Here is a 57,671-nt window from a genome sequence, read left to right as displayed (position 1 = left end):
GGTCATCTGGTAAGCGTCGCGAGTGTCTTCGGACAGGTAGTTCTGGATCGAGTTGATCTCGTGATCGATGAAGTGCTTGTTGCCTTCAACGTCACGGGTGAAGCCGCGCACACGATAATCCACAGTCACGATGTCCGAATCGAACTGGTGAATGAGGAAATTGAGCGCTTTCAGCGGTGAGATGACACCACAAGTCGACACGTCGATGTCCACACGGAAGGTTGCAATACCGTCGTCCGGATGGATTTCCGGGTAGGTGTGCACCGTGATGTGGCTCTTGTCGAGGTGGGCCAGGATAATTTCGGGCAACGGGCCCGGCGATTCTTCGATCTGGCTTTCAGTCGGGGTTACCGGCTCTTCAGAAATCAGAATCGTGACGCTGGCGCCCTGAGGTTCATAGTCCTGACTGGCAATGTTCAGGATGTTGGCACCAATGATCTCGACAACTTCTGTGAGAATCTGCGTCAGGCGTTTCGCGTTGTACTCTTGATTGATGTACTCGACGTAAGCCTGCTGGTCTTGCGGGGTTTCCGCGTAGCAGATGTCATAGATGTTGAAGCTCAAGGTCTTTGTCAGGTTATTGAACCCGTGGAGCTTGAGTTTGCTTTTCACCGTTAAAAACTCTCTATGTATGCGGCCCGGCCGCGTGATCAAGCATGCCCGTCAAGTGCGAACAACGCACCTGCGTAGGACGGTTAACACCTCTTCGCGATGGCGATTTTGGTTATCTGTTCAGGCGGATGATCTGTCGGCTGACTGATCACTGCCCTGAAAAAAGTGGCGCATTATGCAGACGTCAGCGGGGGATCGCCAGAGTCTGCACTGCTTTTATGATAGTTGAATGTCGGTTCAACCGAGTTCGACGATTTCATAGTCGTGGGTGATCGCAACACCAGCCGCGCCGAGCATGATCGAAGCGGAGCAGTATTTCTCGGCGGACAGTTCGATGGCGCGCTTGACCTGGGCCTCTTTCAGGCCGCGGCCCTTGACCACGAAATGCATGTGGATCTTGGTGAACACCTTCGGATCTTCAGTCGCGCGCTCGGCTTCAAGGAAAGCTTCGCAGCTTTCAACCGCCTGACGGGACTTCTTCAGAATGCTGACCACGTCGAAGTTGCTGCAACCGCCAACACCCAGCAGAAGCATTTCCATCGGGCGAACACCCAGATTACGACCACCGGCGTCCGGCGGACCGTCCATCACCACGACATGACCGCTACCGGATTCGCCGAGGAACATGGCTTCGCCAGCCCATTGGATGCGTGCCTTCATCGCCCAGACTCCACTGTAAAAAAAGGGTCGCCAGCTTAGCACAGGGCTTCGCCCGGACAGCGAGCGACCTTCCTAGGACGGATGCCTCAGCGACGTAGGTAATTTCTCGAATTTTCGACGAAGTGTCTGTTAAGCTGGCGCCAATTCGCTGGCGCCCATGTCAGCTGTGTAGCGACCGCCTTCAGCGCCTCATAAAAAAATCAAACATCACCGTGCAGTCTTTTCGGGATACAACCATGGTTGCTATTACCCCCACACCCAAAATCAAGAATCTCGACAAGCTGTTGATGCATTGCCAGCGCCGTCGCCATGCGGCCAAGAGCAACATCATCTGTGCGGGCGATCGCTCGGACACGCTGTACTTCATCATCAAGGGTTCGGTGACGATCCTGATCGAGGATGACGACGGGCGCGAGATGATCATCGCTTACCTCAACGCCGGGGATTTCTTTGGTGAGCTGGGCCTGTTCGAGCAGGCGGGCCAGGAACAGCAGCGCAGTGCTTGGGTGCGGGCCAAGGTCGAGTGCGAAACCGCGGAAATCAGCTATGCCAAGTTCCGCGAATTGTCGCAGCAGGATCCAGACATTCTTTACGTACTCAGCGGACAAATCGCACAACGCCTGCGTAACACCACGCGCAAGGTCGGCGATCTGGCGTTTTTCGACGTCACTGGTCGAGTGGCGCGTTGCCTGCTGGAACTGTGCAAGCAGCCAGACGCGATGACGCATCCGGACGGCATGCAGATCAAGGTGACCCGTCAGGAAATCGGGCGGATTGTCGGTTGCTCGCGGGAGATGGTCGGTCGCGTGCTCAAGGATCTTGAGGAACGCAACCTGGTCGATGTGAAAGGCAAGACCATGGTGGTCTTCGGTACGCGCTAAGCCCGAATATCAGGCGCTGTACATCTGCGCCAGCATCAGACGAAACAGCTCATCGAGACGCGCCAAGGCCTGTGGCGCGTTGAATTTCTCATGCAGAGCAATGTGGCTTTGCGCCCGCACCCGCTGCTCCAGGCCACAGGCTTCATTGAAGCGATTGACCGCGGCCACCATCGATTCCCGTTCGTTATCCATCAGCATCGCACCGTGCACCAGACCGACCGGGCGCTGTCCACCCTGACTCTGGCGCCAGCGCTGCGCGGTGCCGACCATTTTGCGGCCGTCGAGATTGACGTTGAAGCGACCGTCGCAGAACGCACCGTCGATTTCACCCAACGATGATGTGCCACCTAACTCATCGAGCAACTGACAGATCGGATCGCACAAGCGGCGGTAGCCGGTTTCGATGCGATTGAGGTCGCCTTCGCTGCGCGGTGGTGCGTAGACCAGAGCGATGTTGATAGTGGCGGCAGATTGCGGCACGGGTTCGCCGCCGGTTTCGCGCAGCAGGACGGGCCAGCCGCCGGCGGCGGAGACTTCACAGGCGCGGTCGAAACCGGGGAGACGATTGAGGCGGCGCGGCATGACCAAGGCGCGATCGCTGGGTTGCCAGAACAGCAGGCCGAATTCGGCGTCACCGGCGCAGACCGAGGCCAGCAAATCCTGTTCGGCTTGCAGGCCGGCTTCGATGGTCAGGGGGGTTGGCAGCGACATGGAAGGCTCCGGCATATCTGGAATCTTTGGGGATTTCTAGTACCTCATCGCGAGCAGGCTCACTCCTACAGGGGGAACGCATTCCAAGTGTAGGAGTGAGCCTGCTCGCGATGGCGTCGACTCGGTCTGAAGCGAATCAGTCGAGAGTCGAACCGCTGATCGAGGTGCCACGCTCCGGGAAAAACAGCCGCTGCAGTTCAGTGCCCGGATTTTCCGCGCGCATGAACGCTTCGCCGACCAGGAACGAATACACGTCGCTGATTTCCATCAACTCGACATCGGCACGATTGAGAATACCGCTCTCGGTGATCACCAGACGATCGCGCGGAATGCGCGGCAGCAGGTCGAGGGTGGTTTCCAGGCTGACGTCGAAGGTATGCAGATTGCGGTTGTTGACCCCGACCAGCGGTGTGTCGAGGGTTTTCAACGCACGTTCCAGTTCATCACCGTCGTGCACTTCGACCAACACATCGAGACCGACGCTTTTGGCGACGGCGGCCAGCTCGGCCATTTTCACGTCATCCAGTGCGGAGACGATCAACAGCACACAGTCGGCGCCCAGCGCACGGGCTTCAACGATCTGGTAAGGATCGATCATGAAGTCCTTGCGGATCACCGGCAGGCTGCACGCGGCACGGGCCTGTTGCAGGTAGGCATCGGCGCCCTGGAAGTAATCGATGTCGGTCAGTACGGAAAGACAGGTCGCCCCACCCTTCTCGTAGCTTTTGGCGATGTCGGCGGGAACGAAGTTCTCGCGGATCACGCCTTTGCTCGGCGAAGCCTTTTTGATTTCCGCAATCACCGCTGGTTGTTTCTTTTTCGCTTGCGCCAGCAGCGCGTTGGCGAAACCGCGGGGTGCATCGGCCGCCTTGGCCAGACTTTCCAGCTCGCTCAGGCTGACGCGGGCGCTACGCTCGGCGACTTCCTGAACTTTGCGGGCCAGAATGTTTTCCAGAACCGTCGGTACACTCATCCCTCATTCTCCACTCTGAATACCGCGGTAAAGGCACCCAGCTCCTCGAGTTTTTCCCGAGCGAGACCGGTGTGCAAAGCGTCGTGCGCGAGCTCCACGCCCTGTTTCAAACTGCTCGCCACGTCGGCGGCGTACAGCGCAGCACCGGCGTTGAGCACAATCATTTCGGCGGCTTTCTGGCCGTTCTCGGTCTTGCGCTTGCCGAGGGCATCGCGGATCAGCGCCAGCGACGCTTCCGGGCCGTCGACCGACAGACCGTGCAGGCTCTGGCTCTTCATGCCGAGGTCTTCCGGCTCGACCCAATATTCAGTGATTTCGTTGTTCTTCAGCTCGGCGACAAAAGTCGGTGCGGCGAGACTGAACTCGTCCAGACCGTCCTTCGAATGCACCACCAGCACATGCTTGCTGCCCAGACGCTGCAAGACTTCGGCCAGTGGCCGGCACAGCGCCTTGTTGAATACGCCCACTACCTGATGCTTCACACCGGCCGGATTCGTAAGCGGGCCGAGCATGTTGAACAGCGTACGCAGACCGAGATCGCGGCGCGGGCCGGCGGCGTACTTCATGGCTTTGTGGTGGGTCTGGGCGAACATGAAACCGATGCCGACGTTGTCGATGCAACGCGCGACTTGCACCGGTGTCAGGTTCAGATAAATGCCGGCCGCTTCCAGCAAGTCGGCGCTGCCGCTCTTGCCCGAGACCGCACGGTTGCCGTGTTTGGCCACGGTGCAACCGGCTGCTGCGACAACAAAGGAAGAAGCGGTCGAGACGTTGAAGATGTTTGCACCGTCACCGCCGGTACCGACCACATCGACCACGCCGTCGAGGGTTTTCAGGTCAACCTGATCGGCCAGCTCACGCATGACCGATACGGCGCCGACGATTTCGTCGATGCTTTCGCTCTTCATGCGCATGGCCATCATGAACGCGCCGATCTGCGCGTCGCTGCATTGGCCGGTCATGATTTCGCGCATCACGTCGCGCATTTCATCGGTGCTGAGGTCGAGGTGTTCGACGATACGGCTCAGGGCTGTCTTGATATTCATGGGAAGTCCTTAGCGCGTGCCGCCGGTTTGTTTGAGGAAGTTGGCAAACAGTTCATGACCCTGCTCGGTCAGGATCGACTCGGGGTGGAACTGTACGCCCTCAATGTTCAGGGTCTTGTGACGCAGGCCCATGATTTCGTCGACCGAGCCATCATCGTGTTGGGTCCACGCGGTCAGTTCGAGGCAATCGGGCAAAGTGTCGTGCTTGACGATCAGCGAGTGGTAGCGGGTAACCGTCAACGGATGATTCAGACCTTGGAAAACGCCCTTGTCCTCGTGGAATACCGGGCTAGTCTTACCGTGCATCACTTGGCGGGCGCGGACTACATCGCCGCCAAACGCCTGGCCGATGGACTGGTGGCCAAGGCAGACACCGAGGATCGGCAGCTTGCCGGCGAAGTGTTTGATGGCTTCGATGGAGATGCCGGCTTCGGTGGGTGTGCACGGGCCTGGCGATACCACGATGCGCTCAGGTTTCAGCGCCTCGATTTCGGCGACGGTCAATTCGTCGTTGCGCACCACTTTGACCTCGGCACCCAGCTCGCCGAGGTATTGCACAACGTTGTAAGTAAAGGAGTCGTAGTTGTCGATCATCAGCAACATGGCGTGTCGAACCTCTTGAATTCTGATTTGAAAACAGCCTTCAGATCACTTGCCCGCAGGGCGCTGCACGATGTCGGACGCAGGTGGACGCGTCGGCACAGCGGCATTTCAAACAGGCAAGGAAGGCAAAGCGATACAGATCCGGCGGGGCCGGCAGAAAAGATTCAGGCGCGCCAACGCCAGCGGGCGTGTGCCTTGATGACTTGATCCAGAAGTTTGCTGGTGATCAACACGGGGAAGGTCTCGTTCATACGTTCCGGCACAGTAACTTAGCTGGGCGGAGCGTGCAATATGGCCGGGACCGCGGGAGATAAAACCGGGGGAGGATTCACGACCGATGGCAAAATGCCGGGAGTTTTTGGTACTGTCGTTTCGTTCACCTACAACAATAAATAAACGGACTTGCTCATGATCAAACAGACGTTGTTTGTACCGCTGGCCGGATGCTTGCTCGCACTGGCCTGCGCCCAGGCCAATGCTGCGCCCAACCCCTATTCGAATTTCATTGTTTTCGGCGATAGCCTGAACGATGCCGGGACCTTTACCGACACCGGCGGCCCGGCCGGCTCCACCGAGCGTTACACCAACCGTACCGGGCCGGTGTATCAGGATGGCAGCGGTGAACTGTATTCATTGAATTCCACGCAACTACTCGGCGGGCGCCTGGGTTTTTCCGCAGACCAGACAGCCTCTTCCAGTTCCGCAGTGCGTGCCGAAAACGGTCAACCTGATGGCAACAACTGGGCGGTCGGCGGCTATCGCACTGACCAGATCCTCGATTCGATCACCACACAATCCGCTACCGGTGAACGCACCCGTGCCGGTTACCTGCCATCCAACGGTTTGCGCGCCGACCCGAATGCGCTGTATTACATTTCCGGCGGCGGTAACGATTTCCTGCAAGGGCGCATTCTCAGCCTGCCGCAAGCCAACGCCGCCGCCGATCGACTGGCTGACAGCGTGCAAACCCTGCAAACCGCCGGCGCCAAATACGTGATGGTCTGGCTGTTGCCTGATGTCGGCCTGACCCCGGCCATCAACGGTACGCCGCTGCAAGCCTTCAGCAGCCAGCTCGCCACGCAGTTCAACAGCCAGTTGGTCACACGCCTGCAAGGCATCAACGCCGAAGTCATTCCGCTGAACATTCCGGTGCTGCTCTCGGAAGTGTTTGCCGATCCTGGACGCTTTGGCCTCGCCACCGATCAGAACCTGACCGCGACCTGCTTCAGTGGCAATAGCTGCACCGAGAACGCCCGTTACGGGATCAACAGCGCGACACCCGACCCGAGCAAGCTGATCTACAACGACGGCGTACACCCAACCGAAGCCGGGCAAAAACTGATCTCCGACTACGCCTATTCCCTGCTAGCCGCGCCGTGGGAACTGACGCTGTTGCCGGAAATGGCCCACGCCACCGTGCGCGCGCATCAGGATGAACTGCGCAACCAATGGCAAGCGGATTGGGAGAACTGGCAGGCAGTCGGCCAGTGGCGGGCGATTGTTTCCGCCGGTGGCCAGCATCTGGATGTCGACAGCCAAAGCAGCGGCGCCAGCGCCGACGGCAGCGGTTACAACCTCAACGTCGGTGGCAGCTATCGCTTGAATGAAGCCTGGCGCGTCGGCGTGGCAGGCGGTTTCTACCGGCAGAATCTGGAAGCCGGACATAACGACTCGGACTACAAACTCAACAGCTACATGGCCACGGCATTCGCCCAGTTCCAGCAGAACCGCTGGTGGGCTGACGCGGCGTTGACCGGCGGCAAACTCGACTACGACAACCTCAAGCGCAAGTTCGATCTCGGCGCCAGCGAAGGTGCGGAGAAAGGCGACACTGACGGCAGCCTCTGGGCCTTCAGCGCGCGTGTCGGTTACGACATTGCCCAGCCGGGCAGCGAGTGGCACCTGTCGCCATTCGTCAGCGCCGACTACGCCAGCGTTGATGTCGATGGCTACTCAGAGAAGAGCAACCGCGCCACGGCGCTGAGCTTCGATGATCAGACCCGCGACTCTAAACGCTTGGGTCTTGGTTTGCAGGGCAAGTACAACATCACCCCGCAAACCCAGGTGTTTGGCGAATACGCTCATGAGCGTGAGTACGAAGACGACGTGCAAAAGGTCAATATCGCGCTCAATACCTTGCCGGCGAATGACTTCAAACTTGAAGGCTATACGCCGCAGAGTCATTTGAACCGCTTGAGTCTGGGCGTCAGCCACAAGCTCACGGCTGATCTGGCGCTGCGCGGCGGGTATTCGTTGCGCAAGGATGATGACTTTACCCAGCAGGGTGTGAATGTCGGGGTCGTTCTGGACTTCTAAACCCCAGGCACAAAAAAAGCGGCGCCCTCACAGGCGCCGCTTTTTTATTGCCGAACGCAAAGCCAACTGTGGGAGCGAGCCTGCTCGCGAAGAGGGTGTGTCAGTCGCCATTAATGTTGGCTGACACACCGCTTTCGCGAGCAGGCTCGCTCCCACAAGGTTTTGTGTTGGTCAAGCTTCCGGGGTTTGCTCGGCCAGCGCCACGGCGCGGAACATCGCGCGGCGTTTGTTCAGGGTTTCTTCCCATTCCAGCGCCGGCACCGAGTCGGCAACGATGCCGCCACCGGCCTGCACGTGAAGTTCGCCGTTCTTGATCACTGCCGTGCGAATGGCAATCGCGGTGTCCATGTTGCCGTTCCAGGCGAAGTAACCGACCGCGCCGCCGTACACACCACGCTTGACCGGTTCCAGTTCGTCGATGATTTCCATCGCACGAATTTTCGGCGCGCCGGACAAGGTGCCCGCCGGCAGAATCGCCCGCAGTGCATCCATCGCCGTCAGCCCTTCTTTCAACTGCCCGGTGACGTTGGAGACGATGTGCATCACGTTGGAATAACGCTCGATAACCATTTTCTCGGTGAGTTTCACCGAGCCAATCTCCGAGACGCGACCGGTATCGTTGCGACCGAGATCGATCAGCATCAAGTGCTCGGCGATCTCCTTGTCGTCCGACAGCAGGTCTTCTTCCAGCGCCACGTCCGCCTCTTCGGTCGCGCCACGTGGGCGAGTGCCGGCAATCGGGCGCACGGTGATCAGGTTGTCTTCAACGCGCACCAGCACTTCCGGTGAACTACCGACAACATGGAAGTCGCCGAAGTTGAAGAAATACATGTACGGCGTCGGGTTGAAGCAACGCAGGGCGCGGTACAGATCGATCGGTGCTGCCTTGAAGTCGATCGACATACGCTGCGACGGCACGACCTGCATGCAGTCACCGGCAAGGATGTATTCCTTGATGGTGTCGACGGCTTTTTCGTAATCGTTCTGGGTGAAACTGGAGCGGAACACTGGATCAGTGGATTGTTGCTTGCTGAAATCCAGGCCCCGGCGCGGGGTGATCGGCTGACGGAGCTTTTCCAGCAACGCCTGCAGTTGCGCCTGACCTTGTTCGAAAGCATCGGCCTGCGCAGGATCGGCCAGCACGATCGCGTGCATCTTGCCGGCGAGGTTGTCGAACACCACGACCGCGTCGGAGACCATCAACAGAATATCCGGCACACCCAGCGGATCCGGGTTCGGGCACTTGCCCAAGCGCTTCTCGACATAACGTACGCAGTCGTAACCGAAGTATCCGACCAGACCACCGTTGAAACGCGGCAGACCGGCGATGGTCGGCACGTTGTAGCGCGCCTTGAAGGTTTCAACGAACGCCAACGGGTCTTCCACGTCGTGGCTTTCGGTCTCGACGCCATCAACGGTGATACTGACGTGATGGTCGTGAACCCGCAGCACGGTGCGGCACGGCAGGCCGATGATCGAGTAACGGCCCCATTTCTCGCCGCCCTGCACCGATTCGAGCAGATAGGAGTTGGGCTGGTCGGCCAGTTTCAGGTAGATCGACAGCGGCGTGTCGAAGTCGGCCAGGGTTTCGCAGGCCAACGGAATGCGGTTGTAGCCGTCAGCGGCCAAGCGCAGGAATTCTTCGCGGATCATAAGGTGCCTCGTGGTGTGAGGGGCAAATCAGTCAGGTATGCAAACGCGCCGGCAGGCCGGCCAGGAACAAGTCAGGCGCGCCAACGCCAGCGGGCCAGAGCCTTGATGACTTTCATCCAGAGTTTGCGAGTGACCACCACGATGGCGTTTCCAGAATGGGATTGAGCAGCGTCGGGCAACGTTATCTCAGCGGCCGAACCGAGGCAACCGGGAATTAGCTTGCGCAGATCGTCGATGACCAGCGCCGGCGACTCTTCGGCAATCGGTCGGCCGTGGTTGTAGCCATAGCTAAGCGCCACGCATTTGACCCCCGCCGCTTTCGCCGCCAGCACGTCGCTGCGCGAGTCGCCGACGAACAACGATTGCGAGGCCGGGATGTTGGCCATTTTCATTACAAAAAACAGTGCGGCTGGATCAGGCTTCTTCTGCGGCAAGGTATCGCCACCGATAATCCACTTGAAGTAGCGACCGATCTTCATCTGATCCAGCAGCGGCGCGACGAAACGCTCCGGTTTGTTGGTGATCAGCGCCATGGCCACGCCTTGCTTGTGCAGCCACTTGAGGGTGTCGCGCACGCCGGGATAGACCACGGTCAGCTCATGGCTGGCACCGTAGGCTTGCATGAACACTTCCAGCGCATGTTCGGCTTCGACGTCATCCACCGCCGAATGATCGATGCCACCGGCCAACGCACGGCGCACCAGGACCGGCGCGCCGTTGCCGACCCACTCGCGCACCGAGTCGATGCCGGCAGGCTTGCGGCCGAGGGAGAGCAGCATGGTGTCCACCGCCGCTGCCAGGTCTGGAACCGAGTCGATCAGCGTGCCATCCAGATCGAACATCACCAGCCGTGGCAGTTTTCCCGGGAACAGCTGCTCAAAACCGCTCATGGGCGTGCCAGTGCCAGTTCGGAACGCATCTTGTCGATGACTTCCTGATAGTTCGGCGCATTGAAGATCGCCGAGCCGGCAACAAACGTGTCAGCGCCAGCGGCAGCGATTTCACGGATATTGTTGACGTTGACGCCGCCGTCGATTTCCAGACGGATGTCACGGCCCGAGGCATCAATGATCGCCCGTGCTTCGCGCAGTTTGTCGAGGGTGCCGGGAATGAATTTCTGCCCGCCGAAGCCCGGGTTGACGCTCATCAGCAAGACCATGTCGACCTTGTCGATCACGTACTTGAGCACGTCCAGCGGGGTCGCCGGGTTGAACACCAGACCGGATTTGCAGCCGCCTTCGCGGATCAGTTGCAGCGAACGATCAACGTGCAGCGTGGCTTCCGGGTGGAAGGTGATGTAAGTCGCGCCGGCTTCGATGAAGTCGCCAACGATACGATCCACCGGGCTGACCATCAGGTGTGCGTCGATCGGCGCGGTGACCCCGTATTTGCGCAATGCCGCACAAACCATCGGGCCGATGGTCAGGTTCGGCACGTAGTGGTTGTCCATGACGTCGAAGTGGACGAAGTCGGCGCCAGCGGCGAGAACGTTGTCGACTTCCTCGCCGAGGCGGGCGAAGTCGGCGGAGAGAATCGACGGAGCAATTACGAAGGGCTGCATGACGCACCTTTTCTGAGCTAAATCACGATGGCGCGCATTGTATACCTCAAGTTTCCAAGCGCGCACCGTGACCGCGATGATTGGGTTGTGCCATGACGGATGACCGGCGCTGACTCAATACGCCGCGCGGTAGATCTTCTCGATGTCGACAGCGCTGAGCTTGCGCGGATTGTTGCGCATCAGGCGCTCAATCCCCGCCGCTTCCACGGCCATCGCCGGGATGGCGTCTTCCGGCACGCCGAAACTGCGCAGCCCGGCAGGAATTTCCACGGCCGCGCACAAGTCGGTCATCGCCTGTACGGCTTTGTCCGCCGCCTCGGTTGCACTCAAATGAGCAGTCTTCACCCCCATGGCTTCGGCGATATCCTGCATGCGCTCGACGCAGGCCATCTTGTTCCAGGTCATGACATACGGCAGCAGCAAGGCATTGCTGACGCCATGGGCAATGTTGAAACGCCCGCCCAGCGGATACGCCAGCGCATGCACCGCGCCGACCCCGGCATTGCCGAACGCCATACCGGCCATCAGGCTGGCGGTGGCCATGTCTTCGCGGGCTTGCAGGTTGGCACCGTTGGCATAAGCCTTGGGCAGGGACCTGGCAATCAGCTTGATGGCACCGATGGCCAGCGAGTCGGTGATCGGCGAGGCATTCACCGACAGATAGGATTCGATGGCGTGCACCAAGGCGTCGACGCCACTGGCGGCGGTGACGCTGCGTGGGCAGGTCAGGGTCATCTGCGGGCTGACCAGCGCCACGTCCGGTAAGAGATAGTCGCTGACGATGCCTTTCTTCAACTGCGCGACTTTGTCGGAGAGGATCGCGACGTTGGTCACTTCGGAACCGGTGCCGGCGGTGGTCGGGATGGCGATCAGCGGCGGGCCTTTGCGTGGCACCTGATCGACGCCGAACAGGTCCTCCAGTGCGCCGTGGTAACCGGCGTAGGCGGCGACGCTTTTGGCGATGTCGATGGCACTGCCGCCACCGAGGCCGATCAGGCCGTCGTGCCCGCCCTCGCGGTAGACACGCATGCAGTCTTCGACGATGGCGATTTCCGGGTCTGGCAGTACGCGGTCGAAAATCTCGTAGTCGCGTCCACCGAGTTGCACCAGCGCCAGCTCCACCGTGCCGGATTTGACCAGCGCGGCATCGGTGACGATCAGGGGGTTGTCGATGTCGAGGCGTGTGAGTTCGGCGGCCAGTTGTTCGATGGCGGCGGCGCCGGTGATCAGTTTGTGAGCGATTTTGAACTGGGACAGACTCATCGTGCGCAGCCTCTTATAGATGTGGGAGCTGGGCACAAGATTAGCTGGGGATTTGGGGTTGTCTGCTATTCAGGTGGTGAATGACCCATCGAGCGCAAGAGCAAGAGCCCCTCACCCTAGCCCTCTCCCAGAGGGAGAGGGGACTGACCGAGGTGGATGGGAAAGGTACACCGACGTGCGATACCGAGTCGAACTCAGGTTTTGAAAAGCACAACGATCTGCTCCCTTCCCCCCCGAAGGTAAAAAGACTGACCGAGGTGGATGGGAAAGGTGCACCGACTTGCGATATCGAGTCGAACTCAGGTTTTGAAAACCATGAAGATCTGCTCCCTCTCCCCCAGAAGGTAAAAAAGACTGACCGAGGTGGATGGGAGAGGTGCACCGACGTGCAATACCGAGTCGAACTCAGGTTTTGAAAACCATGAAGATCTGCTCCCTCTCCCCCAGAAGGTAAAAAAGACTGACCGAGGTGCATGGAGGAGCTACACCGACGTGCAATACCGAGTCGAAATCAGGTTTTGAAAACCATGAAGATCTGCTCCCTCTCCCCCAGAAGGTAAAAAAGACTGACCGAGGTGCATGGAGGAGCTACACCGACGTGCAATACCGAGTCGAACTCAGGTTTTGAAAACCATGAAGATCTGCTCCCTCTCCCCCAGAAGGTAAAAAAGACTGACCGAGGTGCATGGAGGAGCTACACCGACGTGCAATACCGAGTCGAACTCAGGTTTTGAAAACCATGAAGATCTGCTCCCTCTCCCCCTCGCCCCCTTTGGGGGAGAGGGCTGGGGTGAGGGGGTAAGCTTTTGATCTGGCCCTTAAACCTGAGCGGTACGCAGCTTCTCGCTGCGGCCTCGCAACCACTCAAGGGTCAGCAACAAGATGACGGAGAAGGCAATCAGCAACGTAGCCGCAGCCGCAATCGTCGGACTCAGGTTCTCACGAATCCCGCTAAACATCTGCCGAGGCAATGTCGCCTGCTCAGGTCCCGCGAGAAACAGCGTCACCACCACCTCATCAAACGACGTCGCAAAGGCAAACAGCGCCCCGGAAATCACCCCCGGCGCAATCAGCGGCAAGGTCACCCGACGAAACGCGGTCAATGGCGATGCACCCAAACTCGCCGCTGCACGCACCAGATTGTGATTAAACCCCTGCAACGTCGCCGACACCGTGATGATCACAAACGGCACGCCCAACACCGCGTGCACCACAATCAACGAAAAGAAGCTATTGCCCAACCCCAGCGGCGCGAAGAACAGATAACTCGCCACACCGATGATCACCACCGGCACCACCATCGGCGAAATCACCAGCGCCATCACCAGCGCTTTACCGGGGAAGTCACCGCGGGTGAGACCGATTGCCGCCAGCGTGCCAAAGATCATCGCCAGTACCGTCGCCGCTGGGGCGACGATGATGCTGTTCTTCAGAGCGCGCATCCATTCCGCCGAAGCGAAGAAGTCGTGGTACCACTGCAGCGAGAAACCCTGCAGCGGATAGACCAGAAAGCTCCCCGAGTTGAACGACAGCGGAATAATCACCAGCACCGGCAGAATCAGGAACAACAGAATCAGGCCGCAGAGGATCCGCAGGCTGTAGAACCACACCCGTTCAATGGGCGACATGTAAGGACTCAGCATCTCGAATTCCCCTTAGCTCAGGCGCAGGCGACTGGCGCCGACCAGCCAGCTGTAAATCAGATAAAGCACCACGGTCGCCAGCAGCAACAGCCCGCCCAGTGCGGTGGCCATGCCCCAGTTGATGCTGGTATTGGTGTAGAAGGCGACGAAGTAGCTGACCATTTGATCGTTCGGGCTGCCGAGCAGCGCCGGGGTGATGTAGTAGCCAATGGCGAGGATGAACACCAACAGGCAACCGGCGCCGACACCGGCATAGGTCTGCGGGAAGTACACCCGCCAGAAACTGGCGAACGGGTGGCAGCCGAGGGAAATCGCCGCGCGCATGTAGGTCGGCGAGATGCCTTTCATCACGCTGTAGATCGGCAGGATCATGAACGGCAACAGGATGTGCACCATCGAGATGTAGACGCCAGTGCGGTTGAACACCAGTTCCAGCGGTTTATCGATGATGCCCATGGCCATCAAACCGCTATTGATCAGGCCGCCCGATTGCAGCAGTACGATCCATGCGGCGACGCGCACCAGAATCGAGGTCCAGAACGGCAGCAGCACCAGAATCATCAGCAGATTGCTTTGCCGCGATGGCAGGTTTGCCAGCAGGTACGCCAGCGGATAGGCGAGCAGCAGGCAGATCACGGTGATGACCAGGCCCATCCAGAACGTGCGGGCGAAGATATCTAGGTAAATCGCCTGATCTGGAGTAGCCGGGGCGATTTCGCCGAGGTCGTCGATGCGGTGGTCGACGGACGCCAGCAGGTAATAAGGGGTGATGCTGCTGGTGTTGCGTTTGACCGCTTGCCAGTAGGCCGGATCGCCCCAACGCTCGTCGAGAGCTTCCAGCGCTTCTTTATAAGAGGCCGGTTCGCTGGCGAACGGCAGCGCCCGGGCGGTTTTGGTCAGCAGGCTGCGATAGCCGGCCAACTCCATGTTCAAGCGCTTGGACAAATCGCCCAGCGTCTGGTTTTTACGTGCTTCGGCGAAGTCTTCGCCAGCGGCTTTGTAGACCGGTTCAGCGGGCAGGCCACGGCCGTCCCAACTGGCGATGGCCGCCACGGTGCGCGGCATGCCGCCGACCACTTCGGGGTTGCCGACGCTTTTGTAGAGCAGCGCCACGATCGGCACCAGAAACACCAACAGCAGAAACAGCACCAGCGGCGCAATCAGCGCTTGAGCCTTCCAGCGGTTGACCCGCTCGGCGCGCTTGAGCTTCTGCTTCAAGGTGGGGCTGTTGCCCTCGTTCAGGGGAACGGCGATGGCCATGACGTACTCCGCAAATCTTTGATCGTTACAGAGGTGGCGAACCACCTCGAACTTTAGCTACTGATCGTTCCCACGCTCTGCGTGGTAACGCATCCAGTGACGCTCTGCGTCACAGGGACGCGGAGCGTCCCGGGCGGCATTCCCACGCAGAGCGTGGGAACGATCATCCGGAAAGCCCTCGGTCCGTATGCTCGGGTTACTTCGCAGCCCAGGAATTGAAGCGCTGCTCGAGTTGCTCGCCGTTGTCAGCCCAGAAGCTGACGTCGATCTGCACCTGATTGGCGATGTTTTCCGGGGTGGTCGGCATGTCTTTCAGGACATCCTTGGCCAGCAGCGGCACAGCCTGGGTGTTGGCCGGGCCGTAGGCGATGTTTTCCGAGTAGGTCTTCTGTTGCTGCGGCTGTACCGAGAAGGCGATGAATTTCTTCGCCGCTTCGGCACGCTTGGCGTCCAGACCTTTCGGGATGGCCCAGGCGTCGAAGTCGTAGATGCCGCCGTTCCACACCACTTTCAGGTTGGATTCTTTCTGCACGGCGGCGATGCGACCGTTGTAGGCCGAGCTCATCACCACGTCACCGGAAGCGAGGTATTGCGGCGGTTGCGCGCCGGCTTCCCACCACTGAATGCTTGGTTTCAGCTCATCAAGCTTCTTGAACGCGCGATCCTGACCACCCTTGCTCGCCAGTTCTTTGTAAACGTCTTTCGGTGCCACACCGTCGGCCATCAGAGCGAATTCGAGGGTGTACTTGGCGCCTTTGCGCAGGCCTCGCTTGCCCGGGAATTTCTTGGTGTCCCAGAAATCCGCCCAACTGGTCGGCGCGGTTTTCAGCTTGTCGGCGTTGTAAGCGAGTACGGTCGACCAAACGAAGAAACCTACGCCGCACGGCTGAATCGCGCCTTTTACGTAGTCTTCAGTCTTGCCGAACAGCGCCGGGTCGAGTTGTTCGAACATGTCTTCGTCGCAGCCACGGGACAGCTCTGGCGATTCGACTTCGACCAGATCCCACGACACGCTCTTGGTGTCGACCATCGCTTTGACCTTGGCCATTTCGCCGTTGTATTCGCCGGCGACGATCTTGCCGTTGCCCGCCGCTTCCCACGGTGCATAGAAGGCTTTGACTTGCGCCGCCTTGTTCGCCCCGCCAAACGACACCACGGTCAAATCCGGGCCAGCGGCCATTGCGCTTGCCGCACCCATCAAGCCCAGGGTCAGGGCGGTGAACTTCAGGGATCTCAACATTTATTGTTCTCTCCACGTGCAGGGTTGGTGTTGGTATTGCCGGGGCGATCAGTTCGCCTCTAAAAGCGGGTCAAGCGCGCGAACGTGCTCGACCTGCCAGCCAAGCGGAACCACGTCACCGACGGCGAGCGCAGGATCGAGCTCGGCAATCGGTTGTTTCACGAAGAAGTCGGTCTTGCCGCAGACTTCCAGGCGCACCCGGACGTGGTCGCCCAGATAGATGAATTCCGCCACCCTCCCTGAGAAGCGGTTAACGCATTGATCGCTCGAACCGTTGAGGCTGACGCGCTCGGGGCGGATCGACAAAGTCACCGGTTCGCCGGTCTGGCCGACGTTGACCGCCAGCGCCTCGACCTTTTCGCCACGGCCCAACTCGACCACGCAGCGCTCGCCGCTCTGGCTGAGCAAGCGGCCGTTGAGGCGGTTGTTTTCGCCGATGAAATTGGCGACGAAGGTATTTTTCGGTTCTTCGTAAAGCGTGCGCGGTGGCGCGATCTGCTGGATTTCGCCTTGATGGAACACCGCGACGCGGTCGGACATGGTCAGCGCTTCACCCTGATCGTGGGTCACGTAAACCACGGTCACGCCGAGGCGCTGGTGCAGGTGTTTGATTTCCATCTGCATGTGTTCACGCAGTTGTTTGTCGAGGGCGCCGAGGGGTTCGTCCATCAGCACCAGCTGCGGTTCGAACACCAGCGCGCGGGCCAGTGCCACACGTTGTTGCTGACCACCGGACAGCTGCGCCGGGTAGCGCGAGGCGAACGCATCGAGCTGGACCATGCTGAGGACTTTTTTCACCCGATCGCTGACGTCGCTTTTGTTCAGGCCACGCACGGTCAGCGGGAACGCGAGGTTTTCCGCCACGGTCATGTGCGGGAACAGCGCGTAGTTCTGGAACACCATGCCGATGTCGCGCTTGTGCGGCGGCACATTGTTGATCGAGCGCCCGGCCAGCAGAATTTCGCCGGCGGTCGGTGTTTCGAAACCGGCGAGCATCATCAGGCTGGTGGTCTTGCCGGAACCGGACGGCCCGAGCAGGGTGAGAAATTCGCCTTTGCGAATGTCCAGGTTGAGGTCTTTGACGATCAGGTTCTCGCCGTCGTAGCTCTTCTGCACTCCACGAAAGCTGACCAGCACATCGCTGGCCCCTGCGTTTGTATCGACCTGGCTCATACCCACACCTTTGTTGTTGATGACTGCTTGTGGGTTAAGCCTAGTGGTTGCTGACAGGCGCGCAAATCGGGGCGCAGGAGAGAATCGCCTCAGCCGGATGGAAGGTTGGGGGTAGGGATTGCCCTACAAGGATGGCGTTAATGGATAAGGCAGTGACAAGCGACAAGCTGCGAGCCACAAGCAATGGCAAAAACGCGTGTCGCTTAGGGATATGCGCACAATCCGGATCCAAAGCAGATCCCTTGTGGGAGCGAGCCTGCTCGCGAATGCGGTGGGTCATTCAGCTTATTCGGTGACTGTTACACCGCTTTCGCGAGCAGGCTCGCTCCCACAGGGGAACAGTGCTGATCAGAGGAGTTTGTGTTCCATCGCGTATTTGACCAGTTCGGCCAGCGAGGTGATGTTGAGCTTCTGCATCAGCCGCGCCTTGTGGGTGCTGATGGTTTTGCTGCTCAGGGCCAGTTGCTGGGCGATGTCATTGACGTTGGCGCCTTGGGCCAAGCGTTCGAACACCGAGAACTCGCGTTCGGACAGCAACGAATGCAGGGGCCGTGCATCGGTCAGGCCGACTTCAAACACCATGCGATCCGCCAGATCCGGATCAATGTAACGCCCACCCGCCGCGACTTTGCGAATGGCTGTCAGCAACAGCGCCGGATCGCTGTCCTTGGTCGCATACCCGGCCGCGCCGACCTTGAGCGCCCGCGCGGCCATCTGCGCTTCGTCGTGCATCGACAGCACCAGAATCGCCGGCGGATTGTTCAGCGCACGGATGCGCGGAATTGCTTCGAGGCCATTGACCCCTGGCATGGAAATGTCGAGCAGCACCACCTCGCACGGAATATGGCGCAGGGTCTCGAGCAATTGCTCGCCATTGCTCGCCTCGCCCACCACTTGCAGATCCTTGGCCAGGCCGATCAATTGCTTGATGCCCTCGCGGACGATGGTGTGGTCTTCGGCTACCAATACACGGATCAATTCTTTTCTCCAGATTTCAGGTGCACACCATTCCCTGTAGGAGTGAGCCTGCTCGCGATAGCGTCAGCCCAAACACTACAGACTTTCGACCTCACTCACCGGCACCCGCACCACCAGACTGGTGCCCTCCCCCGGCTCACTCTCCAGCGTCAGCCGCCCGCCCATGATCAGCACCCGCTCACGCATGCCCACCAGCCCAAACGAAGTCGGCCGACCGGCAGCGGCGACGAATCCTACGCCATCATCACTGACCGTCAGACACAATTCGTCGCCTTCCAGCGACAGCGTCAGTTCCACAGTATGCGCCTGCGCATGGCGCATCACATTGGTCAGCGCCTCCTGCAGGATCCGGAACAGGCCAATCGCCTTGGCATCACTGAGCGCCGGCAGATTGTCCGGCACCTGCACCAGACACGGTATCTGTGTGCGCGCCTCGAACCGCCGCGCCTGCCATTCGATCGCCGACGCAATCCCGGCATCGAGAATCGGCGGACGCAAAGCCGTCGCCACATCGCGCACCAACTGGAACAGCTGGGCGATCAGGCGCTTCATGCTGTTCAGCCGCTCGTTCAGCCCCGGATCGAGTTGCGCGTAGGCCAATTCGCACATCGATGTCTCCAGTTTCAGCACCGTCAACATTTGCCCCAGCTCATCGTGAACCTCGCGGGCGATCCGCGCCTTCTCTTCTTCGCGCACGCTCTCAAGGTGCGCCGACAGTTCGCGCAGTTGCTCGCGCGACGCCGCCAGCTCCAGCTCGATACGCTTGCTCTCGGTGATGTCCCAGACGATGCCGTCCCAGACGTACGCGCCATCTTCAAGTTGCCGGGTGATCGCCTTGATCTCGGCCCAGCGTTGCTCGCCCTGACGCGTGAGGATTCGGCCCTGCCATGACCAGTCGCTGTCGGTGTCCAGCGCCTGATCCTGGGTTTGGTGATAACTGGCCTTGTCGTCGGGATGCACCAGGCTGCGCAGGCCCATGTCGCGATGCGCGAGAGTGGCCGGGGCATAACCGACCAGCGTTTCGCTGCCTTCACTGATGTAGGCAAAATCGATCTGCCCGGTCACCGGGGCCCGCTCCAGACGGAACACCAGCCCCGGCACGTTGGCGGCGATACCTTGCAGGCGCGCCTCGCTTTCCTGCAACGCCGCCAGTGCACGGCGGCGCTCGGTGACATCCGTGAGGTAAACCACCAGATATTCGCTGTCGCGAAAACGCAGAAAACTCAGCGAAACATCCGCAGGCAAGACACTGCCATCGGCGCGCACGCAACTGGTTTCGAAACTCAGCGGCCCTTCTTCACTGGCCCGCGCGCGCTTCCATAGATTGAGCCAGCGATCCATGTGCAGACCCGGCTCGAAGTCGATCAAGGGACGTTCGATCAGTCCGCCCGAGGGATACCCGAGCATGATTTCCGCCGCGCGATTGGCGTAGCGCACATGGCTGTCCCAGTTGACCCAGAGAATGCCGACGGTGCTTTGATCGATGGAGAACTGCGTCAACCGCAGCGCTTCTTCGCTGGCCGCGCGCAAGGCGATGTCTTCCCGGGCGGCCAGCAGTCGCTGTTCGAGACTGTGCTGTTGGCGGCGCTGCCAGAATACGATCGCGACACAACTGAACAGCATCACCGCGAACAACAGACTGAGGTTCTGCCAGAACCCCGGTGACTCCGACAGCCGCGGATATTTCGGTTGCAGCCATTGGCTGTGCAATTGCTCCAGATCCTTGGCCGGGATTGCACGCAAGGCGCTTTGGACGATGCCAGCCAACTCTGGCCAATCGCGGCGTGAGCCGACTCGCAGCAGTTGCGGCAGGCCGATATCGCCGACCACCACCAGTTCGGCGAACTCCGGTTCTACCGACAAGCGTCCGAGCTGCGCCTCATCGACCACGGCGTAAGTGGCCTGCTGACTCAACAGCAACTGCAACGCCTGACGTTCCAGCGGAACGCCTTGCAAGTTCAAATGTGGATAGTTGCCGCGCAGATAGTCAGCGGTGCTGCTGGGCATACGCACCGCAACGCGAACCTGGCTGTCGAGTTTCTCCAGATCGACCACGCCACTGGCTTTCTGATCGCTGACCACCAGTTGCGGGACACGCATGTAAGGATCGGAGAACTGCCACAGGCGCAGCGCACTCGGGGTCTGACTCAGGCCCGGAGCGATATCGATCTCGCCCTCACGCACGGCGGCTTCCAATTGCGCGAGATCCTGAAAATTGCGCCAGCTCAATTCGACATTGAGCGCCTTGGCCAATAACTTCATCAGTTCGACGTTGGCCCCCGACAACCGCTGCAAGCGCCGGTCGTATTGCGCGTACGGCGCTTGCAACACCAGGCCGACGCGCAATTCATTGTGTTGCGCCAGCCATTGCTGCTGGCTCGCCGACAACTGTGCGAGATGAGACGGCGGCGCAGGCGCCGCCCAGCCCATCAAGGGAAAGCACAAACAGCCGATAACCCACAGGCAGCAAAATCGCTTCATTGAAGTCTCATACACTGACAAATTCTGACCAACCCATTAGGCTGCCGGGATACTTTCTGGCCTGGAATAACCGATGCCCTCTGTTTACCGCCTGGCAATGCCAGCATTGTGCCTGTCGCTGATCCTGCCTTGTGCGTTTTCCGTCAACGCCGCCGACCCCGCCCCTGCCGCGGAAAAACCGGCAGAAGAAAAACCGGCCGAACGCCAGCCACTGCTTGAGCGTAGTCAGGAAGAGGCCGCCGCACTGGAACGTAAAGTCCCGGCACAAGAACAGCAACAATTACAGGCCGGCAGCGATACCTTCCTCGCCCTGTGGAAACCGGCCAACACCGCCGAGCCCAAAGGCGCGGTGATCATCATCCCCGGCGCCGGCGAAACCGCCGACTGGCCGCAGGCAATCGGCCCATTGCGACAAAAACTGCCAAACGCCGACTGGAGCAGCCTGAGCATCACGTTGCCTGATCTGCAAAGCGATGCCATTGCCCCGCGTGTAATTGAGCCCGCCGCAGCGCCGAAAGCGCCGGAAAGCGGCAGCAAGGATGCCACCACTGCACAACCGATCGAGCAGGCGGCGGGCGGTGAAGCAGAAGTGGCGGATCAAGTGGTCGCCGAAACCACTGAAGAGCAATCCAAGGCAGACGCCGAACGAATCTTCGCCCGCATCGACGCCGCGCTTGCCTACGCCGAGCAGCAGAGCGCACGCAGCATAGTCGTGCTCGGACACGGCACCGGTGCCTATTGGGCCGCGCGCTACTTGAGCGAGAAACAAACTTCGCAAGTCGAAAAGTTTGTCATGGTTGATGTGCAGACGCCGACCAAGGCCAAACCGGCGCTGGTAGAACTGACGCCGACGCTGAAATTGCCGACCGTGGATATTTTCTACATGGACAAGCCGCTGGATCGCAACGCAGCGCTGGAGCGCATGCAGGCGAGCAAACGTTTGAAGACTTCGGCGTTCAGCCAGGTCGCGCTCAAGGCCTTGCCGGATAACAAGGCAGAACAGGAACAGCTGTTCCGCCGGGTGCGTGGCTGGTTGAATCCGCAGAACCCGGACTGATCGGTAAACCGCGTCGCCCCCTTCGCGAGCAGGCTCGCTCCCACATTGGATCTGCGAACACAATCCATTGTGGGAGCGAGCCTGCTCGCGAAGGGGCCAGCGCAGTCGCTACACCTCTAACGACTAGCGAAAATCCCGCCGCTCACGAATCAACGTGTAGGCACTGTGCAACTCGCGGGTTTTCTCGGTCGCTTCACGCACCTGCACTGGCGTCGCTCCCGTACCGGCAATCTTGTCCGGGTGATGACGACTGAGCAGACGTCGATAGGCCCGTTTGATCTGCGCCGGTTCACTGGACGCCGACACGCCCAATAAACGCATCGCCTCCTGATAGCTCACCGCGGCACTGACGATCGGTCGTTTACCCGGCTCGTAATCACTGGCCAATGCCTGCACCTGATGTGTCGTCCAGCCCAGCCACTTGCCCCACTGCGCCAGCAACTCACGCTCACTGACGCCCGCGCGACCATCGGCCCAGACCATCCGCCAACAGGCGCGCAACACACCTTCGGCGGCATGCGGCTGGGTGCTGAGGCGGCGCAGATAACCGCGCAGATTGTCGCTGCCGGACTTGCCACGGTTGAACGCGGCAATCGCCCGACGTGTCGCCGGTTCGCTCATCTCCAGCGCACGCATCTCGTTTCGCGCCTGCTGGATATGCCCATCGGTGACGCGACCGTCGCTCTTGGCCAGGCGACCGAGCAACACGAACAACAATTCATCATTGCGCAGCATCGGCTTACCGCCGAGCTTTTCCCGCAGATGCCCCCAGCTCTGCAAGTGCAAACGCCGATCCAGCGCTTGCCCCAACAATGCCCCAAGCATGGCCCCCGGAATGCTGGCAATCGCAAAACCCGCTCCGGCTCCAATCAGAGTCCCTGGCCACAACATGTCAGCGACTCGCTTCTATCAAGGTTTCAGCTTCGGCCAGACGCTCGTGCGTACCTACATCGACCCAGTGACCTTTCAGACGCTCGCCCGTGACTTCGCCAGCCGCCATGGCGTTGCGCAACAGCGGTGCCAGTTTGAAAGCACCGTCGGCGCAGCCGTCGAACAACTGAGGATGCAGCACCGCGATGCCGCTGTAGGTCAGGGTTGCAGCGTCCGGCTGACCGTCGTGCACCTTGCCATCGACCAAAGTGAAATCTCCACTCGGGTGATGCGCCGGGTTGTCCGCCAGCACCAGATGCGCCAGGCCGTTGATCGGCTGGTGCAGCACGCTGAAATCGTAATCGGTCCAGATATCACCGTTGACCACCAGAAAGGCATCATCGCCGAGCAGCGGCAGCGCACGGAAAATCCCGCCGCCGGTTTCCAGTGGCTCACCTTCCGGTGAGTACTGAATGCTCACGCCAAACTGCGAACCGTCACCCAGGTAATCTTCGATCTGCTGGCCGAGCCAGGCGTGGTTGATGACGATCTCGTTGAACCCCGCGGCCGCGAGGGCGCGCAGGTGATATTCGATCAGGGGGACGCCGCCGGCACGCACCAGCGGTTTCGGAGTGGTCAGGGTCAGCGGGCGCATGCGCTCGCCTTTGCCTGCCGCCAGAATCATTGCCTTCATGCCGTCGCTCCACCCCGCAGGCTGGTGAACAGCGTTTGCAGTTCCGCCAGTTCAGGACGACGCGCAATCACCGCTTCTATATAAGAGAAGAAACGCGGCACGTCGGCCAGATAACGCGGCTTGCCGTCGCGGTGACAGATGCGCGCAAAGATGCCGATGACTTTCAGGTGACGCTGCACGCCCATCAGATCGCTGGCGCGCAGGAAGTCTTCGAAGTCCGGCTGCACCGGGATGTTCAGCGCCGAGGCTTGTTGCCAGTAACTTTCCAGCCAGCCGCGTACGCGTTCTTCAGGCCAGCTGAGAAACGCATCTTTGAACAGGCAGGTCACGTCGTAGGTCACCGGACCATAGACCGCATCCTGGAAATCCAGCACACCGGGATTCGGCTCGCTGATCATCAGGTTGCGCGGCATGTAGTCGCGGTGCACCAGCACTTTCGGCTGCGCAAGGGCGCTGTCGATCAACAGGTCGCTGACCTGTTGCCATTGTTGCTGCTGGGTCGCGTCGAACTCGATGCCAAGCTCACGCTTCACGTACCACTCGGGGAACAGTTCCAGTTCACGGCGCAGCAACGCCACGTCGTAACTCGGCAACGGCGCGACCATCGGCAACTGCTGAAAAGCCAGCAGCGCTTGCAGGGCATCGTCGAACAAAGCGTCGGCATTCTCGCCATCGATCACGTCGAGATAGGTCTTGTTGCCCAGGTCATTGAGCAAAAGAAAACCGCGTTCGAGGTCTTCGGCATAAATTTTCGGCACGTTTATTCCGGATTTCGCCAGCAAAAAGGCGATATCCACGAACGGTTTGCAGTTTTCCTGGGGCGGCGGCGCGTCCATCACGACAAAGCTGCGACCCTCACCTTCCCAACGGAAGTAACGGCGAAAACTCGCGTCGCTGCTGGCCGCAGTCAACGTGGCCGGGGGCACGGCGCCCCAGCCCTGATCTGCAAACAGGTTTGCCAACTGCTCATCGAGCCAAACTTTCAGGTGTTGCAAGCGTACATCTTGGTCAGGCATTGCAAGGGTCTCCGACGGCGCTAGCCGTCAAGCGGGTCATGCTTTATTATCCAGCATCTTTTTCAGACCATCGAGAGGCGTGCGGCCCACACCGCGGGCAGATGGCACGCAGGAAGCCCGGACTAATAAGATGGCATTGAAATCCCCCGCGTTTCGTAAAAAATTTCCGTTGTTGGTAACCGGCAGTCTGCTGGCTATGCAACCTCTGGCCAGTCAATTCGTTGTTGCCGCCGAGCAGTATGACTGCTCCGTCTCGGCTTCGGGTGGTTGGGCCTGTGCGCCCAAATCAACCGCTGCTGCGTTGCCGCCGCGCCCGGTGCATGACGGCAGTGCCGTCAGCGCTACCGGCGAAGCCGCGACCGAGACCGGTTCGGTTGCCGACACAGCCCCTAAAACGGCGCTGGTCACCGAAGCCAAGGGCCGCGGTCTGAAATCCCGTAGCGAAGACTTCAGTCACCTCGACTGGGTTCCGCGCGAGAAGCTCACCGCCGCCCAATTGGCCGAGACCGGGCCTTACTGCTCTGGTGCCTATATCGAACCGATTCGTCCTGGCATGAATGACAAGACGAACAAAAGCGATGCTCCGACCTTTATCGGCGCAAAAGCCTCGCGCTATAACACCGATGATCAAGTCGGTACGCTGGCCGGCGATGTCGTCCTGCGTCAGGGCAGCATGCAGGTCGAATCCGACGAGGCCAGCCTGTATCAGGCCGAGAGCCGCGCCGAACTCAATGGCGATGTGCGCATCCGCGACAACGGTGCGCTGATCGTCGGCGACCACGCCGATGTGCAGCTCGACACTGGTGAAGCCAAAGTCGACAACGCCGAATACGTGATGCACAAATCGCGTATCCGCGGCAACGCGCTGTACGCCAAGCGTGCGGAAAACGCGATCATCCGCCTGAAGGACGGCACGTACACCACGTGCGAACCGAACAGCAACGCCTGGCAGCTCAAGGGCAACAACATCACCTTGAACCCGGCCACCGGTTTCGGTACCGCGACCAACGTGACGTTGCGCGTAAAAGACATTCCGATTCTGTACACGCCGTACATCTACTTCCCGATCGACGACCGTCGCCAGTCGGGCTTCCTGCCGCCGACCATTGGCAGCGGCAGCGACACCGGCTTCATGCTGGTCACACCGTACTACTTCAACCTGGCGCCGAACTACGACGCCACGTTGTACCCGCGTTACATGAGCAAGCGTGGCATGTTGGTGGAAGGCGAATTCCGTTACCTGACCAAGTCGAGTGAAGGTCAGTTCGGTGCGGCTTACCTCAATGACGAGGACGATGATCGCAAAGGCCAGACCGACTACGATAAAACCCGCTACATGTATAACTGGCAGCACAAGGGCGGTCTCGACTCCCGCGTGCTCACCGAGGTTGATTACACCAAGATCAGCGATCCTTATTACTTCCAGGATCTGCAAACCGATCAGATTGGTGTGAAAAGCAGCGACTACGTGAACCAGCAGGGCGCGATCACCTATCGTGGTGATAGCTATACCGCACGCCTGAATGCTCAGCAGTACCAGTTGGCGACTGTTTCCAACATCACCCCGTATGGGCGCCTGCCGCAGATCACCTTCAATGGTCAGCTGCCGTACCACCCGGAAGGTTTGAACTTCGATTACGAGACCGAGCTTGTCCGGTTTGATCGTGATTTGAAAACCGGCAACTTTGTTAACGAAGACGGCACTGTTGATCGTCGTCTCGACAACAATGTCCAAGGGCTCGACCGCGCGAACGGCGATCGGTTGAACCTTAAGCCGGGTGTCAGCCTGCCGATGAACTGGACTTATGGCTTCCTGAAGCCATCGCTGAAGTATCAGTACACTCAGTATCAGCTGGATCTGGACGGTACTGGTAAATCGCAGATTGTCGCGCAGCAAAACGCAGCAGCTGCAGCCGGCACTGATTACGTCGGCGGCAAGTTCGACAGCAATCAGAATCGTGGTGTACCGATTGCCAGCATCGACAGCGGTTTGTACTTCGACCGCAATACACAGTTCTTCGGCAAAAACTATCGTCAAACCCTGGAACCACGCCTGTTCTACCTTTATGTTCCCGAGGTGGATCAAGAAGACATTCCAGTCTTTGACACCAGCGAATACACCTTCAATTACGCCTCGCTGTTCCGCGACAACCGCTTCTCCGGCGCCGACCGTGTCGGCGACGAGAACAAGCTGTCGCTGGGCGTTACCAGCCGCTGGATCGAAGACGATGGCTTCGAACGTCAACGCATCAGTGTTGGTCAGGCTCTGTACTTCAAGGACCGTGAAGTTCAACTGCCTGGCATTGCGTTCAAGGATCGTGATGACGCGAAATCCAAAGTCTCGCCCTATGCACTGGAATACGAATACCGCTGGAACCGCGATTGGCGTACCACGGCCGACTACAACTGGGATCCAGACAGCCGCAGCCCGCGCTCCGGCAGTGCGATGTTCCACTACCAGCCTGAAGACAACCCGAACAAGGTCATCAACGCCGGTTATCGCTATCGCAATGACCAGGTCCGCTACGACCAGAACACCGGTAAGTGGTCGGTGGGTGGTGGTGACTACGGCACTCCGGGCACACCTGGCTACGTGAAGGACTACTACAAGATCCAGCAGCATGACTTCTCGGTCATCTGGCCGATCGTTCCGCAGTGGAACGCGATCAGCCGCTGGCAGTACGACTACAACCGTAACCGTACCCTGGAAGCGTTTGGTGGTTTCGAGTACGACAACTGCTGCTGGAAACTGCGCCTGATCAACCGTTACTGGGTTTCCTATGACGAGTTCAGTCAGAACGCCCCGGAAAACGAAAAAGGCGACCATGGCATCTTCCTCCAAATTGTTCTGAAGGGACTCGGCGGCCTCACCGGCGCCAAGGTAGAGAGCTTCCTCGACAAAGGCATTCAAGGTTATCGTGAACGTGAAGACCAAGCTTTCTGATTGTCTGCGCCCGCTGATGCTGGGCGCGCTGTTCCTGGGTACTGCGGCTAACGCCGCAGTTCAATCCATCGACAAAGTGGTAGCAATCGTCGACAACGACGTGGTCATGCAAAGCCAACTGGACCAGCGCGTCCACGAAGTGCAGCAGACCATCGCCAAGCGTGGCGGCGGTTTGCCGCCTCCTGGCGTGCTGGATCAACAGGTGCTCGAGCGCCTGATCGTCGAAAACCTGCAACTGCAGATTGGCGAGCGTTCCGGCATCCGCATCACCGATGAAGAATTGAACCAGGCAGTCGGTACCATTGCTCAGCGCAACAACATGACGGTTGAGCAGTTCCGTGCTGCTCTGGCTCGCGACGGCCTGTCCTACGACGACGCCCGTGACCAGATCAAACGCGAAATGGTCATCAGCCGTGTGCGTCAGCGTCGCGTGGCAGAACGCATTCAGGTCTCCGAACAGGAAGTGAAAAACTTTCTCGCCTCCGACCTGGGCAAAATGCAACTGTCCGAAGAACTGCATCTGGCCAACATCCTGATCCCGACGCCGGAAAGCGCCAACTCTGACGCGATTCAGAGTGCTGCCCGTCAGGCCATGGAGGTTTACCAGCAGCTCAAGCAAGGCGCTGACTTCGGCCAGATGGCCGTTGCCAAATCCGGCAGCGACAACGCTCTGGAAGGCGGCGACATGGGCTGGCGTAAAGCCGCGCAACTGCCACCGCCGTTCGACCGCGAGCTGAGCAGCATGGCCGTCGGCGACATCACTCAACCTGCACGCACACCGGGTGGTTTCATCATCCTCAAGCTGCTGGCCAAGCGTGGTGGCGAAGCGCAGATGCGTGACGAAGTGCATGTTCGTCACATTCTGGTGAAGCCAAGCCCGATTCGTGATGAAGCGAAAACCAAAGCGCTGGTTCAATCTTTGTATGAACGCATCGTGGCCGGTGAAGACTTCGCCACTCTGGCGAAAAACTACTCAGAAGACCCGGGCTCGGCGCTCAACGGCGGCGACCTGAACTGGATCGACCCGAATGCACTGGTGCCGGAATTCCGCGAAGTGATGGCCAAGACCCCACAAGGTCAGCTGTCCAAGCCGTTCCAGACCCAATACGGCTGGCACGTTCTGGAAGTCCTTGGCCGCCGCGCTACCGACAGCACCGAACAAGCCCGCGAGCAGCAAGCCATGACCGTACTGCGTAACCGCAAATACGACGAAGAGCTGCAAACCTGGCTGCGTCAGATCCGTGACGAAGCGTACGTAGAGATCAAACTCCCTGGTGCAGACCAGGCAGCGCAGTGAAACCCCAGCGTTTCGCGCTGACACCCGGCGAACCAGCCGGCATCGGTCCCGACCTGTGCCTGCTGCTCGCCTCGCAAGCCCAGCCACATCCCCTGATTGCCATCACCAGCCGCGACCTGCTCACCGAGCGGGCCGCGCAGCTGGGGCTGGCCGTCAACTTGCTGGATATCGGCCCGAATCACTGGCCGGACGCCCCGGCACCCGCAGGCAGCCTGTATGTCTGGGATACGCCGCTGAGCGCCCCCGTGGTTGCCGGGCAACTGGACAAGGCCAACGCTGCGTTCGTCCTCGAAACCCTGACCCGCGCCGGCAACGGCTGCCTCAACGGCGACTTCGCCGGGATGATTACCGCCCCTGTACACAAGGGCGTGATCAACGAGTCGGGCATCGCGTTCTCCGGACACACCGAATTCCTCGCCGACCTGACTCACACCGCCCAAGTGGTGATGATGCTCGCCACCCGTGGCTTGCGCGTGGCACTGGTCACCACTCACCTGCCCCTGCGCGAGATTGCCGATGCGATCACGCCAGAACGGCTGGAGCGGGTCACACGGATTCTGCACAGCGACCTGCAAAACAAATTCGGCATCGCCCAGCCACGCATCCTCGTCTGCGGACTCAACCCGCACGCCGGTGAAGGCGGCCACCTGGGCCATGAAGAAATCGACATCATTGAACCGACATTAGAGCGCCTGCGCGGCGAGGGCATGGACCTTCGTGGCCCGCTGCCTGCCGACACTCTGTTTACCCCCAAATATCTGGAGCACTGCGACGCAGTGCTGGCGATGTACCACGACCAGGGTTTGCCTGTGCTCAAGTACAAAGGCTTCGGCGCTGCCGTCAACGTGACCCTTGGTCTGCCGATCATCCGCACGTCGGTCGACCACGGCACCGCCCTGGATCTGGCCGGCAGCGGCAAGATCGACACCGGCAGCCTGCAGGTCGCCCTGGAAACCGCTTACCAGATGGCCGAGACCCGTTTATGACCGAGCAATACCAACACAAGGCGCGCAAACGCTTTGGCCAGAACTTCCTGCACGATGCCGGCGTTATCGACCGTATCCTGCGCTCCATCAGCGCCAAGTCTGAAGACCGCCTGCTGGAAATCGGCCCGGGCCAGGGCGCATTGACCGCTGGCCTGCTGAACTCCGGCGCGCAACTCGATGTAGTGGAACTGGACAAGGATCTGATCCCGATCCTCAACCAGCAGTTTGCCGGCAAGAGCAACTTCAACCTGCATCAGGGTGATGCGCTGAAGTTCGACTTCAACACGCTCAACGCCGCGCCAAACAGCCTGCGTGTGGTTGGCAACCTGCCGTACAACATCTCGACGCCGCTGATTTTTCACCTGCTGAACAACGCCGGCATCATTCGCGACATGCACTTCATGCTGCAAAAAGAAGTCGTCGAGCGTCTGGCCGCAGGCCCTGGCGGTGGTGACTGGGGTCGCCTGTCGATCATGGTTCAGTACCACTGCCGCGTAGAGCACCTGTTCAACGTTGGCCCGGGCGCGTTCAACCCGCCGCCGAAGGTCGACTCGGCGATCGTCCGCCTGGTGCCGCACGCGGTACTGCCGCACCCGGCCAAGGATCACAAGCTACTGGAGCGAGTCGTCCGCGAAGCGTTCAACCAGCGTCGCAAAACCTTGCGTAACACCCTCAAACAATTGCTCAGCAACGCTGAAATCGAAGCCGCCGGCGTCGATGGCAGTCTGCGTCCGGAGCAACTGGATCTGGCCGCGTTCGTGCGTCTGGCCGACCAGCTTGCGGTACAAGTCCCGGCCTCCCCCGCCGCCGACTGATAAACGATGAACGCTATCGGGCAGGACGCCACTCTGGTTTACTGCCCGATACTTGCCTAGACTGATTCCCCATCAGCTACGCCCCGCGTTCCGCTTCGTTTAAGGCCTCTTGCATGTCCGATTCCCGTTACCAGGTCGATGTCAGCGTCGTTACCCGCTATCTGGCAGACCAATCGCAACCCGAGCACGACCGCTTCGCCTTCGCCTACACCATTACCGTTCAGAACAATGGCGAGCAGCCCGCACGCCTGATGTCGCGACACTGGGTGATCACCGATGGCGACGGCCATGTCGAAGAGGTGCGTGGCGCCGGCGTGGTGGGTCAGCAACCGTTGATCGATGCTGGCCAGAGTCATACCTACAGCAGCGGTACAGTGATGACCACCAAGGTCGGCACCATGCAGGGCACCTATGAAATGGTCGCCGACGATGGCAAACATTTCGACGCCATCATCAAGCCGTTCCGCCTCGCCGTTCCCGGATCTTTGCACTGATGGCGACGTATGCCGTCGGCGACCTGCAGGGCTGCCTCGAACCGCTGAAATGCCTGCTCAAGCAGGTGGCATTCGACCCAAAGCTTGATCGACTGTGGCTGGTCGGTGACCTGGTCAACCGTGGCCCGCAGTCACTGGACACCCTGCGCTTTTTGTATGGCATGCGTGAATCGCTGGTCTGCGTGCTGGGCAACCACGATCTGCACCTGCTGGCTGCGGCTAAAAACATCAAGCGCCTGAAGAAGTCCGACACCCTGCGTGAGATTCTCGAAGCGCCGGACAGCGCCGAGCTGCTGGAATGGGTACGCCAGCAAAAGCTCATGCACTACGACGAGACGCGTGATGTCGCCATGGTCCACGCCGGCATACCACCACAATGGTCACTGCGTCGCGCACTGAAGTGCGCCGCCGAAGTCGAATCGGCCCTGCGTGACGACAATCTGTTCCCTGCCTACCTCGACGGCATGTACGGCAACGATCCGGCGAAATGGGACAACGACCTTAAAGGCGTGACCCGCCTGCGCGTCATCACCAACTATTTCACGCGGATGCGCTTCTGCACTGCCGAGGGCAAGCTCGACCTGAAGAGCAAGGAAGGCCTCGACACCGCGCCCGCCGGTTACAAACCGTGGTTCCAGCATAAAGAGCGCAAGACGAAAGGTTTGCGAATCATCTTCGGCCACTGGGCGGCACTCGAAGGCAATATCCATGAGCCAGGCATCTCGGCGCTGGACACCGGTTGTGTCTGGGGCGGCAGCCTGACCCTGATGAATGTCGACAGCGGCGAACGGCTGTCGTGCAAATGCGATGAACACGGCGGCCTCGCGCCAACTGTCGCACCACTTATCCCCCAAACTTCGCCAGTCAGCGCACCGCGTTAGACTGCGCTTTCAGCCGAGCAACAGGAACCCGCCATGAGCGAATTCAAACGAATCCCCCCGGAACAGGCCCAGGCCCTGCGTGAACAAGGTGCCGTCGTCGTCGACGTACGCGACCCGGCGACTTTCGCTGCCCTGCACATCAGCGGCTCGAAGCATCTGGACAATCATTCCCTGCACGCTTTCATTCAAGGCGCTGACCTTGATGCACCGACCGTGGTCGTCTGCTACCACGGCAACTCCAGCCAGGGTGCTGCGGCCTACCTGATCAGCCAAGGCTTCTCCGACGTTTACAGCATGGACGGCGGCTTCGAGCTGTGGCGTACGACTTATCCTGCGGAAACTGCGCAAGGCACCGCCGAATAATTTTTTTGTCACGCGCAGGCCCCGGCTGCCGTGGGCCTGCGCGGGCAGACGAACGGTCTTGCCACAACTAATTACGTATCTCGCCTTTACCTCCCGAATTCCCAACTATCCTTAAGCCCAGGCCATCCAAATCAGGGGAGAGCCGGTACACCGGCGCACGGGTCATCGGGAGTGACTTTCACGATTGTCGATCGTGAAAGTGTTCTGGGGGGTAAACAAACAGCTGCCAAAACGGTTGTTTGCCAGCATCGACTGAGTGATCCGGCGTCGGCTCCACGTATCGAGCGAGGTGACGTCATGAGTATCTTTAGCCACTTCCAACAACGCTTCGAGTCCACACGCCAGGAAGAACTCTCGCTGCAAGAGTACCTGGAGCTGTGCAAGAAAGACCGTAGCGCCTACGTTTCCGCCGCCGAGCGTCTATTGCTGGCCATCGGCGAGCCGGAACTGCTCGACACCTCTACCAATTCGAGGCTGTCACGCATCTTCTCCAACAAGGTGATCCGTCGCTATCCGGCCTTTGAAGACTTCCACGGGATGGAAGAATGCATCGACCAGATCGTCTCGTATTTCCGCCATGCCGCCCAAGGCCTGGAAGAGAAGAAACAAATCCTCTATCTGCTCGGCCCCGTCGGCGGCGGTAAATCGTCCTTGGCCGAGAAGCTGAAACAACTGATTGAAAAAGTGCCCTTCTATGCGATCAAGGGCTCGCCGGTATTCGAATCACCGCTGGGTCTGTTCAACGCCACCGAAGATGGCGCGATCCTCGAAGAAGACTTCGGTATACCACGGCGCTACCTGAACACCATCATGTCGCCATGGGCGACCAAACGCCTGGCCGAATTCGGCGGCGACATCAGCCAGTTCCGCGTGGTCAAACTGTATCCGTCGATCCTCAACCAGATCGCCGTGGCCAAGACCGAACCGGGTGACGAGAACAACCAGGACATCTCGGCGCTGGTCGGTAAGGTCGACATCCGCAAACTCGAGGAATACCCACAGAACGACGCCGACGCCTACAGCTACTCCGGTGCGCTGTGCCGGGCCAACCAGGGCCTGATGGAATTCGTCGAAATGTTCAAGGCACCGATCAAGGTGCTGCACCCATTGCTCACCGCAACCCAGGAAGGCAACTACAACAGTACCGAAGGCCTCGGCGCGATTCCGTTCACCGGGATCCTGCTCGCCCACTCCAACGAATCGGAATGGCACACCTTCCGCAACAACAAGAACAACGAAGCGTTCATCGACCGGATCTACATCGTCAAAGTGCCGTACTGCCTGCGCGTCAGTGACGAAGTGAAGATCTACGACAAACTGCTGTTCAACAGCTCCCTGGCCAAAGCGCATTGCGCGCCGGACACTTTGAAAATGCTGGCGCAGTTCACTGTCCTGTCACGCCTCAAGGAGCCGGAAAACTCCAACATCTACTCGAAGATGCGCGTCTACGACGGCGAAAACCTCAAGGACACCGATCCGAAGGCCAAGTCGATTCAGGAATACCGCGACTCGGCAGGTGTCGATGAAGGCATGAACGGTCTGTCGACCCGCTTCGCCTTCAAGATCCTCTCCAAGGTGTTCAACTTCGACCCGCACGAAATCGCCGCCAACCCGGTGCACCTGCTCTATGTGCTGGAACAGCAAATCGAACAGGAACAGTTCCAGGCGGAAACCCGCGAGCGCTACCTGCGCTACCTGAAGGAATACCTGGCGCCGCGTTATATCGAATTCATCGGCAAGGAGATCCAGACCGCGTACCTCGAGTCTTACAGCGAGTACGGCCAGAACATCTTCGACCGCTACGTGCTGTACGCCGACTTCTGGATTCAGGATCAGGAATACCGCGACCCGGAAACCGGCGAGATCCTCAACCGCGTCGCGCTGAACGAAGAACTGGAGAAAATCGAAAAACCGGCCGGTATCAGCAATCCGAAGGATTTCCGCAACGAAATCGTCAACTTCGTCCTGCGCGCGCGGGCCAACAACAACGGCAAGAACCCGACCTGGCTCAGCTACGAAAAACTGCGGGTGGTCATCGAGAAGAAAATGTTCTCCAACACCGAGGATCTGCTGCCGGTCATCAGCTTCAACGCCAAGGCTAGCAAGGAGGACCAACAGAAGCACAACGACTTCGTCACTCGCATGGTCGAACGTGGCTATACCGACAAACAGGTACGACTGCTGTCCGAATGGTACCTACGGGTCCGGAAGTCGCAGTGAAGCAGCAGCAAGCTTCCAGCTACGAGCTGCAAGAACAAAGCGCGTAACCCACTGATGCCCGGGAACCTGCTTTTACTTGCAGCTTGAGGCTCACAACTTGAAGCTGCCCGGAGGGCTTCCTATGAGTTATGTGATCGACCGACGTCTCAATGGCAAGAACAAGAGCACGGTAAACCGCCAGCGTTTCCTGCGGCGCTACCGTGACCACATCAAAAAGGCTGTCGAAGAGGCGGTCAGCCGGCGTTCCATTACCGATATGGAACACGGCGAACAGATCAGCATTCCCGGTCGCGACATCGACGAACCGGTGCTTCACCATGGTCGCGGCGGCAAGCAGACCGTGGTTCATCCGGGGAACAAGGAATTCACCGCTGGCGAACACATCGCCCGCCCGCCGGGAGGTGGCGGCGGACGCGGCCCGGGAAAGGCCGGCAATTCCGGCGAAGGCATGGACGAGTTTGTCTTCCAGATCACCCAGGAAGAATTTCTCGAATTCATGTTCGAAGACCTTGAGTTGCCGAACCTGGTCAAGCGCAACCTCAGCGGCACCGATACCTTCAAAACCGTGCGCGCCGGCATCAGCAATGAAGGCAACCCATCACGGATCAACATCATCCGCACCCTGCGTTCGGCCCACGCACGGCGCATTGCGCTGTCCGGCAGCAGCCGCGCCAAACTGCGCGAAGTCAAAGAAGAACTTGAGCGTCTGAGACGCGAAGAGCCGGACAACTTCGGCGATATTCAGGAACTCGAGGCGGAAATCGAAAAACTCAGCGCGCGTATCCATCGCGTGCCGTTCCTCGACACCTTCGACTTGAAATACAACCTGCTGATCAAACAGCCAAACCCCAGTTCGAAAGCCGTCATGTTCTGCCTGATGGACGTTTCCGGCTCCATGACCCAGGCGACCAAGGACATCGCCAAACGCTTTTTCATCCTGTTGTACCTGTTCCTGAAAAGGAATTACGACAAGATCGACGTCGTGTTCATCCGTCACCACACCAGTGCCCGGGAAGTCGATGAAGAGGAGTTTTTCTACTCGCGGGAAACCGGCGGCACCATCGTTTCCAGCGCCCTGAAACTGATGCAGGAGATCATGGCCGAGCGTTACCCGAGCAACGAGTGGAACATCTACGCGGCGCAGGCTTCCGACGGCGACAACTGGAACGACGACTCGCCAATCTGCCGCGACATCCTGATCAACCAGATCATGCCATTTGTGCAGTACTACACTTATGTGGAGATCACCCCGCGCGAACATCAGGCCTTGTGGTACGAGTACGAACGCATCGCCGAAGCCTTTTCTGACACGTTTGCCCAGCAGCAACTGGTCTCGGCCGGGGATATTTATCCGGTCTTCCGTGAACTCTTCCAGCGCAGGTTAGTGACATGACCGCCAAAGAGCAGAAGCGCCAACCCATTTCCACCGGCTCCGAATGGACGTTCGAGCTGATCCAGACCTATGACCGCGAAATCGCCCGGATCGCGGCCCGCTATGCGCTGGATACCTACCCCAACCAGATTGAAGTGATCACCGCCGAGCAGATGATGGATGCGTATGCCTCTGTGGGCATGCCACTGGGCTACCACCACTGGTCCTACGGCAAACACTTCCTCAGCACGGAAAAGTCGTACAGCCGTGGGCAGATGGGCCTGGCCTACGAAATCGTGATCAACTCCGACCCGTGCATTGCCTATCTGATGGAAGAAAACACCATCTGCATGCAGGCGCTGGTGGTGGCGCATGCATGCTACGGCCACAACAGCTTTTTCAAAGGCAATTACCTGTTCCGCACCTGGACCGATGCCAGCTCGATCATCGATTACCTGGTGTTCGCCAAGCAGTACATCATGCAGTGCGAGGAGCGCCACGGCATCGATGCGGTGGAAGACTTGCTCGACTCCTGCCATGCGCTGATGAACTACGGCGTCGATCGCTACAAGCGTCCGTATCCGATTTCCGCCGAAGAGGAGCGCCGGCGGCAGAAGGATCGCGAAGAGCACCTACAGAAGCAGATCAACGATCTGTGGCGCACCATTCCCAAAGGCGCGGACAAGTACAGCGACAGGGACAACGCGCGCTTCCCGGCCGAGCCGCAGGAAAACATCCTGTACTTCATCGAGAAACACGCGCCGCTGCTCGAGCCATGGCAGCGCGAGATCGTGCGGATCGTGCGCAAGATCGCCCAGTATTTCTATCCACAACGCCAGACCCAGGTGATGAACGAAGGCTGGGCGACGTTCTGGCACTACACGCTGATGAACGACCTGTACGACGAAGGTCTGGTCACCGACGGCTTCATGATGGAGTTCCTCACCTCGCACACCAGCGTGGTGTTCCAGCCAGGTTTCGATAGCCCTTATTACAGCGGCATCAACCCCTATGCACTGGGCTTCGCCATGTACCGCGACATTCGGCGCATGTGTGAAGAACCTACCGAAGAAGATCGTCACTGGTTCCCGGAAATCGCCGGGACCGACTGGCTGTCGACCATCAAGTTCGCCATGAGCAGCTTCAAGGATGAGAGCTTTATCCTGCAGTACCTGTCACCGAAAGTGATCCGCGATCTGAAACTGTTCAGCATCATGGATGACGATCAGAAGGATGACTTGTTAGTGCCTGCGATTCATGACGAACCCGGCTACCGGATCATTCGCGAAACCCTTGCTGCGCAGTACAACCTCGGCAATCGTGAACCGAACGTGCAGATCTACAGCATTGATCGGCGCGGCGACCGCTCACTGACCTTGCGTCACCAACAGCACGACCGCAAACCATTGGGCGATTCCACCGAAGAAGTGCTCAAACACTTGCATCGCCTGTGGGGCTTCGACATTCACCTGGAAACCCTGCAAGGCGACCAGATCATGAAAACCCATCACGTTCCGCCACGCAGTGAACTCAGCGAAGGGGATTACGGTCGGCTCGACCTCGCAGTCATTCATCTTTGAAACGGTTCTGGCCTCCGAAAGTCCGGCGCAAGGGTTATCCTGTCGGGCTAACGGAGGTTTTTTATGCAGATTTTCAAGGTTGGCGGCGCAGTACGTGATCGCTTGCTGGGCAAACCGGTTACTGACATCGATTGGGTGGTGGTCGGTGCCACCACAGAAGAAATGCTCGCCCTGGGTTATCGTCCGGTCGGTGCGGATTTCCCGGTGTTTCTTCACCCCAAAAGCGGCGAGGAATACGCCCTCGCCCGTACCGAACGCAAAAGCGGGCGCGGTTATGGCGGCTTCACCTTTCACGCCAGCCCCGAAGTCACGCTTGAAGAAGACCTGATCCGCCGCGATCTGACCATCAACGCCATGGCTGAGGACGACCAGCAGAATCTGACCGATCCGTACCAGGGTCAGCGCGACCTGGAAGCTCGAATCCTGCGCCACGTTTCTCCGGCGTTCGCCGAAGATCCACTGCGAGTTTTACGCGTTGCACGCTTTGCCGCGCGTTATGCCGGATTGGGTTTTACCGTTGCGCCAGAGACGCTGGAATTGATGCGACAGCTCAGCGAATCCGGCGAACTGGAAGCGCTGACCGCCGAACGCAGCTGGAAGGAAATCTCCCGCGCATTGATGGAAGACCAGCCGCAGGTATTCATTCAGGTGCTTCGCGACTGTGGCGCACTGAAAGTGTTGATGCCGGAAGTCGACGCGCTTTTTGGCGTGCCACAACCGGAAGCGCATCACCCGGAAATCGACACTGGCCTGCACACGCTCAGCGTTCTGGAGCAATCAGCGCTGCACAAACAACCGCTGACGGTACGCTGGGCTTGTCTGCTGCATGACCTCGGAAAAGGCCTGACCCCGGAAGAACAGTGGCCACGACATATCGCCCATGAACACACCGGGTTGAAGCTGATCAAAGCGGTCAACGAACGCTTCAAGGCACCGAAGGATTGTCAGGAGTTGGCCTTGCTTGTCGGCAAGTACCACACCCACAGCCACCGGGCGCTGGAGTTGAAGGCCTCGACGCTGCTGGAGTTGTTGCAGAGCTTTGATGTGTATCGCCGACCGCAGCGGTTTGAAGAGTTTATCGCCGCATGCGAAATGGACGCCCGAGGCCGTAAAGGGCTGGAGCAGAGAAGTTATCCACAAGCGGATTATTTGCGCGGTGCGGCGAAGGCAGCCCGGGAGGTCGCGGTGCAGCCGTTGCTGGAGAAGGGATTCAAAGGCCCGGAACTGGGCGAAGCGCTGAAGCGTGAGCGCCTGAAAGCGTTGAAGGCTTACAAGGAAAACAGCTAACGCAAGATCAAAAGAGCGCAGCCTGCGGCAGCTCCTACACGGGAACACGCGTTTCTCTGTAGGAGCTGCCGCAGGCTGCGATCTTTTGCTTTTAAAGATTCTGCGGGGTCAACTGCGCGCCACGCCATTCGAACGCAACCGGTGCCAGCACCTGATCAATCTGCGCCTCAGCCCACAACGTCGCGAAGGTTTTTCCCACACCCGGATGCACGCGATCCGGCGCAATCAGCGACAACGGCCACAGCACAAAAGCATTTTTCAGAATTTCCGCCCGAGGCAAAACCAGACCGTCGAAATTCCCCACCTGATCGCCATACAACAGCACGTCGATATCCAGCGGCAAACCCTTGCGATCCGGCGCGTAACGGCCGTTATCCGCCTCGATGAATTTCAAGCGTCGATCCAGCTCCATCAACGGCAGGTCGGTGTACGCCGACACCACAAAGTTGAAGAACGGCCCGCTCTTGATCCCCACTGGCGCGCTCTCGAACACCGCCGAACAGCGGATATCCACCAGAAACTTCGCCAAAGCATCAAGGCCGGCGCGCAAATGGGTTTCGCGCTCGATATTGCTACCGAGCCCGAGGTAGACCTGAGTCAGCGACATCCGCGCTCGATCTCCACACCCACACCACCCTTCGCAGCCGGAACGGCGCCAGGCTTGGTCAGCTTCAGACGCACCCACGTGATGCTGAAATCGCTCATCAGCACTTCGACCAAACGTTCGGCAAAGGTCTCGACCAACTGAAACTGCGCCTGCTCGGCAAAAGCCTGAATCCGCGTGGAAACACTGGCGTAGTCGAGCGCCAGGGTCAGGTCGTCACCGGCGGCGGCCGGGCGATTATCCCAAGCGAAGCTCAGATCAAGTCGCAAGCACTGTCGGATGCCGCGCTCCCAGTCGTAGGCACCGATCACGGTGTCGACTTCCAGGCCCTCGATAAACACTCTGTCCAAGCACTTCTCTCCGCTGCACGACAAGGGCGCAATGCGCCGTTAGAATCAGGGCGTCCTCGCCCGGAATAGTTAGCATGTTTTGGTTACTGGCGACTTTCGCCTACCTGCTCGGCTCGCTGTCCTTCGCCATTTTGCTCAGCCGCCTGACCGGAAATCCGGATCCGCGAATGAGTGGCTCGGGTAATGCCGGCGCCACCAACATGCTCCGCCTGGTCGGTCGCAAACTGGCGATCCTGACCCTGTTGGGTGATCTGTGCAAAGGCCTGGTGCCGGTGCTGATCGCCTCGGCTGTCGGCCTTTCGCTACAGGATCAGGCGTGGATCGGCGTGTGCGCCGTGATCGGTCACCTGTTCCCGCTGTATTTCCGCTTCCGTGGCGGCAAAGGTGTCGCCACCGCTGCCGGGATGCTGCTGGGCCTGTATCCGCCCGCTGCGCTGTTGGCCGTGTGCGCCTGGCTGCTGACGTTCTACCTGACCCGTACCAGCTCGCTGGCCGCGTTGATTGCCACGCCGCTGACCCTGCCGTTGCTGGCCTGGCAGGAACCGGAGGCGCTGTTGCCAATGAGCGCACTGACCTTGCTGATCGTCTGGCGCCACCGCGGCAATCTACGCGACCTGTTTGCCGGGCGCGAACGGCATTTTTAAATAGCGCCCATGAGCGCCGCTCATCACAACGGCGACAATTGCTCCATTGGCCAGCGCGCCTGCACGCTGATTGCCAGACTTTCCTGCTGACCGGCCTGCAAGCGCTGGCAACCGGCAAACGCGATCATCGCGCCGTTGTCGGTGCAGAACTCGGGACGGGCGTAGAACACATCACCCTTCAAATCGCCGAGCATCTTTTCCAGCGAAACGCGCAAGGCCTTGTTGGCACTGACGCCGCCAGCGATCACCAGACGCTTCATGCCGGCCTGTTTCAGGGCACGCTTGCACTTGATGGTCAAAGTCTCCACCACGGCCTGCTGGAACGCCAGCGCGATGTCGCAACGGGCTTGCTCGTTGTCGTCCCCGGCGCTGACGCACTGCTGCCAAGCGTTGAGCGCAGAGGTTTTCAGACCACTGAAGCTGAATTGCAGACCCGGGCGATCGCACATCGGACGCGGAAAGGTGAAACGTCCTGCAACGCCCTTCTCGGCCAGTTTGGCGATTTCCGGGCCACCCGGGTAATTGAGGCCCATCATTTTCGCGGTCTTGTCGAACGCTTCGCCGGCGGCATCGTCGAGCGTCTCGCCGAGCAGGCTGTATTGGCCGATACCATCGACCTGAACCAGTTGCGTATGACCGCCGGAGACCAACAAAGCGACGAACGGGAATTCGGGTGGTTTCGGCTCCAGCATCGGGGCGAGCAAATGCCCCTCCATGTGGTGCACACCGAGCGCCGGAATACCCCACGCAAACGCCAGCGCCTGAGCGCAGGAAGCACCGACCAGCAACGCGCCAACCAGGCCAGGACCCGCGGTATAGGCGATTGCATCGATCTCGGTCGGCACACAGTCAGCCTCGGCCAACACCTGACGAATCAAGGGCAGCATGCGTTTGACGTGATCACGCGAGGCCAGCTCCGGCACTACACCGCCATAGGCCCGGTGCAGGTCGATCTGGCTGAACAGCGCGTCGGCCAGCAGGCCGCGTTCACTGTCATATAATGCGACGCCGGTTTCGTCGCAGGAGGTTTCTAATCCCAGTACTAGCATGGGTTTGCGCCTTGTTTAGGCTGAATTCGAAGGCGCGCATAATAGTCGCCGCGCGATGCCCCGACCAGCGGTTTTCGATCAGAGGCTTTGCATTCCGAGCGATGAGGGGTTAACATCCGCAACCCTTAAAAACCGACGTCTTCAAGTGCTCTTTTGCCGCGAGGATGTTGACCCCGGTAATGAATGAAGGTAGCTCTGGATGCCAGCCGTCAAAGTTAAAGAGAACGAACCCTTCGACGTAGCTCTGCGTCGTTTCAAGCGCTCCTGCGAAAAAGCCGGTGTACTGGCTGAAGTTCGTAGCCGCGAATTTTACGAGAAGCCAACTTCTGAGCGTAAGCGCAAAGCAGCAGCCGCTGTTAAGCGTCACGCCAAGAAAGTTCAGCGCGAACAGCGCCGCGCCGTTCGTCTGTACTAATACACAGACGTTCGTAGCAAGCTTCTTGCCTAAGCCCGGCTCTCAGCCGGGCTAATGGCATTTGCGTAAAACGCTTGATGCTTCACCGTCGAAGCCGCACACGCGACCGAGACAAATCTGCTTCACGCGTCAGACCTGGCTCTTTTGCCAGCGGTGCACGTCTTTTCTGACGAGCCTTTCAAGGCTACTGACGAGCACACCCACTGATTCCTCTTACGACGATCAGCCCAAGGCACCTGCATGCGTGCCCGCTTTATTGAGCTATCCGAGGCCCTTTACCGGCCGCCAGCGGATTCAGCGCAACACTTTCAAATAGTCGAAGGCTGATGAGTACTAACGTCAGTGGATTTTCGGCAGATACACTTCCCGACAGCGATTACGCAGACGACACCGGTCGAGCCGCATATTTTGCGCGCTTCAAACAATGACCCGCGTTCGGCAGCATTTCGCATCGGACTTATTACAGCGCAGACGACGAGTACGCCATGGCCGGGCTGATTCCCCAGAGCTTCATTGACGACCTGCTGAACCGCACCGACATCGTCGACGTGGTCAGTTCGCGCGTGCAATTGAAGAAGGCCGGCAAGAACTACACCGCCTGTTGCCCGTTTCACAAAGAGAAAACCCCGTCCTTCAGCGTCAGCCCCGACAAGCAGTTTTATTATTGCTTCGGCTGCGGCGCCGGCGGCAATGCCCTCGGCTTTCTCATGGATCACGACAACCTGGACTTCCCCCAGGCCGTCGAGGATCTGGCCAAAGCCGCCGGCATGGAAATTCCCCGCGAAGAAAGCGGCCGCGAGCGCAAGCCACGGCAACCGACCGATTCGCCGCTCTACCCGCTGCTCACCGCTGCCGCTGACTTCTACAAGCAGGCGCTCAAGAGCCATCCCGCCCGCAAGGCTGCCGTGGATTACCTCAAGGGCCGCGGCCTGACCGGCGAAATCGCCCGCGATTTCGGCCTCGGTTTCGCGCCGCCGGGCTGGGACAACCTGTTCAAACACTTGAGCAGCGACACGCTTCAGCAAAAAGCCATGATCGACGCCGGCCTGCTGATCGAGAACGCCGAAACCGGCAAACGCTATGACCGCTTCCGCGATCGCGTAATGTTCCCGATCCGCGACACGCGTGGGCGGATCATCGCTTTCGGCGGCCGCGTTCTCGGCGACGACAAGCCGAAATACCTGAACTCACCGGAAACCCCGGTCTTCCATAAAGGCCAGGAGCTCTACGGCCTTTATGAAGCGCGCAAGAACAACCGCAACCTCGACGAAATCATTGTCGTCGAAGGGTATATGGACGTCATCGCCCTCGCCCAGCAAGGCCTGAAGAATGCCGTCGCGACACTGGGCACCGCGACCAGCGAAGAGCATTTGAAGCGCCTGTTTCGCGTCGTGCCGAACGTGTTGTTCTGTTTCGACGGCGACCAGGCTGGCCGTAACGCTGCGTGGCGCGCACTCGAAGCAACGCTGTCGAGCCTGCAGGACGGGCGTCGCGCACGCTTTTTGTTTCTGCCCGAAGGCGAAGATCCGGATACGCTGGTTCGCGCCGAAGGCACCGATGCCTTCAAGGCGCGCATCAATCAGCACGCTCAGCCGCTGGCGGATTATTTCTTCCAGCAACTGACCGAAGAAGCCGATCCGCGCTCGCTCGAAGGCAAGGCCCATATGGCCACCCTTGCCGCACCGTTGATCGACAAAGTGCCGGGCGCCAACCTGCGCATTCTGATGCGCCAGCGCCTGACCGAAATCACCGGCCTGAGCAGCGAAACTGTCAGCCAGCTCGCACAAAATGCGCCGCAGGAAGCGCCGCCCGCCTACGATCCAGGCATCGATTACGACGCAATGCCGGATTACAGCGACTACCATCAGCCGCAGGCACAGGACATGTATGTGCCGCAGCAGGAGTGGACGCCGAAAAAACCCGGTGCGGGCGGCAAAAAGTGGGACAAGAAACCCTGGGACAAGAACGGCAAGCGTGGCGGCGATCGTGACCAACAACGCCCGCGCACGCCGATCGGCGTCGAATCGCCGACCCTGACCGCCCTGCGCACCTTGCTGCATCACCCGCAATTGGCCGAGCGCGTTGAAGACGCCGGACACATTGCGGACGAAAATCAGACCAACGCCCAGTTGCTTGTGGCATTGCTCGAAGCCGTACAGAAGAATCCCAAGCTAAACTCATTTCAGTTGATCGCGCGATGGCACGGCACTGAACAGGGTCGCCTGCTCAAGGCACTGGCAGAAAAGGAGTGGCTGATTGACGGAGATAACCTTGAACAACAGTTTTTCGACACCATTACTAGCTTGTCAGCCCGCCAACGCGAGCGAAATCTGGAACAGTTGCTCAGGAAAGCGCGTCAAAGCGAACTGAGCATTGAAGAGAAAAACCAACTGCGCGACCTATTAAGTCGCAATGTTTCCGCATCAAACCCGACCTCAACTGGCGCGTGAGGTCATAGCTCAGGTATAATCCTCGGCTTGTTTTTTGCCCGCCAAGACCTTCAGTGGATAGGGTGTTATGTCCGGAAAAGCGCAACAGCAGTCTCGTATTATTGAGTTGATCAAACTGGGTCGTGAGCAGAAGTATCTGACTTACGCCGAGGTCAACGACCACCTGCCCGAGGATATTTCAGATCCAGAGCAGGTGGAAGACATCATCCGCATGATTAACGACATGGGGATCCCCGTACACGAGAGTGCTCCGGATGCGGACGCCCTTATGTTGGCCGACGCCGATACCGACGAGGCCGCTGCGGAAGAAGCAGCCGCTGCGTTGGCCGCGGTGGAGACCGATATCGGTCGCACCACTGACCCAGTGCGCATGTACATGCGTGAAATGGGTACGGTCGAGCTTCTGACTCGTGAAGGCGAAATCGAAATCGCCAAGCGTATCGAAGAGGGCATCCGTGAAGTGATGAGCGCAATCGCGCACTTCCCTGGCACGGTTGACCACATTCTCTCCGAGTACACCCGCGTCACCACCGAAGGTGGTCGCCTGTCCGACGTCCTGAGCGGTTACATCGACCCGGACGACGGCATTGCGCCGCCTGCCGAAGTGCCACCGCCTGTCGAAGCGAAAGTGGCGAAAGCCGACGACGACACCGACGACGATGAAGCCGAATCTTCCGATGACGAAGAAGAAGCCGAAAGTGGCCCGGATCCAGTCATCGCTGCCCAGCGCTTCGGCGCCGTGGCTGACCAGATGGAAATCACCCGCAAGGCCCTGAAAAAGCACGGTCGCAGCAACAAGGCAGCGATCGCCGAGTTGCTGGCACTGGCCGAGCTGTTCATGCCGATCAAACTGGTTCCGAAGCAATTCGAAGGCCTGGTCGAGCGTGTTCGCGGTGCCCTGGATCGTCTGCGTCAGCAAGAGCGCGCGATCATGCAACTGTGTGTACGTGATGCACGTATGCCACGCGCCGATTTCCTGCGTCAGTTCCCGAGCAACGAAGTCGACGAAAGCTGGTCCGACGCCCTGGCCAAAGGCAAGAGCAAGTACGCCGAGGCCATTGGTCGCGTGCAGCCGGACATCATTCGTTGCCAGCAGAAACTGATCGCGCTGGAAACCGAAACCGGTCTGACCATCGCAGAAATCAAGGACATCAACCGTCGCATGTCGATCGGTGAGGCCAAGGCCCGCCGCGCGAAGAAAGAGATGGTTGAAGCCAACTTGCGTCTGGTGATCTCGATCGCCAAGAAGTACACCAACCGTGGCCTGCAATTCCTCGATCTGATCCAGGAAGGCAACATCGGTCTGATGAAAGCGGTAGACAAGTTCGAATACCGTCGTGGTTACAAGTTCTCGACTTATGCCACCTGGTGGATCCGTCAGGCGATCACTCGCTCGATCGCCGACCAGGCCCGCACCATCCGTATTCCGGTGCACATGATCGAGACGATCAACAAGCTCAACCGTATTTCCCGGCAGATGCTGCAGGAAATGGGTCGCGAACCGACTCCGGAAGAGCTGGGCGAACGTATGGAAATGCCTGAGGATAAAATCCGCAAGGTATTGAAGATCGCTAAAGAGCCGATCTCCATGGAAACGCCGATCGGTGATGACGAAGACTCCCATCTGGGTGACTTCATCGAAGACTCGACCATGCAGTCGCCAATCGATGTCGCCACTGTTGAGAGCCTGAAAGAAGCGACTCGCGAAGTGCTGTCCGGCCTCACTGCCCGTGAAGCCAAAGTACTGCGCATGCGTTTCGGTATCGACATGAACACCGACCACACACTCGAAGAAGTGGGCAAACAGTTTGACGTAACGCGTGAGCGGATCCGTCAGATCGAAGCCAAGGCGCTGCGCAAGCTGCGCCACCCGACGCGAAGCGAGCATCTGCGCTCCTTCCTCGACGAGTGATACCAGAACCCCCGGCCCAGGCCGGGGGTTTTGTTTATATGGCAGATTAAATCCTTCGCAACGCCCCTCCCCCGCATACCCCGTCTACACTCGAAACAATCATCCCCGAGCCATAACGAGAGCGTTATGCCCAGATTGGCGTCCGTGCTTTTTTTGCTGTCACTGATGATCTGGACCGCAACGGCTGACGCGCTGACTCTGACCGATGAAGAACGTAGCTGGCTGGCGGCTCACCCGGACTTGCGCCTGGGTGTCGATGCATCGTGGCCGCCCTTTGAGTTTCGCGACGATCAGAGCCGCTACCAGGGCCTGGCTGCCGACTATATCGATGTGATTCGCCAACGCCTGGCAATCAAGTTGACCCCCATTGAGCCAGTGAGCTGGACGGTGGTGCTGGAGCAGGTCAAATCGGGCAAAATCGATCTTCTCCCCGGCATCATGTCCACCCCTGAGCGCCAGACCTACCTGTCGTTCACCCGCCCTTATCTTGATTTCCCGATTGTCATCCTTGCCCACATCGGCGGCGCACAACCGCGCAAACTTGACGACCTGTACGGCTTGAAGATCGCCGTGGTGGAAAATTACGCGCCCCACGAACTGCTGCGCACCCATCACCCCGACCTGAATCTGGTGGCCATGCCCAATGTCAGTTCGGCGCTGCAAGCGTTGGCGACCGACGAAGTGGACGCTGTGGTCGGCGACCTCGCCTCCAGTGTCTGGAGCCTGCGCCAGCTCAAGCTCGACGGCCTGTACGTCAGTGGCGAAACCCCGTATCGCTATCAACTGGCAATGGCCGTGCCCCGCGATAACAAGGTACTGGTGGGGATTCTCGACAAAGTACTCGCGGACATGAGCCCTGATGAAATCAGCAGCATTCAGGAGCACTGGGTCGGCAACGTCCTTGATCATCGGACATTCTGGTCAGATTTGTTGATCTACGGATTGCCAGGACTGTTGCTGCTGGTGACGATCCTCGCCGTGGTAATCCGCATCAACCGCCGCCTGAGTTCGGAAATCGCCCGACGTATCGACCTCGAACAGGAACTGCGCAGCAGCGAATATCACTATCGTGGACTGGTCGAGAGTCTGTCGGCCATTGCTTGGGAAGCGCGGATGAGCGACTTCACCTACAGCTACGTGTCACCCCACGCCGAGGACTTGCTCGGCTATCCACAATCGCACTGGCTGATCCCCGGCTTCTGGCACAACATCATTCACCCGGCCGATCTGACCCGTACGCAGAGCTACTGCAAGGAGGCCCTGCGCGAGGGCCGTGATCACATCGTCGACTATCGGGTGATCACCGCCGATGGTCGCTGCTTGTGGGTGCGCGACATCGTCAGCCTGATCGAACATGGTCATGAGCCGGTAATGCGCGGCCTGATGATCGACATCAGCGAAATCAAGCGCACTGAAGAAGCACTGCAGCTCTCGGAGCAAAAATTCGCTTCGGTTTTCCAGCAATGCCCGGACATTCTGGTGATTGCACGACTGTCCGACGGTTGCCTGCTGGAGGTCAACGAAGCGTTTGAAGAACAGATCGGGCTGAAAGCCGAGGAAGTCCTTGGCCAAACGGCGACCGACCTGAATATCTGGGGGATTCCCGGCGTCGGTCCGGGACTGCTGCAACGTTTGCAGGCGGGCAGCATTCGCAATCTGGAGATGCCCTTTCGCCGCAACAATGGCCAGTTGTTCACCGGTCTGATCTCCGCCGAGCCCTTCGATCTGGACACCACGCCAGCCCTGGTGGTCGTTGTACGTGACATCACCCAGCTCAAGGAAACCCAGCAGCAACTGCAAACCTCCGAAGAGAAGTTCGCCAAGGCCTTCCATGCCTCGCCGGACGGTTTGTTATTGTCGCGCCAGAGCGATGGTCTGCTGCTGGAGGTCAACGAAGGTTTCAGCCGAATCACCGGTTTCAATAGCGCCATGTCGGTGGATCGCTCGGCGCTGGACCTGGGGATATGGGTCAACCTCAACGAGCGTAAACAGATGCTCGACCTGTTGCACCGCGACGGCTTTGTGCGCGACTTCACCTGCCACATCCGCCGCAGCGACGGGCAGATTCGCCTCTGCGAAGTCTCCAGCCGCCCGCTGCCGATCGGTGAAGAAGACTGCATGCTGACCATCGCCCGCGACATCACCGAGCGTCATCTGATGCAGGAAAAACTGCAACAGGCCGCCACCGTGTTCGAAAGCACCGCTGAAGGCGTATTGATCACCGACACCCAACAGCACATCAGTGCGGTCAACCGCGCCTTCACCGAGATTACCGGTTACAGCGAAAGCGAAGCCCTCGGGCATACACCGCGCCTGCTTGCCTCCGGCCTGCATGACAGCGCGTTCTACGCGGCAATGTGGCACCAGTTGACCGACGAAGGTCACTGGCAAGGCGAGATCTCCAACCGGCGCAAGAACGGCGAGTTGTACCCGAGCTGGCTGACCATCAGTGCCGTGCGCAATCGCGACAGGTTCATTACCCACTTTGTCGCGGTGTTTGCCGACATCTCCAGTCTCAAGCATGCGCAAGCCAAACTCGACTATCAGGCACACCACGACCCGCTCACCGGCCTGCCAAACCGCACGCTGTTCGAAAACCGCTTGCTGATGGCACTGAACAGTCAGCAGGAAAATGGCGGTCAGGGCGCCGTACTGTTTCTCGATCTCGACCGCTTCAAACACATCAATGATAGCCTCGGTCACCCGGTCGGCGACCTGCTGCTCAAGGGCATCGCCGTGCGCCTGAAAGAGCAACTGCGCGACATCGATACCGTGGCGCGTCTGGGTGGTGACGAATTCATCATCCTGCTGCCCGGCCTGCAACAGGCCAGCGACGCCGACAACATTGCCACCAAACTGCTCAATTGTTTCGGTGCGCCGTTCCAGGCCGGCGAGCATGAGTTCTTCATCAGCGCCAGCATCGGCACCAGCCTCTATCCGCGGGACGGTTGCGACGTCGCTACGCTGGTAAAAAATGCCGATGCAGCGATGTACCGCTCCAAGGCCAAGGGCCGCAACCGTGTCGAGAGCTATACCCGCGACCTCACCGCCCAGGCCAGCGAGCGCATCGCGCTGGAACACGAACTGCGCCGGGCCATCGAGCGCGATGAACTGTTTCTCTACTACCAGCCGAAAATCAGTCTGGAGGATCACAGCCTGGTCGGTGCCGAAGCGCTGATCCGCTGGCGCCATCCGACCTTCGGCGACGTGCCGCCAGAGCATTTCATTCCGCTGGCCGAAGAGAACGGCATGATCCTGCAGATCGGTGACTGGGTGCTGGAGACCGCGTGCCGGCAAATGTTCGAATGGAATCAGGTCTACGACAGCCTCGGCCCTCTGTCGGTGAACCTCGCCGGCGCGCAACTGCGTCAGCCGAATCTACTCGGACGCATCGAACAACTGCTCAACGACAACCACCTGCAGCCGGATTTACTGCAACTGGAAATTACCGAGAATTTCATCATGAGTCAGGCCGAAGAGGCGCTGGCCGTGCTGCACCAACTCAAACATCTCGGCGTACAACTAGCGATCGACGACTTCGGTACCGGATATTCTTCGCTCAGTTACCTCAAACGCCTGCCGCTGGATATCCTCAAGATCGACCAGTCATTCGTTCGTGGATTGCCCGATGACCCCCACGACGCGGCCATTGTCCGGGCCATTATCGCGCTGGGCCGGAGCATGCAATTCACGGTTATCGCCGAGGGCGTGGAAACCCAGGCACAACAACAATTTCTCGCTGCCGAAGGCTGCGAACAGATCCAGGGCTACATCGTCAGCCTGCCGCTGCCGCCAGAAGAATTCGCCGCGACGTTTCTTCGTGTAACCGTATCGGATTATTCGGATAGCACAGCCGAGAAACCGTCGCTATAATCCGCGACCTACTGAGGGCCTATAGCTCAGTTGGTTAGAGCAGAGGACTCATAATCCTTTGGTCCACGGTTCAAGTCCGTGTGGGCCCACCAAATTGAAAGCCGCGCAATGCGCGGCTTTTTTTTGGGTGATGGTTTGGTCTTTGCGAGTGCAATATTCGGAAGACTTCCCCGAGGACTGTAGGCAACTTCCGAAGCTGTCGTTTGAGGCAGTTTGGCGCCTGTTGGTCTTTTCTTTGGCGGGATACTCTCAAGACGTCGCTGCTCATCAGCGGCCGGGCTTGGAAACCCGTCGAAATCAGTAACCAGCAACAGCGCTTGCACTTGAGTCATGGCGGCTGTGCGTGGGACGTCTTCGGACGTGCCGGTTCCTGGTTTCCGGTTTTCCAACCTGCGCATAGCTGCCACCCATTCGATTGGAAACGAGAGTGGTAGCTCCTCACACCAGGAGTAAGACCATGACCGAATCAACTAAACCCCACCCTTCTGACCTGAAAACAACCGGCCTCACCCCCTTCATCTACTGCTCCAACCAACCCCTCTTCCATGTCAGCGCCGGCGTCCCGATTGGCGATGCCCTGTCTCAAGCCTCGGACCTGCTGTCTCTGGTCAAAGCCTTCGCTGAAGACGCCGCCTTCGACACAAAAACCGACCGTCATGCCTGGGGTGCTTATTTCCTCGCGGCGATGAGCAAAGCGGTGATTGATGATGTGATGAAGGTCATCAACCATCAAAGCTTTACGACACGGAGTCAAACGCAGGTTTAGCGCTACTTTCCTCGACACGCGCCCCGTTGAATCGGGGCGCCGATGCCACTACAACCTGATATCCAATGATATGTAGCCTGGAAATGATTACGAGGCATGGTGCATCGAGAAGCAGACCAGTATTGTCTGCCAAGCAGATTTATAAGGGAGCCATGAATGGCCGTCAGTAACTACATAGAAGCGGTGGAGATCATTCGTCGACTGGAAGGAGGGATCACACGCCCATTCCTGTGTCGTGCAAACAATGACAAGCACTATGTGGTCAAAGGCTTGGAACTACCGCCCGCCGAACGCATTGCCGAACTACTCTGCGCCCGTTTGGCTGCTCAGTTCGGCCTACCGATCCCCGAGCACGGCTGTATCTATGTCGATCCAGCCTTGTTGCGTTATAACCCGGAAGCTCGCAGTGATCTCGGACCAGGGGACAGCTACGCCCTTGCCTACGTCGCCGATGCTGCTGACCTGCTGTATTCACAAGCACTACAGGTTCCGAGCAGCCTTCAAAAAGCCGTCTTCGTTTTTGATTACTGGGTCGGTAACAGTGACCGCCAGTTGGGACGATTTGGGGGGCGTCCAAATCTGCTGATGTGCAGTACCAACAATCAGCTACAGCTGATCGATCACAACCAGGCATTCCAATGGCCACTGGATACTTCAAGGTTTGCTGAAAGCCATGTGTTCGGCCCCGAAAATCGGGAATGGCGTTTGGATCTGGTCGACAAAGTTGAATACGCTCAGCGGATGCATGACACTGCTGGACGATTTCGTAGCCTATGCTCAGACATTCCCGAAGAGTGGTGTGAGTCCATTGGAGCACTCGGACTGGAAACGCTGCTTGAGAAAATTGAACGCAGCCTAATGCTTTGCCAATCGGACGAATTCTGGAGCGTCCTGAAATGAAATACACCTGTCTTTACAGCATTGTGCGCTTCGCGCCTTTTGCGGAAACCGAAGAATTTGCCAATGTGGGCATCGTTCTCTCGGCACCTGCTATTGGCCGCATGGAGTACAAACTCGCTCGTAAAAATCTGAAACGGGTCAATCATTTCTTTGAGTGCAGCAACCTATTCGCGAAGGCTATGGAGATAGCCCAAAACGAACTGGACAGCATTCGCCTTATGACAGCAGGCGCTCAAGAATCGCAGATCGTTAACCACTTTCGATTCATGACGGAGCCGAAGGAGTCGATGATTCGCTTCAGCCCTATGCGATCAATACTCGTGGAAAACCTCGATGCGACCCTAGCTACGCTGTTCAACCGCTACATAGATCGCCAAGGCATAGGCCGCGAGCGGCGCGAGGAGATCATGGTTCGGGAGATTCGAGAATTGTTTTCGCAAGCGTCTATTCGTAGTTTTCGCGATGACACCCTGACTGGCGATCTGACCAAACTTCATCTTCCCTTGGTACATCGCAACAAGGTCGTAGCGGCTATTAAACCCTTGGCTTTTGACCAGTCAGAGCCCAGCGCAATACTCGATCACTGCGATCAGTGGCTGATGAAATTCGTGAGAGCGGAGCAGGAAGGCATAATTCAGCTGCAAAACGTGCTTATCCCCGTAAGCACTCCTGCGGAAAGTGAATCCCCACGCCACCGCAAAGCGGTACAAGTTGCCAAGGAAAGCATTGAGGCACGTGGTCTACAACTGGTTGATTTCCAGGCAACACAGAAAATTGCCGACTTCGCACAGCGCTACGCTCAATAGTTGCTATTCGCTCCATAAAGCCGTGCATTTGCGCGGCTTTTCCTTTCTTGTGTGATGTCTATATCTCACCCGCGGAGCCTGTAACATGCGCAGGCCAACCAACCCGCACCCCATGGAGCAGCCCCTTGCCAGACACCCGCCCGCCCGTGCTCGATGAAATCGACCGTCAACTAATCGCCGCCCTGCAGATCAACGCCCGCGAAAGCGTGGCCATGCTCGCCCGGCAATTAGGCATTGCACGCACTACCGTAACCTCACGTTTGGCACGCCTGGAAAAGGCCAAAGTGATCACCGGTTACGGCGTGCGTCTGGGTCAGCGGGTGGTCGATGGCGGCTTGCAGGCCTACGTCGGAATCAAGGTGCAGCCCCGCTCTGGCAAAGAGGTGTTGCGTCGGTTAAGTGCGATGGCCCAAGTGCAACAGCTGTGTGCGGTGAGTGGCGAGTTTGATTATGTGGCGTGGTTGCGTACGGATTCGCCGGAGCAACTGGATCAGTTGCTCGATCAGATTGGCAGCGTGGACGGGGTGGAGAAGACCACGACGTCGATCATTTTGAGTAGCAAGATTGATCGGGGGCAGCCGGTTTAAGATTCTGATCGGGCTTCTCGGGCGATTTCAGGGCCTCTTCGCGAGCAGGCTCGCCCCCACATTTTGGTCAGTCTGTAGTCGCTGCTCGTCATATTGATTGCTAGTTTTGCAAAACGACGACACTTTGCGTCTTATTAACGTGTTCTACGCTCCCTAGAATGGCTGGCATCTTTTCCTATACTCAGACGCGCATCCCGCGTCGGGTCGCCAGCAAGGTCAGCCATGAACAAGAACAATCGCCATCCTGCAGACGGTAAGAAACCGGTCACCATTTTCGGCCCGGACTTTCCGTTCGCCTTCGACGACTGGATCGAACACCCGGCCGGTCTCGGCACTATTCCTGAACATAATCACGGCGCCGAAGTGGCGATTGTCGGCGCCGGCATCGCTGGTCTGGTGGCGGCTTACGAGTTGATGAAACTCGGCCTGAAGCCTGTGGTTTATGAGGCATCGAAACTCGGTGGTCGTCTGCGTTCGCAGGCCTTCAACGGCACTGACGGCATCGTCGCTGAACTGGGCGGCATGCGTTTTCCGGTGTCCTCCACCGCGTTCTATCACTACGTCGACAAGCTCGGCCTGGAAACCAAACCGTTCCCGAACCCGCTGACGCCGGCCTCCGGCAGCACCGTGATCGACCTGGAAGGCAAAACCCATTACGCACAGAAACTGGCGGATCTTCCCGCACTGTTTCAGGAAGTGGCTGACGCCTGGGCGGATGCACTGGAGGCCGGCTCGCAGTTCGCCGATATCCAGCAAGCCATTCGCGACCGCGATGTGCCACGCCTTAAAGAGCTGTGGAATACCCTGGTGCCGCTGTGGGATGACCGCACCTTCTACGACTTCGTCGCCACCTCGGAAGCCTTCGCCAAACTGTCGTTCCATCACCGCGAAGTGTTCGGTCAGGTCGGATTCGGCACCGGCGGCTGGGACTCGGATTTCCCCAACTCGATGCTGGAAATCTTCCGCGTGGTGATGACCAACTGCGACGATCACCAGCACCTGGTGGTCGGCGGTGTCGAGCAAGTGCCGCAAGGCATCTGGCGCCATGTGCCGGAGCGCTGCGTGCACTGGCCTGAAGGCACCAGCCTGAAATCCCTGCACCGTGGCGCCCCGCGTTCCGGGGTGAAGAAAATCGCCCACGCGGCGAATGGCCGTTTCGCCGTCACCGACAACAACGGTGACACCCGCGAATACGCCGCCGTGCTGACCACTTGCCAGAGCTGGTTGCTGACCACCCAGATCGAATGCGACGAAACCTTGTTCTCGCAAAAGATGTGGATGGCGCTCGACCGCACCCGCTACATGCAGTCGTCGAAGACTTTTGTGATGGTCGACCGACCGTTCTGGAAGGACAAGGACCCGGAAACCGGCCGCGACCAGATGAGCATGACCCTCACCGATCGCCTGACCCGTGGCACCTATCTGTTCGACAACGGCGACGACAAGCCAGGCGTGATCTGCCTGTCGTACTCGTGGATGAGTGACGCGCTGAAGATGCTCCCGCATCCGGTGGAAAAACGCGTTGAGCTGGCGTTGAATGCGTTGAAAAAGATCTATCCGAAAGTCGACATCGCTGCGCGGATCATCGGCGACCCGATCACCGTGTCGTGGGAAGCCGACCCGTACTTCCTCGGCGCCTTCAAAGGTGCACTTCCGGGCCACTATCGCTACAACCAGCGCATGTATGCGCACTTCATGCAGGACGAGATGCCGGCCGAACAGCGCGGGATTTTTATCGCTGGCGACGACGTTTCGTGGACACCGGCGTGGGTCGAAGGCGCAGTGCAAACCTCGCTCAACGCGGTGTGGGGGATCATGAAGCATTTCGGCGGTTCGACACATAAAGCGAACCCGGGCCCGGGTGATGTGTTCAAAGACATCGGCCCTATCGCCCTGCCCGAGTAAGAGGAATCCCTGATGCGTGTAGCCCTTTACCAATGTCCGCCGCTGCCATTGGACCCCGCCGCCAACCTGCAACGCCTGCATCAACTGGCGATGGAGGCCAAGGGCGCCGATCTGTTGGTGCTGCCGGAGATGTTCATGACCGGCTACAACATCGGCGCAGAAGCGGTCAGCACCTTGGCCGAGGTCTACAACGGTGAATGGGCGCAGCAGATCGGCCGGATCGCCAAAGCCGCAGGTTTGGCGATTGTTTACGGCTATCCGGAGCGCACCGCCGACGGGCAGATTTACAACGCGGTGCAGCTGATCGATTCGCACGGCGAGCGCCTGTGCAATTATCGCAAGACGCATCTGTTCGGCGATCTGGATCGCTCGATGTTCAGCCCCGGCGATGATGATTTCCCGATCGTCGAACTCAACGGCTGGAAGCTCGGTTTCCTGATCTGTTACGACCTGGAGTTTCCGGAAAACACCCGCCGTCTGGCACTCGCCGGCGCCGAGCTGATTCTGGTGCCAACGGCGAACATGATTCCGTTCGATTTCGTCGCTGACGTCACCGTGCGTTCCCGCGCTTTCGAAAACCAGTGCTACGTGGCCTACGCCAACTATTGCGGTAACGAAGGCGAGATCCACTATTGCGGGCAAAGCAGCCTCGCCGCACCGGATGGCAGCCGTATCGCCCAGGCCGGACTCGACGAAGCGCTGATCGTCGGCGAACTGGATCGGCAGTCGATGCTCGACTCGCGCGCGGCCAATCGCTACCTCAGCGACCGCCGTCCGGAGCTTTACGCCGCGCTGAACCAGCGCTAATCCGCTAGCATTGGCACTTCACTGTTCTGGAAGTGCCCATGCCTGCGCCGACTCACCCCCGCCCTCACACTGAAACCCTGGCCAACGGCTTGCGCGTGACCCTGCGTCATGCGCCCGGCCTGAAGCGTAGCGCCGCCGCTTTGCGCGTGGCTGCCGGTAGTCATGACGTGCCGTTGGCGTGGCCGGGGCTGGCGCATTTTCTCGAGCATTTGCTGTTTCTCGGCACCGAGCGTTTTCCTGCGGGTGAAGGGCTGATGGCCTACGTGCAAGGCCATGGCGGGCAAGTGAATGCCAGCACGCGAGAACGTACCACCGACTTTTTCTTTGAACTGCCGACACTAGCGTTCAGCGCTGGATTGGAGCGTCTGTCAGACATGCTCGCCAATCCGCGTATGAATCTGGACGATCAGTTGCGGGAACGGGAAGTGTTGCAGGCGGAGTTTGTCGCCTGGTCGCAGGATCCTGCGGCTCAGCAGCAGTTTGCGTTGTATGAAGGTTTACCGGCAGAGCATCCGTTGCGCGGGTTTCATGCGGGGAATCGGGACAGCCTGAAGGTTGAAGATCCGGCATTTCAGCAGGCGTTGAAAGATTTCCACCAACAGTTTTATCAGACCGGGCAGATGACCTTGAGTCTGGTCGGGCCACAGAGCCTTGAAGAATTGAAATTGCTGGCGGAGCAATTCGCGGCGGCGTTACCGGCTGGGGATAAAGTTATGCAGGCTGCGCACCTGCCGCTGGCGGTGAAAAGTTATCAACAGGTCGGCAAACAGCGCGGCAACCTGATGTTCGCCTTCGATACCGTGCCTGAATCGTCCGGCGAGGCTTTGGCGTTTCTCTGTCATTGGTTGAACAGCGGCAAACCCGGCGGATTGCTGGCGCATTTGCAGCAGCAGAATCTCTCCGATGGTTTGAACGCAGTGCCGGTTTATCACTTTGCCGGACAAGCGTTACTGCATCTGGAATTCACTGCTCCATCCGAATCGTTGACGGCCATTCGCGAACATCTGCGCGATTGGCTGAGTTTCTTTGCCCAGCAGGATTGGGCGCCACTGCGCGAGGAGTACGCCGCCCTGCTTCAACGTCAGCAGCAAGTCAGTGGCGCGCTGCAACTGGCGCGGCTCGACAGTGAGCAGTTGGAACACGGCTTGGACGATTCCGGCGTTGCAGCCCTCAGGCAGATCCTCGGCGACATCGGCACTGTGGATAACTTCAGCGAGCGCTGGCACCTGCCCGCTGCCAATCCATTCCTGCGCGCCAGCGAACCTCTGGCCAATGCCGGGTTGATTCGCGGCCAGACCAGCGCCCACCGTGGCCTGCGCACGTTTGCTCAGGATCGCTCACGCGGGCGCCGCGAACGCTCGCCGATGCAGTTCAGCCAAGCATTGTCGGACAGCGGCGATGAAGGCGCGATCTATCTGCGTTGGTACATGGAAGCTGCAGCCACCGCTGAGCTGCACTCAAGATTGCAACGCAGTCTTCGGCAAACGCAGCAGGACGCGCGCGAAGCCGGGGTGGCGTTGTCTTTCAACGCCAGCGGTACGCAATGGCTCCTGAAGCTCACCGGTTTTCAGGAATCGATGCCCAGCATCCTTGAGCACGCGCTGAAAAATCTGACGCAAGTTGACGCGAATTCCCCGCGCAGCGAGCCGGAAACGCCGCTTGTCGCCATCCGC

Annotated in this window: 48 protein-coding genes and 1 tRNA gene (2 of these 49 running past the window's edge); 27 read left to right on the top strand and 22 right to left on the bottom strand. The window is 59.1% G+C overall.

Going from position 1 to position 57,671, the window contains the following annotated elements:
• Together speD and ACOYXJ_RS12385 are read right to left on the bottom strand one after the other, a co-directional pair.
• Positions 1-612 carry the 5' portion of an adenosylmethionine decarboxylase gene (speD, locus tag ACOYXJ_RS12390; protein ID WP_034155105.1) on the bottom strand. The gene continues 183 nt to the left of window position 1, outside the view, so the window shows 612 of its 795 coding nt (coding positions 1-612); the start codon lies at positions 610-612; the stop codon falls past the left edge of the window.
• Positions 613-849: 237 nt separating this feature from the next.
• A complete protein-coding gene (locus ACOYXJ_RS12385; RefSeq protein WP_003228794.1) occupies positions 850-1,272 on the bottom strand; it encodes an OsmC family protein in 423 nt (140 codons plus the stop codon).
• Between the two features lie 236 nt (positions 1,273-1,508).
• Between ACOYXJ_RS12385 and crp the strand changes: the two genes are divergently transcribed.
• On the top strand, positions 1,509-2,153 hold the full coding sequence (gene crp, locus ACOYXJ_RS12380) for a cAMP-activated global transcriptional regulator CRP (RefSeq protein WP_095122650.1): 645 nt from the start codon (positions 1,509-1,511) through the stop codon (positions 2,151-2,153).
• Positions 2,154-2,162: 9 nt separating this feature from the next.
• Here the strand turns inward: crp and ACOYXJ_RS12375 are convergent, their stop codons facing one another.
• The 4 genes from ACOYXJ_RS12375 to ACOYXJ_RS12360 form a co-directional block, all read right to left on the bottom strand.
• On the bottom strand, positions 2,163-2,864 hold the full coding sequence (locus tag ACOYXJ_RS12375) for a lipoate--protein ligase family protein (protein WP_460369705.1): 702 nt from the start codon (positions 2,862-2,864) through the stop codon (positions 2,163-2,165).
• A gap of 136 nt (positions 2,865-3,000) precedes the next feature.
• Positions 3,001-3,837 (bottom strand): indole-3-glycerol phosphate synthase TrpC, encoded by an 837-nt coding sequence (trpC, locus tag ACOYXJ_RS12370; RefSeq protein WP_150793332.1) that lies wholly within the window; start codon positions 3,835-3,837, stop codon positions 3,001-3,003.
• Positions 3,834-4,883 (bottom strand): anthranilate phosphoribosyltransferase, encoded by a 1,050-nt coding sequence (gene trpD / locus ACOYXJ_RS12365; RefSeq protein WP_460369703.1) that lies wholly within the window; start codon positions 4,881-4,883, stop codon positions 3,834-3,836. Before trpD ends, trpC begins: the two co-directional genes overlap by 4 nt.
• Before the next feature lie 9 nt (positions 4,884-4,892).
• Positions 4,893-5,486: an aminodeoxychorismate/anthranilate synthase component II gene (locus tag ACOYXJ_RS12360; protein ID WP_034155101.1), complete on the bottom strand. Its 594-nt coding sequence runs from the start codon at positions 5,484-5,486 to the stop codon at positions 4,893-4,895.
• A gap of 408 nt (positions 5,487-5,894) precedes the next feature.
• Here ACOYXJ_RS12360 and estP point away from each other — a divergent pair, with 408 nt between their 5' ends.
• Positions 5,895-7,802: an esterase EstP gene (estP, locus tag ACOYXJ_RS12355; protein ID WP_150793330.1), complete on the top strand. Its 1,908-nt coding sequence runs from the start codon at positions 5,895-5,897 to the stop codon at positions 7,800-7,802.
• 171 nt (positions 7,803-7,973) lie between these two features.
• Here the strand turns inward: estP and trpE are convergent, their stop codons facing one another.
• From trpE to ACOYXJ_RS12305, 10 genes are all read right to left on the bottom strand, one after another.
• The gene (trpE, locus tag ACOYXJ_RS12350; RefSeq protein WP_150793329.1) at positions 7,974-9,455 is read right to left on the bottom strand and encodes an anthranilate synthase component I; all 1,482 of its coding nucleotides are present in this window, start codon (positions 9,453-9,455) and stop codon (positions 7,974-7,976) included.
• A 71-nt stretch (positions 9,456-9,526) separates the two neighbouring features.
• Positions 9,527-10,345, bottom strand: a complete 819-nt coding sequence (locus ACOYXJ_RS12345) for a phosphoglycolate phosphatase (RefSeq protein ID WP_095122636.1) — start codon at positions 10,343-10,345, stop codon at positions 9,527-9,529.
• On the bottom strand, positions 10,342-11,016 hold the full coding sequence (gene rpe, locus ACOYXJ_RS12340; RefSeq protein WP_007918813.1) for a ribulose-phosphate 3-epimerase: 675 nt from the start codon (positions 11,014-11,016) through the stop codon (positions 10,342-10,344). Before rpe ends, ACOYXJ_RS12345 begins: the two co-directional genes overlap by 4 nt.
• A 114-nt stretch (positions 11,017-11,130) precedes the next feature.
• The gene (locus tag ACOYXJ_RS12335) at positions 11,131-12,279 is read right to left on the bottom strand and encodes an iron-containing alcohol dehydrogenase (RefSeq protein WP_460369699.1); all 1,149 of its coding nucleotides are present in this window, start codon (positions 12,277-12,279) and stop codon (positions 11,131-11,133) included.
• A gap of 818 nt (positions 12,280-13,097) precedes the next feature.
• Positions 13,098-13,922: an ABC transporter permease gene (locus tag ACOYXJ_RS12330; protein ID WP_008084123.1), complete on the bottom strand. Its 825-nt coding sequence runs from the start codon at positions 13,920-13,922 to the stop codon at positions 13,098-13,100.
• A gap of 12 nt (positions 13,923-13,934) precedes the next feature.
• Positions 13,935-15,182 carry an ABC transporter permease gene (locus tag ACOYXJ_RS12325; RefSeq protein WP_460369697.1) on the bottom strand — a complete coding sequence of 416 codons (1,248 nt, stop codon included), beginning with the start codon at positions 15,180-15,182 and terminating at the stop codon, positions 13,935-13,937.
• A gap of 196 nt (positions 15,183-15,378) precedes the next feature.
• Positions 15,379-16,422, bottom strand: a complete 1,044-nt coding sequence (locus ACOYXJ_RS12320; RefSeq protein WP_038363355.1) for an ABC transporter substrate-binding protein — start codon at positions 16,420-16,422, stop codon at positions 15,379-15,381.
• 48 nt (positions 16,423-16,470) lie between these two features.
• Positions 16,471-17,595 carry an ABC transporter ATP-binding protein gene (locus tag ACOYXJ_RS12315; RefSeq protein ID WP_038363353.1) on the bottom strand — a complete coding sequence of 375 codons (1,125 nt, stop codon included), beginning with the start codon at positions 17,593-17,595 and terminating at the stop codon, positions 16,471-16,473.
• A 348-nt stretch (positions 17,596-17,943) separates the two neighbouring features.
• Positions 17,944-18,573 carry a response regulator gene (locus tag ACOYXJ_RS12310; protein WP_038363404.1) on the bottom strand — a complete coding sequence of 210 codons (630 nt, stop codon included), beginning with the start codon at positions 18,571-18,573 and terminating at the stop codon, positions 17,944-17,946.
• A 75-nt stretch (positions 18,574-18,648) separates the two neighbouring features.
• Positions 18,649-21,054 (bottom strand): PAS domain-containing sensor histidine kinase, encoded by a 2,406-nt coding sequence (locus ACOYXJ_RS12305; RefSeq protein WP_460369694.1) that lies wholly within the window; start codon positions 21,052-21,054, stop codon positions 18,649-18,651.
• A gap of 73 nt (positions 21,055-21,127) precedes the next feature.
• On the opposite strand from ACOYXJ_RS12305, the gene ACOYXJ_RS12300 reads away from it, so the two are divergent.
• Positions 21,128-22,111, top strand: coding sequence for an alpha/beta hydrolase family protein (locus tag ACOYXJ_RS12300; RefSeq protein WP_460369692.1), 984 nt, complete (start codon positions 21,128-21,130; stop codon positions 22,109-22,111).
• Positions 22,112-22,234: 123 nt separating this feature from the next.
• Here ACOYXJ_RS12300 and ACOYXJ_RS12295 read toward each other — a convergent pair whose 3' ends face one another.
• From ACOYXJ_RS12295 to ACOYXJ_RS12285, 3 genes are read right to left on the bottom strand one after another with little or no spacing between them, the layout of a single operon-like run.
• Positions 22,235-23,002 (bottom strand): TerB family tellurite resistance protein, encoded by a 768-nt coding sequence (locus ACOYXJ_RS12295; protein ID WP_460369690.1) that lies wholly within the window; start codon positions 23,000-23,002, stop codon positions 22,235-22,237.
• Position 23,003: 1 nt separating this feature from the next.
• Positions 23,004-23,675: an N-acetylmuramate alpha-1-phosphate uridylyltransferase MurU gene (murU, locus tag ACOYXJ_RS12290; RefSeq protein WP_095122624.1), complete on the bottom strand. Its 672-nt coding sequence runs from the start codon at positions 23,673-23,675 to the stop codon at positions 23,004-23,006.
• Positions 23,672-24,691, bottom strand: a complete 1,020-nt coding sequence (locus tag ACOYXJ_RS12285) for an aminoglycoside phosphotransferase family protein (protein WP_460369687.1) — start codon at positions 24,689-24,691, stop codon at positions 23,672-23,674. The genes murU and ACOYXJ_RS12285 overlap by 4 nt, the downstream gene beginning before the upstream one ends.
• A 130-nt stretch (positions 24,692-24,821) precedes the next feature.
• On the opposite strand from ACOYXJ_RS12285, the gene ACOYXJ_RS12280 reads away from it, so the two are divergent.
• The 11 genes from ACOYXJ_RS12280 (at position 24,822) to ACOYXJ_RS12230 (ending at position 38,930) form a co-directional block, all read left to right on the top strand.
• Positions 24,822-27,635, top strand: coding sequence for an LPS-assembly protein LptD (locus tag ACOYXJ_RS12280; RefSeq protein WP_460369685.1), 2,814 nt, complete (start codon positions 24,822-24,824; stop codon positions 27,633-27,635).
• Positions 27,616-28,932 (top strand): peptidylprolyl isomerase SurA, encoded by a 1,317-nt coding sequence (surA, locus tag ACOYXJ_RS12275; protein ID WP_141234595.1) that lies wholly within the window; start codon positions 27,616-27,618, stop codon positions 28,930-28,932. Before ACOYXJ_RS12280 ends, surA begins: the two co-directional genes overlap by 20 nt.
• Positions 28,929-29,918, top strand: coding sequence for a 4-hydroxythreonine-4-phosphate dehydrogenase PdxA (gene pdxA / locus ACOYXJ_RS12270; protein ID WP_150793320.1), 990 nt, complete (start codon positions 28,929-28,931; stop codon positions 29,916-29,918). Before surA ends, pdxA begins: the two co-directional genes overlap by 4 nt.
• On the top strand, positions 29,915-30,733 hold the full coding sequence (gene rsmA / locus ACOYXJ_RS12265; protein WP_095122616.1) for a 16S rRNA (adenine(1518)-N(6)/adenine(1519)-N(6))-dimethyltransferase RsmA: 819 nt from the start codon (positions 29,915-29,917) through the stop codon (positions 30,731-30,733). The genes pdxA and rsmA overlap by 4 nt, the downstream gene beginning before the upstream one ends.
• A gap of 113 nt (positions 30,734-30,846) precedes the next feature.
• On the top strand, positions 30,847-31,227 hold the full coding sequence (gene apaG, locus ACOYXJ_RS12260) for a Co2+/Mg2+ efflux protein ApaG (RefSeq protein ID WP_134178005.1): 381 nt from the start codon (positions 30,847-30,849) through the stop codon (positions 31,225-31,227).
• Positions 31,227-32,108 (top strand): symmetrical bis(5'-nucleosyl)-tetraphosphatase, encoded by an 882-nt coding sequence (locus ACOYXJ_RS12255; protein WP_460369682.1) that lies wholly within the window; start codon positions 31,227-31,229, stop codon positions 32,106-32,108. The genes apaG and ACOYXJ_RS12255 overlap by 1 nt, the downstream gene beginning before the upstream one ends.
• A 33-nt stretch (positions 32,109-32,141) precedes the next feature.
• Positions 32,142-32,471 (top strand): thiosulfate sulfurtransferase GlpE, encoded by a 330-nt coding sequence (gene glpE, locus ACOYXJ_RS12250; RefSeq protein ID WP_016983139.1) that lies wholly within the window; start codon positions 32,142-32,144, stop codon positions 32,469-32,471.
• A 297-nt stretch (positions 32,472-32,768) separates the two neighbouring features.
• Positions 32,769-34,691 (top strand): PrkA family serine protein kinase, encoded by a 1,923-nt coding sequence (locus ACOYXJ_RS12245; RefSeq protein ID WP_007910115.1) that lies wholly within the window; start codon positions 32,769-32,771, stop codon positions 34,689-34,691.
• A 121-nt stretch (positions 34,692-34,812) separates the two neighbouring features.
• Entirely contained in the window at positions 34,813-36,084 is a 1,272-nt protein-coding gene (locus tag ACOYXJ_RS12240) for a YeaH/YhbH family protein (protein WP_007910114.1), read from the top strand.
• A complete protein-coding gene (locus ACOYXJ_RS12235) occupies positions 36,081-37,643 on the top strand; it encodes a SpoVR family protein (RefSeq protein WP_460369679.1) in 1,563 nt (520 codons plus the stop codon). Before ACOYXJ_RS12240 ends, ACOYXJ_RS12235 begins: the two co-directional genes overlap by 4 nt.
• 63 nt (positions 37,644-37,706) lie before the next feature.
• Positions 37,707-38,930: a multifunctional CCA addition/repair protein gene (locus tag ACOYXJ_RS12230; protein WP_460369677.1), complete on the top strand. Its 1,224-nt coding sequence runs from the start codon at positions 37,707-37,709 to the stop codon at positions 38,928-38,930.
• Between the two features lie 91 nt (positions 38,931-39,021).
• On the opposite strand, the gene folK is transcribed toward ACOYXJ_RS12230, so the two are convergent.
• On the bottom strand, positions 39,022-39,537 hold the full coding sequence (gene folK, locus ACOYXJ_RS12225) for a 2-amino-4-hydroxy-6-hydroxymethyldihydropteridine diphosphokinase (protein WP_460369675.1): 516 nt from the start codon (positions 39,535-39,537) through the stop codon (positions 39,022-39,024).
• Positions 39,528-39,884 carry a dihydroneopterin aldolase gene (folB, locus tag ACOYXJ_RS12220; RefSeq protein WP_460369673.1) on the bottom strand — a complete coding sequence of 119 codons (357 nt, stop codon included), beginning with the start codon at positions 39,882-39,884 and terminating at the stop codon, positions 39,528-39,530. The genes folK and folB overlap by 10 nt, the downstream gene beginning before the upstream one ends.
• Before the next feature lie 74 nt (positions 39,885-39,958).
• Between folB and plsY the strand changes: the two genes are divergently transcribed.
• Positions 39,959-40,528 (top strand): glycerol-3-phosphate 1-O-acyltransferase PlsY, encoded by a 570-nt coding sequence (gene plsY / locus ACOYXJ_RS12215; RefSeq protein ID WP_150793315.1) that lies wholly within the window; start codon positions 39,959-39,961, stop codon positions 40,526-40,528.
• A gap of 23 nt (positions 40,529-40,551) precedes the next feature.
• Here plsY and tsaD read toward each other — a convergent pair whose 3' ends face one another.
• On the bottom strand, positions 40,552-41,577 hold the full coding sequence (gene tsaD / locus ACOYXJ_RS12210) for a tRNA (adenosine(37)-N6)-threonylcarbamoyltransferase complex transferase subunit TsaD (protein ID WP_150793314.1): 1,026 nt from the start codon (positions 41,575-41,577) through the stop codon (positions 40,552-40,554).
• Positions 41,578-41,776: 199 nt separating this feature from the next.
• Between tsaD and rpsU the strand changes: the two genes are divergently transcribed.
• The 12 genes from rpsU to pqqF all read left to right on the top strand — a co-directional run.
• A complete protein-coding gene (gene rpsU / locus ACOYXJ_RS12205; RefSeq protein WP_002551877.1) occupies positions 41,777-41,992 on the top strand; it encodes a 30S ribosomal protein S21 in 216 nt (71 codons plus the stop codon).
• Between the two features lie 485 nt (positions 41,993-42,477).
• The gene (gene dnaG, locus ACOYXJ_RS12200) at positions 42,478-44,442 is read left to right on the top strand and encodes a DNA primase (protein ID WP_064390792.1); all 1,965 of its coding nucleotides are present in this window, start codon (positions 42,478-42,480) and stop codon (positions 44,440-44,442) included.
• A gap of 67 nt (positions 44,443-44,509) precedes the next feature.
• Positions 44,510-46,354 (top strand): RNA polymerase sigma factor RpoD, encoded by a 1,845-nt coding sequence (rpoD, locus tag ACOYXJ_RS12195; protein ID WP_102900130.1) that lies wholly within the window; start codon positions 44,510-44,512, stop codon positions 46,352-46,354.
• Positions 46,355-46,480: 126 nt separating this feature from the next.
• The gene (locus ACOYXJ_RS12190) at positions 46,481-50,227 is read left to right on the top strand and encodes a bifunctional diguanylate cyclase/phosphodiesterase (protein WP_460369669.1); all 3,747 of its coding nucleotides are present in this window, start codon (positions 46,481-46,483) and stop codon (positions 50,225-50,227) included.
• A gap of 15 nt (positions 50,228-50,242) precedes the next feature.
• Positions 50,243-50,319, top strand: a tRNA-Ile gene (locus ACOYXJ_RS12185).
• Between the two features lie 365 nt (positions 50,320-50,684).
• Entirely contained in the window at positions 50,685-50,993 is a 309-nt protein-coding gene (locus tag ACOYXJ_RS12180) for a DUF3077 domain-containing protein (protein ID WP_460369666.1), read from the top strand.
• 156 nt (positions 50,994-51,149) lie between these two features.
• Entirely contained in the window at positions 51,150-51,893 is a 744-nt protein-coding gene (locus tag ACOYXJ_RS12175; protein WP_460369664.1) for a HipA family kinase, read from the top strand.
• On the top strand, positions 51,890-52,699 hold the full coding sequence (locus tag ACOYXJ_RS12170; protein ID WP_150793310.1) for a DUF3037 domain-containing protein: 810 nt from the start codon (positions 51,890-51,892) through the stop codon (positions 52,697-52,699). The genes ACOYXJ_RS12175 and ACOYXJ_RS12170 overlap by 4 nt, the downstream gene beginning before the upstream one ends.
• A 125-nt stretch (positions 52,700-52,824) precedes the next feature.
• Positions 52,825-53,286 (top strand): Lrp/AsnC family transcriptional regulator, encoded by a 462-nt coding sequence (locus ACOYXJ_RS12165; RefSeq protein ID WP_134178013.1) that lies wholly within the window; start codon positions 52,825-52,827, stop codon positions 53,284-53,286.
• 222 nt (positions 53,287-53,508) lie between these two features.
• Positions 53,509-55,191: a flavin monoamine oxidase family protein gene (locus ACOYXJ_RS12160; RefSeq protein ID WP_460369660.1), complete on the top strand. Its 1,683-nt coding sequence runs from the start codon at positions 53,509-53,511 to the stop codon at positions 55,189-55,191.
• Positions 55,192-55,203: 12 nt separating this feature from the next.
• Positions 55,204-55,998: a carbon-nitrogen hydrolase family protein gene (locus tag ACOYXJ_RS12155; protein WP_460369658.1), complete on the top strand. Its 795-nt coding sequence runs from the start codon at positions 55,204-55,206 to the stop codon at positions 55,996-55,998.
• Between the two features lie 38 nt (positions 55,999-56,036).
• Positions 56,037-57,671: the 5' portion of a pyrroloquinoline quinone biosynthesis protein PqqF gene (gene pqqF, locus ACOYXJ_RS12150; protein ID WP_460369656.1), read on the top strand. The gene runs 780 nt beyond the window's last position; only the first 1,635 of its 2,415 coding nucleotides appear in the window; it begins with the start codon at positions 56,037-56,039; its stop codon lies beyond the right edge, outside the window.

The organism is Pseudomonas sp. Tul2A7 (assembly GCF_054790505.1).
Note: the sequence above shows the minus strand (reverse complement) of the source record. Positions and strands in the feature narration are given on the sequence as shown.

Coding starts and splice junctions, on each gene's coding strand:
- ACOYXJ_RS12235 (WP_460369679.1), top strand. CDS start 36,081: ATGACCGCCAAAGAGCAGAAGCGCCAACCCATTTCCACCGGCTCCGAA.
- ACOYXJ_RS12285 (WP_460369687.1), bottom strand. CDS start 24,691: ATGCCTGACCAAGATGTACGCTTGCAACACCTGAAAGTTTGGCTCGAT.
- ACOYXJ_RS12315 (WP_038363353.1), bottom strand. CDS start 17,595: ATGAGCCAGGTCGATACAAACGCAGGGGCCAGCGATGTGCTGGTCAGC.
- plsY (WP_150793315.1), top strand. CDS start 39,959: ATGTTTTGGTTACTGGCGACTTTCGCCTACCTGCTCGGCTCGCTGTCC.
- dnaG (WP_064390792.1), top strand. CDS start 42,478: ATGGCCGGGCTGATTCCCCAGAGCTTCATTGACGACCTGCTGAACCGC.
- rpsU (WP_002551877.1), top strand. CDS start 41,777: ATGCCAGCCGTCAAAGTTAAAGAGAACGAACCCTTCGACGTAGCTCTG.
- estP (WP_150793330.1), top strand. CDS start 5,895: ATGATCAAACAGACGTTGTTTGTACCGCTGGCCGGATGCTTGCTCGCA.
- ACOYXJ_RS12320 (WP_038363355.1), bottom strand. CDS start 16,422: ATGTTGAGATCCCTGAAGTTCACCGCCCTGACCCTGGGCTTGATGGGT.
- ACOYXJ_RS12375 (WP_460369705.1), bottom strand. CDS start 2,864: ATGTCGCTGCCAACCCCCCTGACCATCGAAGCCGGCCTGCAAGCCGAA.
- ACOYXJ_RS12295 (WP_460369690.1), bottom strand. CDS start 23,002: ATGTTGTGGCCAGGGACTCTGATTGGAGCCGGAGCGGGTTTTGCGATT.
- ACOYXJ_RS12240 (WP_007910114.1), top strand. CDS start 34,813: ATGAGTTATGTGATCGACCGACGTCTCAATGGCAAGAACAAGAGCACG.
- ACOYXJ_RS12160 (WP_460369660.1), top strand. CDS start 53,509: ATGAACAAGAACAATCGCCATCCTGCAGACGGTAAGAAACCGGTCACC.
- ACOYXJ_RS12180 (WP_460369666.1), top strand. CDS start 50,685: ATGACCGAATCAACTAAACCCCACCCTTCTGACCTGAAAACAACCGGC.
- rsmA (WP_095122616.1), top strand. CDS start 29,915: ATGACCGAGCAATACCAACACAAGGCGCGCAAACGCTTTGGCCAGAAC.
- trpD (WP_460369703.1), bottom strand. CDS start 4,883: ATGAATATCAAGACAGCCCTGAGCCGTATCGTCGAACACCTCGACCTC.
- ACOYXJ_RS12280 (WP_460369685.1), top strand. CDS start 24,822: ATGGCATTGAAATCCCCCGCGTTTCGTAAAAAATTTCCGTTGTTGGTA.
- ACOYXJ_RS12255 (WP_460369682.1), top strand. CDS start 31,227: ATGGCGACGTATGCCGTCGGCGACCTGCAGGGCTGCCTCGAACCGCTG.
- ACOYXJ_RS12170 (WP_150793310.1), top strand. CDS start 51,890: ATGAAATACACCTGTCTTTACAGCATTGTGCGCTTCGCGCCTTTTGCG.
- ACOYXJ_RS12335 (WP_460369699.1), bottom strand. CDS start 12,279: ATGAGTCTGTCCCAGTTCAAAATCGCTCACAAACTGATCACCGGCGCC.
- ACOYXJ_RS12155 (WP_460369658.1), top strand. CDS start 55,204: ATGCGTGTAGCCCTTTACCAATGTCCGCCGCTGCCATTGGACCCCGCC.
- crp (WP_095122650.1), top strand. CDS start 1,509: ATGGTTGCTATTACCCCCACACCCAAAATCAAGAATCTCGACAAGCTG.
- rpoD (WP_102900130.1), top strand. CDS start 44,510: ATGTCCGGAAAAGCGCAACAGCAGTCTCGTATTATTGAGTTGATCAAA.
- ACOYXJ_RS12345 (WP_095122636.1), bottom strand. CDS start 10,345: ATGAGCGGTTTTGAGCAGCTGTTCCCGGGAAAACTGCCACGGCTGGTG.
- ACOYXJ_RS12175 (WP_460369664.1), top strand. CDS start 51,150: ATGGCCGTCAGTAACTACATAGAAGCGGTGGAGATCATTCGTCGACTG.
- ACOYXJ_RS12325 (WP_460369697.1), bottom strand. CDS start 15,182: ATGGCCATCGCCGTTCCCCTGAACGAGGGCAACAGCCCCACCTTGAAG.
- apaG (WP_134178005.1), top strand. CDS start 30,847: ATGTCCGATTCCCGTTACCAGGTCGATGTCAGCGTCGTTACCCGCTAT.
- ACOYXJ_RS12385 (WP_003228794.1), bottom strand. CDS start 1,272: ATGAAGGCACGCATCCAATGGGCTGGCGAAGCCATGTTCCTCGGCGAA.
- glpE (WP_016983139.1), top strand. CDS start 32,142: ATGAGCGAATTCAAACGAATCCCCCCGGAACAGGCCCAGGCCCTGCGT.
- ACOYXJ_RS12245 (WP_007910115.1), top strand. CDS start 32,769: ATGAGTATCTTTAGCCACTTCCAACAACGCTTCGAGTCCACACGCCAG.
- trpE (WP_150793329.1), bottom strand. CDS start 9,455: ATGATCCGCGAAGAATTCCTGCGCTTGGCCGCTGACGGCTACAACCGC.
- ACOYXJ_RS12300 (WP_460369692.1), top strand. CDS start 21,128: ATGCCCTCTGTTTACCGCCTGGCAATGCCAGCATTGTGCCTGTCGCTG.
- folK (WP_460369675.1), bottom strand. CDS start 39,537: ATGTCGCTGACTCAGGTCTACCTCGGGCTCGGTAGCAATATCGAGCGC.
- murU (WP_095122624.1), bottom strand. CDS start 23,675: ATGAAGGCAATGATTCTGGCGGCAGGCAAAGGCGAGCGCATGCGCCCG.
- ACOYXJ_RS12190 (WP_460369669.1), top strand. CDS start 46,481: ATGCCCAGATTGGCGTCCGTGCTTTTTTTGCTGTCACTGATGATCTGG.
- ACOYXJ_RS12330 (WP_008084123.1), bottom strand. CDS start 13,922: ATGCTGAGTCCTTACATGTCGCCCATTGAACGGGTGTGGTTCTACAGC.
- ACOYXJ_RS12360 (WP_034155101.1), bottom strand. CDS start 5,486: ATGTTGCTGATGATCGACAACTACGACTCCTTTACTTACAACGTTGTG.
- tsaD (WP_150793314.1), bottom strand. CDS start 41,577: ATGCTAGTACTGGGATTAGAAACCTCCTGCGACGAAACCGGCGTCGCA.
- trpC (WP_150793332.1), bottom strand. CDS start 3,837: ATGAGTGTACCGACGGTTCTGGAAAACATTCTGGCCCGCAAAGTTCAG.
- ACOYXJ_RS12305 (WP_460369694.1), bottom strand. CDS start 21,054: ATGAAGCGATTTTGCTGCCTGTGGGTTATCGGCTGTTTGTGCTTTCCC.
- rpe (WP_007918813.1), bottom strand. CDS start 11,016: ATGCAGCCCTTCGTAATTGCTCCGTCGATTCTCTCCGCCGACTTCGCC.
- ACOYXJ_RS12230 (WP_460369677.1), top strand. CDS start 37,707: ATGCAGATTTTCAAGGTTGGCGGCGCAGTACGTGATCGCTTGCTGGGC.